The sequence below is a fragment of the Kitasatospora sp. NPDC101447 genome (assembly GCF_044767225.1).
In the GTDB taxonomy this organism is placed as follows: domain Bacteria; phylum Actinomycetota; class Actinomycetes; order Streptomycetales; family Streptomycetaceae; genus Kitasatospora.
Genome location: NZ_JBIWNL010000004.1, coordinates 321,265 through 378,935, shown reverse-complemented (window position 1 = coordinate 378,935; position 57,671 = coordinate 321,265). Strand labels below are relative to the sequence as shown.

The 57,671-nt window shown below is 72.7% G+C and carries 41 protein-coding genes (1 of these 41 running past the window's edge); 24 read left to right on the top strand and 17 right to left on the bottom strand.

What is annotated here, in order from left to right:
• The 3 genes from ACIRST_RS08695 to ACIRST_RS08685 all read left to right on the top strand — a co-directional run.
• Positions 1-73: the end of a hypothetical protein gene (locus tag ACIRST_RS08695; protein ID WP_402800883.1), read on the top strand. It extends 1,724 nt beyond the left edge of the window; only the last 73 of its 1,797 coding nucleotides appear in the window; the start codon falls outside the window, past its left edge; the stop codon is at positions 71-73.
• Positions 74-115: 42 nt separating this feature from the next.
• The gene (locus tag ACIRST_RS08690; protein ID WP_402800881.1) at positions 116-655 is read left to right on the top strand and encodes a hypothetical protein; all 540 of its coding nucleotides are present in this window, start codon (positions 116-118) and stop codon (positions 653-655) included.
• 244 nt (positions 656-899) lie between these two features.
• Entirely contained in the window at positions 900-1,592 is a 693-nt protein-coding gene (locus ACIRST_RS08685) for a hypothetical protein (RefSeq protein ID WP_402800879.1), read from the top strand.
• A gap of 65 nt (positions 1,593-1,657) precedes the next feature.
• On the opposite strand, the gene ACIRST_RS08680 is transcribed toward ACIRST_RS08685, so the two are convergent.
• From ACIRST_RS08680 to ACIRST_RS08660, 5 genes are all read right to left on the bottom strand, one after another.
• Positions 1,658-2,623: a DMT family transporter gene (locus ACIRST_RS08680; protein WP_402800876.1), complete on the bottom strand. Its 966-nt coding sequence runs from the start codon at positions 2,621-2,623 to the stop codon at positions 1,658-1,660.
• Between the two features lie 526 nt (positions 2,624-3,149).
• Positions 3,150-3,695: an ATP-binding protein gene (locus tag ACIRST_RS08675; RefSeq protein ID WP_350520217.1), complete on the bottom strand. Its 546-nt coding sequence runs from the start codon at positions 3,693-3,695 to the stop codon at positions 3,150-3,152.
• A gap of 139 nt (positions 3,696-3,834) precedes the next feature.
• A complete protein-coding gene (locus tag ACIRST_RS08670) occupies positions 3,835-5,067 on the bottom strand; it encodes an Ig-like domain-containing protein (protein WP_350520218.1) in 1,233 nt (410 codons plus the stop codon).
• Positions 5,068-5,302: 235 nt separating this feature from the next.
• Positions 5,303-6,559, bottom strand: a complete 1,257-nt coding sequence (locus tag ACIRST_RS08665) for an Ig-like domain-containing protein (RefSeq protein ID WP_350520219.1) — start codon at positions 6,557-6,559, stop codon at positions 5,303-5,305.
• A 200-nt stretch (positions 6,560-6,759) separates the two neighbouring features.
• On the bottom strand, positions 6,760-8,010 hold the full coding sequence (locus tag ACIRST_RS08660) for an Ig-like domain-containing protein (RefSeq protein ID WP_350520220.1): 1,251 nt from the start codon (positions 8,008-8,010) through the stop codon (positions 6,760-6,762).
• 203 nt (positions 8,011-8,213) lie between these two features.
• Between ACIRST_RS08660 and glgX the strand changes: the two genes are divergently transcribed.
• On the top strand, positions 8,214-10,436 hold the full coding sequence (gene glgX / locus ACIRST_RS08655; protein WP_402800872.1) for a glycogen debranching protein GlgX: 2,223 nt from the start codon (positions 8,214-8,216) through the stop codon (positions 10,434-10,436).
• A gap of 24 nt (positions 10,437-10,460) precedes the next feature.
• Here glgX and ACIRST_RS08650 read toward each other — a convergent pair whose 3' ends face one another.
• Positions 10,461-11,894 (bottom strand): family 2B encapsulin nanocompartment shell protein, encoded by a 1,434-nt coding sequence (locus tag ACIRST_RS08650; RefSeq protein WP_402800870.1) that lies wholly within the window; start codon positions 11,892-11,894, stop codon positions 10,461-10,463.
• A gap of 232 nt (positions 11,895-12,126) precedes the next feature.
• On the opposite strand from ACIRST_RS08650, the gene ACIRST_RS08645 reads away from it, so the two are divergent.
• On the top strand, positions 12,127-13,989 hold the full coding sequence (locus tag ACIRST_RS08645) for an ABC transporter ATP-binding protein (RefSeq protein ID WP_402800867.1): 1,863 nt from the start codon (positions 12,127-12,129) through the stop codon (positions 13,987-13,989).
• A complete protein-coding gene (locus ACIRST_RS08640) occupies positions 13,986-15,842 on the top strand; it encodes an ABC transporter ATP-binding protein (RefSeq protein WP_402800865.1) in 1,857 nt (618 codons plus the stop codon). The genes ACIRST_RS08645 and ACIRST_RS08640 overlap by 4 nt, the downstream gene beginning before the upstream one ends.
• A 135-nt stretch (positions 15,843-15,977) precedes the next feature.
• On the opposite strand, the gene glgP is transcribed toward ACIRST_RS08640, so the two are convergent.
• A complete protein-coding gene (gene glgP / locus ACIRST_RS08635) occupies positions 15,978-18,686 on the bottom strand; it encodes an alpha-glucan family phosphorylase (protein ID WP_350520225.1) in 2,709 nt (902 codons plus the stop codon).
• 1,105 nt (positions 18,687-19,791) lie between these two features.
• On the opposite strand from glgP, the gene ACIRST_RS08630 reads away from it, so the two are divergent.
• The 8 genes from ACIRST_RS08630 to pyk all read left to right on the top strand — a co-directional run bounded on the left by ACIRST_RS08630 (position 19,792) and on the right by pyk (position 33,475).
• Positions 19,792-21,747 (top strand): alpha-1,4-glucan--maltose-1-phosphate maltosyltransferase, encoded by a 1,956-nt coding sequence (locus tag ACIRST_RS08630; protein ID WP_350520346.1) that lies wholly within the window; start codon positions 19,792-19,794, stop codon positions 21,745-21,747.
• Positions 21,744-23,468 carry a maltose alpha-D-glucosyltransferase gene (gene treS, locus ACIRST_RS08625; RefSeq protein ID WP_350520226.1) on the top strand — a complete coding sequence of 575 codons (1,725 nt, stop codon included), beginning with the start codon at positions 21,744-21,746 and terminating at the stop codon, positions 23,466-23,468. The genes ACIRST_RS08630 and treS overlap by 4 nt, the downstream gene beginning before the upstream one ends.
• Positions 23,469-23,715: 247 nt before the next feature.
• Positions 23,716-25,206, top strand: a complete 1,491-nt coding sequence (locus tag ACIRST_RS08620) for a maltokinase N-terminal cap-like domain-containing protein (RefSeq protein WP_350520227.1) — start codon at positions 23,716-23,718, stop codon at positions 25,204-25,206.
• A 92-nt stretch (positions 25,207-25,298) separates the two neighbouring features.
• Positions 25,299-27,746 carry a 1,4-alpha-glucan branching protein GlgB gene (gene glgB, locus ACIRST_RS08615; protein ID WP_402800863.1) on the top strand — a complete coding sequence of 816 codons (2,448 nt, stop codon included), beginning with the start codon at positions 25,299-25,301 and terminating at the stop codon, positions 27,744-27,746.
• Positions 27,747-27,792: 46 nt separating this feature from the next.
• The gene (locus ACIRST_RS08610) at positions 27,793-28,473 is read left to right on the top strand and encodes a hypothetical protein (RefSeq protein WP_350520229.1); all 681 of its coding nucleotides are present in this window, start codon (positions 27,793-27,795) and stop codon (positions 28,471-28,473) included.
• 130 nt (positions 28,474-28,603) lie between these two features.
• Positions 28,604-30,733: a phosphate acetyltransferase gene (gene pta / locus ACIRST_RS08605; protein WP_350520230.1), complete on the top strand. Its 2,130-nt coding sequence runs from the start codon at positions 28,604-28,606 to the stop codon at positions 30,731-30,733.
• Positions 30,730-31,953 carry an acetate kinase gene (locus ACIRST_RS08600; protein WP_350520231.1) on the top strand — a complete coding sequence of 408 codons (1,224 nt, stop codon included), beginning with the start codon at positions 30,730-30,732 and terminating at the stop codon, positions 31,951-31,953. The genes pta and ACIRST_RS08600 overlap by 4 nt, the downstream gene beginning before the upstream one ends.
• 94 nt (positions 31,954-32,047) lie before the next feature.
• Positions 32,048-33,475, top strand: coding sequence for a pyruvate kinase (pyk, locus tag ACIRST_RS08595; protein WP_350520232.1), 1,428 nt, complete (start codon positions 32,048-32,050; stop codon positions 33,473-33,475).
• An 85-nt stretch (positions 33,476-33,560) separates the two neighbouring features.
• On the opposite strand, the gene ACIRST_RS08590 is transcribed toward pyk, so the two are convergent.
• The 4 genes from ACIRST_RS08590 to ACIRST_RS08575 all read right to left on the bottom strand — a co-directional run bounded on the left by ACIRST_RS08590 (position 33,561) and on the right by ACIRST_RS08575 (position 38,347).
• The gene (locus ACIRST_RS08590) at positions 33,561-35,069 is read right to left on the bottom strand and encodes a hypothetical protein (protein WP_402800860.1); all 1,509 of its coding nucleotides are present in this window, start codon (positions 35,067-35,069) and stop codon (positions 33,561-33,563) included.
• Positions 35,066-35,749, bottom strand: a complete 684-nt coding sequence (locus ACIRST_RS08585) for a DUF6114 domain-containing protein (protein WP_350520234.1) — start codon at positions 35,747-35,749, stop codon at positions 35,066-35,068. The genes ACIRST_RS08590 and ACIRST_RS08585 overlap by 4 nt, the downstream gene beginning before the upstream one ends.
• A 158-nt stretch (positions 35,750-35,907) precedes the next feature.
• Complete coding sequence (locus ACIRST_RS08580; protein WP_350520235.1) at positions 35,908-36,579, bottom strand: DUF6230 family protein; 672 nt, start codon at positions 36,577-36,579, stop codon at positions 35,908-35,910.
• A 778-nt stretch (positions 36,580-37,357) separates the two neighbouring features.
• The gene (locus ACIRST_RS08575) at positions 37,358-38,347 is read right to left on the bottom strand and encodes a tetratricopeptide repeat protein (RefSeq protein ID WP_402800858.1); all 990 of its coding nucleotides are present in this window, start codon (positions 38,345-38,347) and stop codon (positions 37,358-37,360) included.
• 522 nt (positions 38,348-38,869) lie between these two features.
• Between ACIRST_RS08575 and ACIRST_RS08570 the strand changes: the two genes are divergently transcribed.
• Positions 38,870-39,421 carry a TetR/AcrR family transcriptional regulator gene (locus tag ACIRST_RS08570; protein ID WP_350520347.1) on the top strand — a complete coding sequence of 184 codons (552 nt, stop codon included), beginning with the start codon at positions 38,870-38,872 and terminating at the stop codon, positions 39,419-39,421.
• Between the two features lie 75 nt (positions 39,422-39,496).
• Here the strand turns inward: ACIRST_RS08570 and ACIRST_RS08565 are convergent, their stop codons facing one another.
• From ACIRST_RS08565 to ACIRST_RS08555, 3 genes are all read right to left on the bottom strand, one after another.
• Positions 39,497-41,182, bottom strand: a complete 1,686-nt coding sequence (locus ACIRST_RS08565; RefSeq protein WP_350520237.1) for a methylmalonyl-CoA mutase family protein — start codon at positions 41,180-41,182, stop codon at positions 39,497-39,499.
• 262 nt (positions 41,183-41,444) lie between these two features.
• On the bottom strand, positions 41,445-41,786 hold the full coding sequence (locus ACIRST_RS08560; RefSeq protein WP_350520238.1) for a DUF3817 domain-containing protein: 342 nt from the start codon (positions 41,784-41,786) through the stop codon (positions 41,445-41,447).
• 76 nt (positions 41,787-41,862) lie between these two features.
• Entirely contained in the window at positions 41,863-42,399 is a 537-nt protein-coding gene (locus ACIRST_RS08555; protein WP_350520239.1) for a MarR family transcriptional regulator, read from the bottom strand.
• 496 nt (positions 42,400-42,895) lie between these two features.
• Here ACIRST_RS08555 and ACIRST_RS08550 point away from each other — a divergent pair, with 496 nt between their 5' ends.
• Entirely contained in the window at positions 42,896-44,524 is a 1,629-nt protein-coding gene (locus ACIRST_RS08550) for a M4 family metallopeptidase (protein WP_396544300.1), read from the top strand.
• 489 nt (positions 44,525-45,013) lie between these two features.
• Positions 45,014-46,639: a M4 family metallopeptidase gene (locus ACIRST_RS08545; protein ID WP_402800855.1), complete on the top strand. Its 1,626-nt coding sequence runs from the start codon at positions 45,014-45,016 to the stop codon at positions 46,637-46,639.
• Positions 46,640-46,825: 186 nt separating this feature from the next.
• Here the strand turns inward: ACIRST_RS08545 and ACIRST_RS08540 are convergent, their stop codons facing one another.
• Complete coding sequence (locus ACIRST_RS08540) at positions 46,826-47,137, bottom strand: DUF3817 domain-containing protein (RefSeq protein WP_350520242.1); 312 nt, start codon at positions 47,135-47,137, stop codon at positions 46,826-46,828.
• Positions 47,138-47,431: 294 nt separating this feature from the next.
• On the opposite strand from ACIRST_RS08540, the gene ACIRST_RS08535 reads away from it, so the two are divergent.
• The 5 genes from ACIRST_RS08535 to ACIRST_RS08515 all read left to right on the top strand — a co-directional run bounded on the left by ACIRST_RS08535 (position 47,432) and on the right by ACIRST_RS08515 (position 51,263).
• Positions 47,432-48,229: a DUF2127 domain-containing protein gene (locus ACIRST_RS08535; RefSeq protein ID WP_350520243.1), complete on the top strand. Its 798-nt coding sequence runs from the start codon at positions 47,432-47,434 to the stop codon at positions 48,227-48,229.
• An 80-nt stretch (positions 48,230-48,309) separates the two neighbouring features.
• On the top strand, positions 48,310-48,948 hold the full coding sequence (locus tag ACIRST_RS08530) for an AIM24 family protein (RefSeq protein ID WP_350520244.1): 639 nt from the start codon (positions 48,310-48,312) through the stop codon (positions 48,946-48,948).
• Positions 48,948-49,598: an AIM24 family protein gene (locus ACIRST_RS08525; protein ID WP_350520245.1), complete on the top strand. Its 651-nt coding sequence runs from the start codon at positions 48,948-48,950 to the stop codon at positions 49,596-49,598. The genes ACIRST_RS08530 and ACIRST_RS08525 overlap by 1 nt, the downstream gene beginning before the upstream one ends.
• 299 nt (positions 49,599-49,897) lie before the next feature.
• Positions 49,898-50,707 (top strand): AIM24 family protein, encoded by an 810-nt coding sequence (locus tag ACIRST_RS08520; RefSeq protein ID WP_350520348.1) that lies wholly within the window; start codon positions 49,898-49,900, stop codon positions 50,705-50,707.
• Positions 50,708-50,747: 40 nt separating this feature from the next.
• On the top strand, positions 50,748-51,263 hold the full coding sequence (locus ACIRST_RS08515; RefSeq protein ID WP_350520246.1) for a MarR family transcriptional regulator: 516 nt from the start codon (positions 50,748-50,750) through the stop codon (positions 51,261-51,263).
• Positions 51,264-51,565: 302 nt separating this feature from the next.
• Here ACIRST_RS08515 and meaB read toward each other — a convergent pair whose 3' ends face one another.
• Positions 51,566-52,522 (bottom strand): methylmalonyl Co-A mutase-associated GTPase MeaB, encoded by a 957-nt coding sequence (gene meaB / locus ACIRST_RS08510; protein ID WP_350522897.1) that lies wholly within the window; start codon positions 52,520-52,522, stop codon positions 51,566-51,568.
• An 89-nt stretch (positions 52,523-52,611) separates the two neighbouring features.
• Positions 52,612-53,805: an acetyl-CoA C-acetyltransferase gene (locus tag ACIRST_RS08505; RefSeq protein ID WP_350522898.1), complete on the bottom strand. Its 1,194-nt coding sequence runs from the start codon at positions 53,803-53,805 to the stop codon at positions 52,612-52,614.
• A gap of 245 nt (positions 53,806-54,050) precedes the next feature.
• Here ACIRST_RS08505 and mce point away from each other — a divergent pair, with 245 nt between their 5' ends.
• Both mce and ACIRST_RS08495 read left to right on the top strand, forming a co-directional pair.
• Positions 54,051-54,491 carry a methylmalonyl-CoA epimerase gene (mce, locus tag ACIRST_RS08500; RefSeq protein WP_350522899.1) on the top strand — a complete coding sequence of 147 codons (441 nt, stop codon included), beginning with the start codon at positions 54,051-54,053 and terminating at the stop codon, positions 54,489-54,491.
• A 510-nt stretch (positions 54,492-55,001) separates the two neighbouring features.
• On the top strand, positions 55,002-57,671 hold a 2,670-nt coding region (locus ACIRST_RS08495; protein ID WP_402800851.1), incomplete at its 3' end, for a hypothetical protein.

Below are 57,671 nucleotides of genomic sequence, written 5' to 3'. Positions count from 1 at the left end.
CGCCACCAACGGGGGCACGGCGCAGTCGGGCGGCACGGCGGCGGCACCGCCGTCCGGCGGGAAACCTTCGTAGCCACGCGGATCCGCGTGCATGGGTGGGGAGTTGAGCATTCGAATGAGCGAGGAGCGGAACGTGCGGGACGACGAGGAAACCACGCCCCCGCCGAGCGGCGGGGTCTCGATCGGCGCGATGACCGGCGGAGCCGTCGCCTCGGGCCCCGGAGCCCGGGCGGAGGACCGCTCGCAGCGGGCCGGGGCCCCCGACCCGCTGCCGGACGTGAGCGGCCTGACGGTGCCCGGGTCGGCGCCCGGCGGAGTGTCGATCGGCGCGATGACCGGCGGGGCCGTCGCCGCCGGGAAGGACTCGACGGCCGTCGACGCCTCAGTGCGCCTCACCGCCTCGGGCCGTGAACTCCTCACAGCGATGGGCGAGTTGCAGCGCCAGCTGCCGATGTTCGCCCGGGTCGAGGGCAACGGCGTGGCCGAGGTGGAACAGGAGCTGGCGGCCGTCGGCACGGCCCTCGAACAGACCGGCACCGCCCCGCGCACCCGGCTGGAACGACTCCGTGACCTCCTGCGGAGCTCGACCACGGTAGTGTCCGGACTCGCCTCGGCGCTGGCAGTCGTCCAGGCGATCGAGCAGTTCCTGCACTGAGCGGGGACCGGGGACAACGGGGGGAACGGCCGTGACGGGCACGTACTGGGACAAGAACAGCCAGCAGTGGGTGAGCCGGCCACCGGCGGGCGGCGCGGCCCCGCCGCCTCCGCCCCCTCCGCAGCAGCCTCCGTCCTACCCGCCCTTCCCGCCGCCACCGCCGGGCGAGCCGCCACTGATCACGACACCGCGCGCCCCTCGTCCACAACGCCCGCAGCGCCCGCCGATCACCGGGACACGGCGGGTGGTGCTGGTCGCCCTCGCCGGGGCGCTCCTCGGCGTGCTCGCGGGCGGCGGCGGCTACCTGCTGACGCGGCACGACGGCGGGGGGAAACCGAGCGGCGCGGCGACCCTGCCGGGCGCACCGACGGCCACGGCCCCCGGCTCCGCGTCCGGCACGCCGTCCACCCCGGCCCCCACCGCCACGGCGTCGCCCTCCCCCACGCCCACCACGCCGACGCCGACGCCCACCCCCACCGGGCTGCACCTCAACCGGGTCCAGGACCCGAACGGCTTCACCCTGCTCGTCCCGGACGGGTGGCAGCGGGTCGAGAAGAACAACTCCACCTTCTACCAGACCGCGGACGAACACAGCCTGATCCAGGTCTTCGCGATGGGTGACAGGTCCCCCTACGAGGAGGCCTCCGGGACCGATGCCACCCTGGCGGGCGACCCGAAGACGTACCCGGGCTACCGCCGCATCCGCCTGGAACGGACGGCGGACGGCGCGGCCGAGCTGGAGTACGCCTACGACAACGTCAGGACCGGCACCGCCCGGCGAGCGGTCGACCGCGTCGTCGTCGGCCCGAACGGCACCGCCTACGCCATCATCGTGGCCGGCCCCGAGGGCGACTGGCCCACCCTGATCCAGGGCCTCCGGGACGCGGAGCTCGCCGGCTTCTGCTTCGCCGCCCAGTGCCCGGCGGGCACCGGCTGACGCGCGACGCCCCGCCCCACCCGCGTGGGAAGTCGGCCGGGCCGACTTCCCACGCAGCGCGGCGGCTACCGGCGGGCCGGGAGCGCGAGGAACGCCAGCCCGCCGGCCAGCACCGCCAGCCCGCACCAGGAGACGGCCGGCAGCCGCTCCCCCAGTGCCGCCACGCCCAGGACGGCGGCGACGGCGGGCTCGGCCAGGGTCAGGGTCGTGGCGGTCTGCGCGCCGGCGTGCCGCAGGCCGTGGCCGAACAGCCGGTACGCGAGGAAGGTGGTGATCACGGCGAGGTGCAGCACGACGCCCGCGCCCCGCACCGTGAGCAGCCAGCCCATCGGCCCGAGCACCACCACCGGCAGCACCAGCAGCGCCGCCCCGCCGAACATCGCCCCCATCACCCCGGCCGACGGCCGGCCGGCCGCGATCAGCCGGCCGCCGATCAGGGAGTACACGGCGTACGAGAGCCCGGAGAGCGTCGCCAGCAGCACCCCGAGGACGTCCACCGCGGCGCCGTGCCCGGCGAGTTCGGGCCCGAGCACCAGCACCGCGCAGCCGAGCACGGCCAGTGCGGTGGCCGCGGCCCAGCGTCCGCTCGGGCGCCCCTGGCGGGCGAGCCATCCGAGCAGCCCGGTGAACACGGGCGCGCTGCCCAGCGCGATCACGGTGGCCACCGCCACCCCGGTCCGGGTCACCGCCGGGTAGAAGGTGAGCGGGTACCCCGTCACCGCGACCGCGCCGGCCGCGAGCAGCCACCGCTCGCGCGGCCCGCAGGCCCGGGGCAACTCCCGTGCGGAGCGGTCGGACAGGAACAGCAGCAGTCCGCCGAGCACCAGGGCGGCGGCCCCGACACCGGCCGCCGGGGCACCCGCCGGCACCAGTGAACTGGCGGTTCCGGTGGTGCCCCACAGCAGCGCGGCCGCGAGGATCGGCACCGGCCCGCCGAGCACGGCGGTACGGCGGGCGGCAGGGGCGGAGTGGGCCTGGCGGGTCAGGCGGGTGGAGCGGGTGAGGCGGGTCGAGCGCGCACGCTCGGACAAACGATTCGGCACAGTCGTGAACTTCCGTCGTCGAAGACCGTCAGGAGGACTGGTTTCGAGAACGGGCGCACGTCACCGCCCCGCGGCGGCCCCAGCGGGCCGAACCAGGGGTCCGGGAGTCAAGCCACCGACGCGCGCCCGGTCAGGCGCTGAGGGGTGGCAGCACGACGCGCCAGTAGAGGTCCACGGGCCGATGGTACCCAGGGGGCGCCGGCCGGCGTCACGGATTTCCGCGATCATGAATATTCACAGGCAACAGCGTGAACCTATGCAAAATCCAAAGGTGAACTAGGTTACAAACCTTGGATTCCCAGTCACCCAGTTTGCCCACATGCTGAGATCCGTGCGATAGTCAAGGCATACTTCGGCGGGCCCGACCTGGCGCTGCCGACGCCCATCGCGCGGCACGCACCCCCTTGGCCGGCGCGATGACTTGCAGGGGCCCCCACCCGCCGGACCACGGCGACTCCGGGGGCCCTGCGTGTTTTCCGGGCGGCACGACCCGCACGACTCGGCACCGCTCGCGTCAGTGCCGCTCGCGCACCTTGAGCTCGAACCAGACCCCCTTGCCCCGCGGCAGCAGGTCCGCACCCCAGCGGTCGGCGAGGTCGTCGACGATCTTCAGCCCCCGCCCGCGCTCGTTCACCGGCCGGGGCTCGGCCAGGATCATGCAGGGCAGCGCCCGGGAGGAGTCGCGGACCTCGACCCGCAGCCAGCCCGGCTTGCGGCTGACGTGCAGGCCGATGGTGCGCCCGGCGGCGTGCCGCACCGCGTTGGCCACCAGCTCGCTGGTGAGTAACTCGCCCGCCTCCAGGTGCTGGTGGAGGTCCCAGGACTCCAGGACGGACAGCACCAGCCTCCGGGCCACCGGGCCCGACTCGGGCCGGGACGGCAGTCGCACCTCGCTCGGCGAGGACTGATCGCACAGCCTGCCGGAATACATCTCCTCCAGCTCCTCGGAGCTGAGCCGCTCCAGCGCCGAGAGCGCTCCCTGGACGTCGATCCAGGACGCCTCGGCGACCGTGCCGGCCCCGGGAACTGATGACTGATCTGTTTCGCCCCAACCCGCCATGCGGACCATCATTGCGGAACGCAAGCAGCCGCGTACGGACAATGAGCAAACGATCTCCCCCGAGTCGGCATATGCCGGATGCAAATAGGGGGCCACCCGGGCCGACGTCCGTCAAGCCCGGGTTGACCCCCGCGCCCTCCTACCAGGAGCCCCACGGCAGGTTCCAGCCGCTCAGCCCGTTCGACGGGTCGAGCTTCTCCTTCTTGATCGAGTTCTTGACGACCACCACGTCGCCGACGAGCGAGCCCGCGTAGAACTTGCCCATCGAGCTGGAGTCGCTGCCGCCCTCGGCGTCCTTGAGCCCGACACAGCCGTGGCTGACGTTGTCCCCGCCGAAGATGCTGTTCTTGGCCCACCAGTTGCCGTGCACGTAGGTGCCGCTGGTGGTCAGCCGCATCGAGTGCGGCACCTGGAGGTCGTAGGGGGCTCCGGTCATGCCGGGCAGGGTGCTGGACTGCATCCGCACCGTGCCCTCCTTGGACATGACGACCATGGTGCCGTTCCAGGTCGGGTGGTCGTCCGAGCCCGAGGTGATGTCGATGTCGGAGCTCTGGCCGGCGCTGACGACCGTCATCTTGTGCGCGGCGGCGTCAACCGTCGAAACCTGGGATCGCCCGATCGTGAAGGGCTCGTCCCGGTCTCCGCCGTACACCCCCGGGGCGATCTCGACGCTCTTGAGGCGGTAGTGCACGACCACCTTGGTGCCGGGGGCCCAGTACAGCTCCGGACGGAAGTCCAGCCGGCGGTCGCCGAACCAGTGGCCCTTGACCACGGTGCCGTTGCTGGTCTCGAAGGTGATGCCCTTCGCGACCTCGTCCTTGTTCTTGACGTCCTTGCTGAAGTCCACCGAGACGATCATGCCGACGCCGTAGGTGGCGTCGTTGTCCACGTTGTCCGAGGCCTTGGCGAGGGCGGTCGGGGTCAGCGTGGTGAAGTCGCTGTCCGCCGTGGCGACCGCGCCCTCGGCGTCCGCGGCCATCGCGCTGACCTGGTAGGCGGTGCCCACCGCCAGCGCGGCGGACGGGGTCCAGGAGGCACCGTCCGCGGAGATGGTGCCGGGGACCTCCTTGCCGGTCTTGTCGCTCACCTTGACGGTGGTGAGCTTGCCGCCCGTCGCACCGACCTTGAGCGCGTTCGGCGCCACGTCCACCGAACCGGCCTTGGGCTCGATGCTCACCGCGGCCTTCGAGACCTTCGGCGCCGCGCTGGTGGGCGCCGCCGCCGCGGGCTGGGAGGCGGCCGCGCCGGCCCCCAGGTCGGCCTTGGCCGCGCTGCCGCCCCCACCGCCCCCGCTGCCCCCGCCGCAGGCGGCCGTCAGCGTCATCGCTCCGCCGACCAGGCCGACGGCCACCACTCTGCGTATCGACCTCACGTCGATTCCCTCCCTCTGGACTTCCCGGACTCCCCGTGGGCCGGCGACGGACCGTGCGACGGCCCTGCGCCGGCCCGACCGGGTATACGCACCCGGTCACCGGAAAGGTTGCGCCATGCGCGGGGCTCGCCGCCCCGGAAACCCGAGCGGCCCGACCCCAACGGGTGAGGATCGGACCGCTCGGAGAGAACTCACCGGAGTGCCCGGACTGGCCGGGCCGACCTCCGGGTAGGGCCTACCAGTTGGCCCAGTCCACGTTCCAGCCGCCGAGCCCGTTGTCCGGGGCGACGGTCTTCTCCTTGCTGTTCACGATCTTGATGGGGTCGCCGACGATCGAGTCGTTGAAGAACTTGCCGGCCACCGAGGTGTCGCTGCCGCCCTTCACGTCCTGCATCGAGATGCAGCCGTGGCTGGCGTTGGACTTGCCGAAGGGGTTCGCCCAGTAGTTGCCGTGCACGAAGGTGCCGGAGGTGGTCAGCCGCATCGCGTGCGGCACGTCCTGGATGTCGTACTCGCCGCCGAGACCGACGGTCTGCGAGTTCATCCGGGTGACCTTCTCCTTGTCCATCACCACCATGGTCCCGCCCCAGGACGGCGTGGCGTCGGCGCCCAGGGTGACCGGCACGGTGGTGCTCTGACCGCCACGCTCGATGGTCATCTGGTGCGTCTTGGCGTCCGCGGTGGCGACCTGGGAGCGGCCGATGGTGAACGGCTCGTCCTTGTCCACGTCGCCGTAGACGCCCGGGGCGACCTCGACGTTCTTCAGCCGGTACTTGATGGTCACCTTGGTGTCCGGCGCCCAGTACTGCTCGGGCCGGAAGTCCACCCGCTTGTCGCCGAACCAGTGGCCCTTGACCGCGGTGCCGTTGCTGGTCTCGAAGGTGATGCCCTGGACGACGGCGTCCTTGTTCTTGACCGCCTTGTTGAACTCCACCGAGACGATCATGCCGACGCCGTAGGTGGCGCCGTCGCTGATGTTGTCGTTGGTGGAGATCTTCTTGTCCGGCGTCAGCGTGGTGAACGAGGTGGTGGACGCGGCCACCAGCCCCTCGGCGTCCTTGGCCTGGGCGTTCACCTTGTACGCCATGCCGACGGTGAGCGCCGCCGCGGGCTTCCAGCCGGTGCCGTCCGCGGTGATCGCGCCCGTGACCGGCTTGCCGTCCTTGTCGGTCACGTCGACCGTGGTGAGCTTGCCGTTGGAGACCGACACCTGCAGCCCGTTCGGCTGGACGTCCTGGGCGCCGTCCTTCGGCTCGACGGCGATCACCGCTGCCGAGGCCTTCGTCGTGCCCGAACCGCCCGCGCCCCCGGCGTCCGCCGAGGACGACGCGGCCGCGTTGCCCCCTCCCGAGCCGCCGGAGCCGCTGCCCTTGTCGTCGTTGCAGGCCGCGGTGAACAGCAGTACCCCACCCATGACCAACGCCATCGCACTCATCCGCCCGTAGCGGTTGCTGGTGCGTATCGCGGCGCCGGCCGTCTTACCCGTCTTCACGGTTTCTCCCCTCCCGGTATCCACTCTCTTGACGCGTTGAGTGCCCCCATGAGTTGCACCGGGCGCCGATCTTTCGCGCCGGGCTGCGGACGCGTCGGAGCAGGATAACCGGGCCGTTCGAACGGATCTCCGGGGGTCCCGGGTGGAGCGGGGGTGAACCGGCCGTGAATCGGCGGGCGGGCGGGCGGGAGCGGGGCCGGCTAGCGCAGCGCGCTCCCGGCCACCCACTGGTCCCAGGGCACGTTCCAGCCGTTCAGCCCGTTCTGCGGCGGCACGACGTCCCCGGTCGAGGCCTTCACCTCCAGCACGTCCCCCGGGACGGTGTGCTCGAACAGCCAGCCCGCCGGGGAGTCCTTGCTGGTGCCGCCCTTCTCGTCGGCCAGGCCGATGCAGCCGTGGCTGGTGTTGGCGGTGCCGAACACACCCGGGGCCGCCCAGTAGTTGCCGTGGATGAAGGTGCCGGAGGTGGTCAGCCGCATCGCGTGCGGGACGTCCTTGATGTCGTACTCGTCGCCCATGCCGACGGTCTGCGAGTTCATCCGGGTCACCTTGTACTTCTCCGACACCACCAGCACCCCCCGGTAGGTCGAGTGGTCGGGGCTGCCGCCGGAGACCTTGAGCACCTTGACCACCTTGCCGCCCTGGCCGGCCCGGACGGTCAGGGTGTGCGCGTCCAGGTCCACGGTGGAGACCTGCGCCCGGCCGACGGTGAAGTGCAGGTCCCGGCTCTGGGTGCCGAACTCGCCCGGCGCGCCCTGCACGTCCTTCAGCCGCAGCACCACCGTGACCCGGGTGCCGGCCGCCCAGTACCGCTGCGGGCGGACGTCCAGCCGCTGGTTGCCGAACCAGTGCGCGGCCACCGGCACCGGCGGGTCGGCGGTGACCTGGACGGCCCGCTCCACCGCCGCCCGGTCGGCGATCGGCCGGCTGAAGCGCAGCGAGACCGGCATGCCGACGCCGACCGTCGAGCCGTCCTCCGGGGTGAAGAACGCGACGAAGGTGTGCGCCCGGGCGACGGTCGAGAACGCCGAGTGCTGGGCGGCCTTCTGCCCCTGGTCGTCCTCGGCGACGGCGTCCAGGGTGAACGCGGTGCCCAGCGGCAGCGGGCCGTCGGGCGCCCAGCCGGCGCCGTCCCGGGTGATCGTGCCGGGCACCTCGGTGCCCTTGGCGTCCGCCAGCCGCACCGACACCAGCCGGCCCTGCGCGGCACTCACCCGGACCGCGCCCTCCGGCTGCACGTCCTGCGCGCCGTCGGCCGGCAGCGCGGTCACCACCGCCCTGGACGGTGGCGGCGGAGCGGTGTACGGCACCGGCCCCACGTCGTCGGCGGCCGCCCCGACCGCCGCGTCCCCGCCCGGCGCGCCACCGCCACCGCCGCACCCCGTGAGAACGGCCAGGCAGCAGGCCACCGCCGCCGCACCCCGCGCCCACACCCGTCCTCGGCGCCGCATCCCGGGGCCTCCCACTGTTCGCGTCCGACGCCCGGAACAACGACGCCCGCGGACGGGGGGACACGCCGGACGACTCCCGGAATCCCCGCTCCCCCGGGGGGCCATCCGCCGGTAAGCCCCCGTTCAGCGGCTTCCGATCTGCGCAATCCGGGAAAGAGGAAGTGAACGGGGTCCGGGACACCCCGCCCAGGGAGGGTACGGCCATGGCGTCAGGGCAGGAGCTGGAAGCCGGGGCACGGCCGGACGGCGGCCCGCACACCGCCGAGCCACCGCGGCCCGGCAGCTGGCAGCCGCTCGGCGCCCGCGTCCGCACCGACCGGCTCGGCCGCCGGGGCACCAACTTCGCGCTCTGGGCGGCCGGCGCCGAGGCCGTCGACCTCTGCCTCTTCGACGAGGAGGGCCGGGAGAGCCGGCACCGCCTCACCGAGCAGGACTTCCAGGTCTGGCACGGCTTCCTGCCCGGCGTGCGCCCCGGCACCCGCTACGGCTTCCGGGTGCACGGCCGGTGGGACCCGTGGACCGGCGCCCGCTGGAACCCGGCCAAGCTGCTGCTGGACCCGTACGCCCGCGCCGTCGACGGCTGTTACACCTCGCACGACGCCGCCTGCGCCGCCGTACGCAACTGGCCGGAGGCGGACGTCGCCGACACCGTCCGGGACAACCGTGACTCCGCCCCCTACGTGCCCAGAGCCGTGGTCGTCCACGACGACGACGACTGGTACGACGACCACCGCCCGAAGACCCCGTGGGCCGAGACGGTGCTCTACGAACTGCACGTGCGCGGCTTCACCATGCGCCACCCCGACGTCCCTCCGCACCTGCGCGGCACCTACGCCGGCCTCGCCCACCCCGCCTCGATCGCCCACCTCACCCGCCTCGGCGTGACCGCCGTCGAGCTGCTGCCGGTCCACCAGTACGCCAGCGAGGACCACCTGCAGGCGCGCGGCCTGGTCAACTACTGGGGCTACAACACGATCGGCTACTTCGCCCCGCACGCCGGCTACTCCGCCTCCGGCTCGCGCGGCGGCCAGGTCGGCGAGTTCAAGCAGATGGTCCGCGCCCTGCACGCCGCCGGGATCGAGGTGATCCTGGACGTGGTGTTCAACCACACCGCCGAGGGCGGCGAGCTCGGCCCGATGCTCTCGCTGCGCGGCATCGACAACGCCGCCTACTACCGCCTCCCGCCCAACCGCCCGCGCGGCTACGCCGACTACACCGGCTGCGGCAACACCCTGGACACCCGCCGCCCGCAGGCGATCCGGCTGGTCACGGACTCGCTGCGCTACTGGGTCGCCGAGATGGGCGTGGACGGCTTCCGCTTCGACCTCGCCGCCGCCCTGGCCCGCGGCGGCCCGGGCGGCGGCGACGGCGTGGACATGGACCACCCCTTCCTCGCCGCCGTCGCCCAGGACCCGCTGCTCAGCCGGGTGAAGCTGATCGCCGAGCCCTGGGACGTCGGCCCGGGCGGCTACCAGGTGGGCGGCTTCCCCCCGCTGTGGGCCGAGTGGAACGACAAGTACCGCGACACCGTGCGGGACTTCTGGCGCGGCGCCCGCCCGGACGTCCGGGAGCTCGGCTACCGGCTCACCGGCTCCTCCGACCTCTACCAGCGCGGCGGGCGCCGCCCGTACGCCTCCGTCAACTACGTGACCGCGCACGACGGTTTCACCCTGCGCGACCTGGTCTCCTACGACCGCAAGCACAACGAGGCGAACGGCGAGGCCAACCGGGACGGCACCGACGACAACCGCTCGTGGAACCACGGCGCCGAGGGCGAGACCGCCGACGGGGACGTCAACGCGCTGCGGCTGCGCCAACTGCGCAACCTGACCGCCACCCTGCTGCTCTCCGCGGGTGTCCCGATGCTCACCGCCGGGGACGAGCTGGGCCGCACCCAGGGCGGCAACAACAACGCCTACTGCCAGGACAACGAGGTCAGTTGGCTGGACTGGTCGCTGCTGGCGGAGCCCGGCTGGCGGGAGCTGTCCGAGCTGACCGCCCGGCTGATCCGGCTGCGCCGCTCCCACCCGGTGCTGCGGCAGCGGGCGTTCTTCTCGGGCCGGGCCGCCACCCCCGGCGGCCAGCCCGACCTGGCCTGGTTCACCCCGCTGGGCAAGGAGATGACCGAGGCCGACTGGTTCGCGCCGACCGCCTGCCTGGGCATGCTGCTGTCCGGCACCGCGATGTCCGAACGGGACGACGCCGGGCGGCCGTTGCGCGACGACAGCTTCCTGCTGCTGCTCAACGCCGGCCACCGGACCACGGTGTTCACCCTGCCGGGAGAGCCCTGGGCGGCGCCGGAGGCCGCGTACGAGACGGTGGTCGACACGGCCGCGGCGGGGACGGGCGAGCCGCACCCGCGGGGCACCGTCGTCCTGGGCGGGCGCTCGCTGCAGCTGCTGCGCGCGCCCGCCCCGGAGGCCTAGCAGGATCGGAGCACGGCGGCCGGCTCAGCCGCGGGCGTGCCCGAGCTCGACGTTCTCCAGCACGCCGATCGCGTCCGGCACCAGCACCGCCGCCGAGTAGTAGGTGCTGACCAGGTACGAGGCGACGGCCTTCTCGTCGATGCCCATGAACCGGACGTTCAGCCCCGGCTCGACCTCGTCCGGGATGCCGATCTGGGTGAGCCCGACCACGCCCTGGTTGTCCTCGCCGACCCGCATCGCGATGAACGCGCTGGTCTGCTGGTCGGAGACCGGGATCTTGGTGCACGGGAAGATCGGCACCCCGCGCCAGGTCGGCCGCTGCTTGCCGAGCACGTCGACGGTGGCCGGGTAGACGCCGGCCTTGTTGCACTCCCGCTCGAAGGCGGCGATCGCCCGCGGGTGGGCGAACAGGTAGTCGGTGTCCCGGCGCATGCTCAGCAGCTCGTCCAGGTCGTCCGGGGTGGGCGCCCCGGAGCGGGTCTGGATCCGCTGGTCGAAGTCGGCGTTGTTGAGCAGGCCGAACTCCGGGTTGTTGATGATCTCGTGCTCCTGCCGCTCCCGCAGCGCCTCGACGGTCAGCCGCAGCTGCTCCTCGGTCTGGTTCATCGGCTTGTTGTAGAGGTCCGCGACCCGGGTGTGCACCTTCAGGACCGTCTGGGCGACGCTCAGCTCGTACTCGCGCGGCCTCAGCTCGTAGTCGACGAAGGCACCGGGCAGCTCGTACTCGCCCTCGTGGCCGGCCGACAGGTCGATCTCCGCCTCGCCGTGCGCGTTCTGGGCCTGCGCGGCGTCGGCGGCGAAGCCCAGCAGCTGCTCGCGCAGCGAGTCCGAGCGGTCGACCAGCTCCTGGAAGACCGACCAGGACAGCGCCATCGCGGTGCCGGAGGTCGCCGCCTTCACGGTGTACGGCCAGGTGCCGCTCGGCTCGGTGAGCGCCTCGTCACCGAGGTGGTCGCCGTCGGCGAGCGAGCCGAGCACCGCCTGCTCGCCGTACTTGCCGGTGCCGATCCGGTCCACCTTGCCGTGCGCGACCAGGAACACCTCCTCGATCGGCGCGCCCTCCTGCACCAGCACGTCGCCGACCGCGAAGTCCCGTTGCACGAACCGGCGGGCCAGCTCCTCCAGCACGGCGTCGTCCTCGTAGCCGCGCAGCGCCGGGACCTCGCGCAGCGAGGGGGCGATCACGCTCACCGCGGAGCCGGCCACGGAGAAGCCCACCCGGCCGCGGCCGGCGGCGAAGCTGAGTCGGCGGTTGACCCGGTAGGTGCCGGCACTGACCTGCACCCAGGGCAGCATCTTCAGCAGCCAGCGGGAGGTGATCTCCTGCATCTGCGGCTTCGACTTGGTCGTCGTCGCCAGGTTGCGCGCCGCGGTCGTGCTGAGGCTGAGCTGGGCCCGCACCCGCACTGTCGCGGATCCCGGGCCGGGGGTCGGGGTGGACTCGGTCTCGACCGTCATGTCCGCACTCCTGTCACTCGGGCATCGATGAGCATCCGTCAGAAGATCCATCGGCCGATCGGCCGGGGCTCGTAAGAGGCGCACGGCGCATTCCTCCCTGCACGAACCGCCGCGCGCGCCCCACCGGCCGCCCGCACACGTCCCGTCCGGGTGGCCGGTTCTCGCCGCACACCGCCGACAGGGGCGAAAAACCGGATGAGAAGTGACGGGCTCTCTGCCTACCCTCACCGCGATGGCCGAGAACCGACAAGACACCGACAACCCGCCCGCCGACGGGGCCGCCGAACCCGCCGCGGCGGCCACCACCACCGCAGCCGCACCGCCGGCCGCGCCCCGCCACTCCACGGTCCGCTCGCTGCTGCGCCTGTGGCCGTACGCGCGCGCCGTCCGCGACCGGCTGGTCGTCTCGGTGACGGCCGCCACGCTCGGCATGCTGAGCACCCTCGCCGTCCCGGTGCTCCTCGGCCGGATCGTGGACGGCCCGCTCGCCACGCACGACCTCGCCGCCCTCTGGCCGCTGATCGGCCTGGTGCTGCTGGTCGGGCTCTTCGAGGCCGGACTGTTCTTCACCCGCCGGGTGGTGCTGGCCCGCCCGCTGGCCGGGCTGGAGACGGCGATGCGCGGCGACCTCTTCGCCAAGCTCCAGCGGCTGCCGGTCTCCTTCCACGACCGCTGGGGCTCCGGCCAGCTCCTGTCCCGGGCCACCGCCGACATGTACACCATGCGGCTGTTCCTGGCCTTCCCGCTGGTGTTCCTGATCGTCAACTCGGTCATGTTCCTGGCGGGCACGGTGGTGATGTTCACCCAGGACTGGCGGCTCGCCCTGATCGCCCTGGTGCCCGTCGTCCCGCTGTTCGTCCTCACCCGGCGCTTCGAGTCCGGCTACTCCGGCGCCTCCCGCCTCGCCCAGGACCAGAACGGCGACCTCGCCACCGTGGTCGAGGAGTCCGTCCTCGGCATCCGGATCCTCAAGGCCTTCGGCCGCCACCGCTCGATGGCCGAGCGCTTCCGGGCCCAGGCCCGGGAGCTGCGCCGCACCGAGCTGCACAAGGCCCACCTGCTGGCCAACCTCTGGGCGGTGATCGTCGGCCTGCCGGAGATCGTCCTCGGCTGCGCCCTCGCCGTCGGCGCGTACCTGGTCGCCCACGACGAGCTGAGCGCCGGCGCCCTGGTCGCCTTCCTCTCCACCGCGCTCGCGCTGCGCTGGCCGGTGGAGTCGCTCGGCTGGCTGCTCGCGTACGCCAACGAGGCCGCCACCGCGACCGACCGCTTCTTCGAGGTGCTGGATGAGCCGGACACCCCCGACCCGGGCACCGCCACCGGCCTCACCGCCCGGGACGGCATCCGCTTCACCGGCGTCCGCTTCCGCTACCCCGACGCCCCGGCCGGCAGCCCCGACCTGCTGACCGGCATCGACCTGCACGTCCGCAGCGGCGAGACGATGGCCCTGGTCGGCGCCACCGGCAGCGGCAAGACCACGCTGACCGCCCTGCTCCCCCGGCTGTACGACGCCACCGCCGGCACCATCACGCTGGACGGCCGGGACATCCGCGACCTGCCCCGGGAGCGGCTGCGCGAACTCGTCGCGGTCGCCTTCGAGGAGCCCACCCTGTTCTCCGCCACCGTCCGGGAGAACGTCCTGATGGGCGCCCCGGGCGCGACCGGGGAGCAGCTGCGCTCCGCCCTCGCCACCGCCCAGGCCGGCTTCGTGGAGAAGCTCCCGGAGGGTGCCGACACCGAGGTCGGCGAGCAGGGCCTGAGCCTGTCCGGCGGCCAGCGCCAGCGCCTCGCCCTGGCCCGCGCGGTGGTCGGCGACCCGGCCTTCCTGGTGCTGGACGATCCGCTCTCCGCCCTGGACGTGCACACCGAGGCCCTGGTCGAGCGCGCGCTGCGCGAGGTCCTCGGCACCACCACCGCCCTGGTGGTGGCCCACCGTCCCAGCACGGTGCTGCTCGCCGACCGGGTCGCGGTCCTGGCGGACGGCCGGATCGAGGCCGTCGGCACCCATCAGGAGCTGCTCCGCGACTGCGCGCTCTACCGCGAACTGATGTCGGGCGAGGCCGCCCTCGTGCCCGAAGGAAGTGCAGCCCCGTGACCACGACCGCCGAACCCACGAAGGCCGGTCCCGCCGCGTCCGCCGCGTCCGCCGAGGAGGAACTTCCCCCGCCCCCGGCCGACGAGGAGGACATCCCCGTCCCGCCCGGCGCGCCCCGGGCGCTGCTGCGCTCGCTGCTCGGCCCGCACCGGGCCCGGATCGCCGTCGCGATGGTGGTGATCCTGGTCCAGCAGGCCGCCCTGCAGTCCGGCCCGCTGCTGGTCGCGGTGGCGATGGACCGCGCCATCCCGGCGCTGCGCGCGCACGACTCCGGCCCGCTGGTCGCGGTCATCGCCGCGTACCTGTTCTGCGCGCTGCTCAGCCCGGTGCTGCAGTGGGTGTTCATCAAGATCAGCGCCCGGATCAACCAGGACATCCTGCTGGAGCTGCGCGGCCGGATCTTCCGGCACGCCCAGCGGCTGAGCCTGGACTTCCACGAGCGCTACACCTCGGGCCGGATCATCTCCCGGGCCACCAGTGACATCGACGCGCTGCGCGAGCTGCTCTCGGAGGGCCTGCAGGAGCTGCTGACGGTCTTCCTGTCGGTCTGCTACATCTCGGTGCTGCTGCTGGTGCTGGACTGGCGGCTCGGGCTGGTCTCGCTGGTGTCCGCGGTGCCGCTGGCGCTCATCGCCCGGTCCTTCCGCAGCCGCTCACGCCGGGTGTACCGCCGCTCCCGCACCTCGGCGGCCTCGCTGATCGTCCGCTTCACCGAGACCATGAACGGCATCCGCCCGGTGCAGGCCTTCCGCCGCGAGAAGGCCAACGACGCGGCCTTCGCGGTGGTCAACCGGCAGTCCGCCACCGCGACCGCGGACGGCCTGCTGGAGATCGCCCGCTACGTCGGCCTCTCCCGGGCCACCGCCAACCTGTGGCTCACCGGCGTGCTGCTGTTCGGCGCGTACCTGGCCGTCGACGACTCGCTGGCGCTGGGAACGCTCACCGCCTTCGTGCTCTACCTGCGCCGGCTCTACGACCCGATCGACCAGCTGGCGATGTTCCTGAACAGCTACCAGTCGGCCGCCGCCGCGCTGGAGAAGATCGCCGGCCTGCTCGCCCACGAGCCGACCGTCGCCGAACCGGCCGAGCCGAAGGAGCTGCCGCAGGCGGCCCGGAAGGGCCGGGAGGTGTCCTTCGAGGCGACCCGCTTCTCCTACCCCACCGGCAAGGAGGTGCTGCCGCCCTTCGACCTGCTGATCCCGGCCGGGCAGACGGTCGCGGTGGTCGGCGCGACCGGCGCGGGCAAGTCGACGGTCGCCAAGCTGCTGGCCCGCTTCTACGACCCGACCGAGGGCCGGATCCGGCTGGACGGCGTGGACCTGCGCGAGCTGGCCACCGCCGAGCTGCGGCGCGGGGTGGTGATGGTGACCCAGGAGTCCTTCCTGTTCTCCGGCACGGTCGCCGAGAACATCGCGATCGGCCGCCCCGGCGCCACCCGCGCGGAGGTCGAGCGGGCCGCCCGCGACATCGGCGCGTACGAGTTCATCGCCGCGCTGCCGGACGGCTTCGACACCGACGTGCGCAAGCGCGGCGGCCGGATCTCGGCCGGCCAGCGCCAGCTGGTGGCCTTCGCCCGCGCCCTGCTGGCCGACCCGGCGGTGCTGATCCTGGACGAGGCGACCAGTTCGCTGGACGTCCCGGGCGAGCAGGCCGTACAACGGGCGATGCGCACGGTGCTGGCCGGCCGGACGGCGGTGATCATCGCGCACCGGCTCTCCACCGTGGAGATCGCCGACCGCGTCCTGGTGATGGACCAGGGCCGGATCGTGGAGGACGGCTCGCCGCAGGAGCTGGTCGACGGCTCCGGCCGCTTCGCCACCCTCCACCGGGCCTGGCGGGACAGCCTGGTCTAGCCGCGGGGTGTCCGACACCCCCGGCCCCTCGATGTGCCCGTCCGGGTGCGCCGTCACGCACCCGGCCGGGCCGTCCCTCGGACGACTGCCGTCCGTCCGTCGCGGACGCACGGACGGCAGTCGTCCGGCGCGACGTCAGCGCAGCAGCCCCGCGTCCATCCCGGCCGACTCGACGGGCAGGGCGACCAGGCCCGGCTCGGCCGGGGAGGCCAGCAGCGGGTGCGCGGGCAGTACCCGGACGGTGTAGCCGAACGGGCCGGTCCGGCACAGCTCCAGCGTGCCCTCGTAGCGGGTGCGGCCGTCCAGGTCGGGCCCGCCGACCGGCTTCAGGGCGAGCAGGCAGGCGTCCGAGATGCCGTCCGACTCGTCCACCCGGCCGGAGACCACCTGGACCTCGACGTCGCCCGGCTGCAGGGTGCCGAGCGCGACCTGCACCCGCAGCGCCAGCGAGCTGCCCAGCTCCTGGGCCTCGGTCGGGCACTCCGCCTCGACGTGCTCGACCCGGACGGCCGGCCAGGCCTCCCGGACCTTCGCCTTCCAGCCCGCCAGCTCCCGGGCGCCCGTGAACCGCCCGGTGGACCGCCCGCCCGCCTCCGCGCGCCCGGCTTCCGGCGCCGCCAGCTCCCGCTGGGCCAGCGCCGCCGGGGCGTACAGCCGTTCGACGTACTCGCGGACCATCCGCCCGGCGAGCACCTTGGGCCCGAGGGTGACCAGGGTGTGCCGGACCATGGCGATCCAGTGGTGCGGCAGGCCGTCCGCGTCGCGGTCGTAGAACCGGGCGGCGACCTGGTGCTCGATCAGGTCGTAGAGCGCGGCCGCCTCGATGTCGTCGCGCCGCTCGGCCTCGCCGCTGTCCGGGTCGAGCACCCCGCCGCTCTCGTCGGCGGTGGGGATCGCCCAGCCGTTGCGGCCGTCGTACCACTCGTCCCACCAGCCGTCCAGGACGGACAGGTTGAGGCAGCCGTTGAGCGCGGCCTTCATCCCCGAGGTGCCGCAGGCCTCCAGCGGGCGCAGCGGGTTGTTGAGCCAGACGTCGCAGCCGGGGTAGAGGTGCCGGGCCATCGCCATGTCGTAGTCCGGCAGGAAGACGATCCGGTGCCGGACCGCCGGGTCGTCGGCGAAGGCGACCATCTGCTGGATCAGCCGCTTGCCGCCGTCGTCGGCCGGGTGGGCCTTGCCGGCCACCACGATCTGCACCGGCCGGGTGGGGTGCAGCAGCAGGCCGCGCAGCCGCTCCGGGTCGCGCAGCATCAGGGTGAGCCGCTTGTAGGAGGGCACCCGGCGGGCGAAGCCGATGGTGAGCACGTCGGGGTCGAGCACCGAGGAGACCCAGCCGAGCTCGGCCTCCCCGGCCCCGCGCTGGCGCCAGGAGGCGCGCAGCCGGCGGCGGGCCTCCTCCACCAGCTGGGCGCGCAGGGTGCGGCGGAGCTCCCAGATCTCGGTGGTGCCGATCGTCTCCAGGCCGGTCCAGCGGGTGGCCTCGCCGGTGGTCATCGCCTCCTCGGCGCGCTCGGCGCCGATCTCGGCGGCGCCGAGCCGCACGACCGCCGGGTCGATCCAGGTGGCGGCGTGCACGCCGTTGGTGACCGAGGTGATCGGCACCTCGGAGGGGTCGAAGCCGGGCCAGAGGCCGTTGAACATCGAGCGGCTGACCTCGCCGTGCAGGGTGGAGACCCCGTTGGCGCGCTGGGCCAGCCGCAGGCCCATGGCGGCCATGTTGAACAGCTTCGGGTCCCCGCCGGGCCAGGTCTCGGCGCCGAGCGCGAGCACCCGGTCGACCGGGACGCCGGGCAGCGCGGCGTCGCCGCCGAAGTGGCGGGCGACGAGGTCGCGGTCGAAGCGGTCGATGCCGGCCGGGACCGGCGTGTGGGTGGTGAAGAGGGTGCCGGCCCGGACGGACTCCAGGGCGGCGGCGAAGTCCGGACCGTCCGGCTCCTCGGCGACGAGTTCGCGGATCCGTTCGACGCCGAGGAAGCCGGCGTGGCCCTCGTTGGTGTGGAAGACCTCGGGGGCGGGGTGTCCGGTGAGCCGGCAGTAGACGCGCACGGCCCGGACGCCGCCGATGCCGAGCAGCATCTCCTGCAGCAGGCGGTGCTCGCTGCCGCCGCCGTAGAGCCGGTCGGTGACGTCGCGTTCGGCCGGCGAGTTGGCCTCGATGTCGGAGTCGAGCAGCAGCAGCGGGACCCGCCCGACCTGGGCCTTCCAGATCCGGGCGGCCAGGGTGCGGCCGCCCGGCAGGGCGAGGTCGACCCGGCTGGGGGTGCCGTCGGCCTCCCGGAGCGGGCTGACCGCCAGCTCGTCCGGGTCGAGCAGCGGGTAGCGCTCCTGCTGCCAGCCGTCCCGGCCGAGGGACTGCCGGAAGTAGCCGTGCCGGTAGAACAGCCCGACGCCGATGACCGGGACGCCGAGGTCGCTGGCGGCCTTGAGGTGGTCGCCGGCCAGGATGCCGAGCCCGCCGGAGTACTGGGGCAGCGCGGCGGCGATGCCGTACTCGGGCGAGAAGTAGGCGATCGCGGCGGGCAGCGGGGCGGCCTCGGCCTCCTGCTGCCGGGTCTGGTACCAGCGCGGACCGGTCAGGTAGTCGCGCAGGTCGTCGGCGAGGTCGCCGAGTCTGCGCAGGAACCGCCGGTCGGCGGCGAGCGCGGCGAGCCGGCCGGCCGGGACCTCCCCGAGCAGCCGCACCGGGTCCTCGCCGGTCGCGGCCCAGACCTCCGGGTCCACGGACCGGAACAGGTCCCTGGTCTCGGGGTGCCAGGACCAGCGCAGGTTGAGGGCCAGCTCGTGCAACGGCTGGAGTTGTTCGGGCAGGACGGTGCGGACGGTGAATCTGCGGATTGCCTTCACGGCGTGAAGCGTAGCCGTGGCGGCCGGTCCGACAGTGCGTCAAGTGGGCTATTGGGCATCCGTTCGGGCTATTGATGAGATCGCATTCGGCGCATTGGACTGCACGGGGGGCGCGCGAGGCGCACATTTCGAGGAGCCGCGCTACCAATACGTGAACTCTTCGGTACGGATTCATTTCCGATGGCGCATCCGCTCGGGAGAAGACCCGAAACTACTGTCGTACTGCTGCAAAAACCTTGTCGCCGGTGCGAGGATGACCGAAGGTCGTTGATGCTGTGGGGAGTGCGGCGACGGGTGGCGTCCCCCTTGAAGCAGCACGTCCGAATCCTTTTCGCGTTGGCCGTTCCCGTTCTTCTTAGCCCATTCGACGCTCACCGCGCACCGACGCGTGTCCTCGCGCCCGGCCCGCTCGTTCACGGGTGGACCGGACCGCCCAGGGGCGCGCCCCCGGAGGCGTGCGCCGGGACGCGCACGGGCTCGGGGGCGTCCTGCCACCGGCTCGGCGGGCGCCGGGCAGGTTGCCGGGGACGGCGGCGCGGGCAGGCTCCGGTCGCACGTCCTCCCCACCCAGCAGTCCTCCCGGTACTCCCCTGGCCCGATCCCCCGGCCCGCGGGAGCTGCCGCCGATCTCGGGCAGGAGCTTGGCATGCACGGCGACACGCGGGACCAGTCCACACCGGTGGCCGAAGCCCTCGACTCAGCGGTCGCGGAATCCGCCGGACGGATGGATTCTGACACTCGGACAGATCCGGCGATGCCTGCGCCCAGGGCGTCCGGCGCGGTCAGTACCGGATCCTCCGAATCCCAACCCCCCGCGGACCGGCCCTCGACGGCGCGGTCCTCCGAAACGGCCCGACGACCCGGGACCGAGGAGGACCGGACCGCGGCACCCCGCAGGCGCACCACCACGCGCCGCACCACCGCCACCGCGTCGGCCGCCACCCCGAAGGCCGGAGCCGGGGCCGAGCCCGCGCCCCGCAAGACCGCCACGAGGAAGGCGGCCGCCCCGAAGGCGCCCGCCGCGAAGACCGCCGCCGAACCGGCGGCCGGGCCCGCCCGCAAGACCGCCGCCAAGCCCTCCGCCCGCAAGACAGAGAGCGACACCGTGATCGGCCGCATCCCCGTCCTGGACGTCAGTCCCCTCGTCGACGCCGGCCGCCGCCCGGCCAAGGCCGTCGTCGGCGAGACCTTCCTGGTCACCGCGACCGTCTTCCGGGAGGGCCACGACGCCGTCAACGCCAACGTGGTGCTGCGCGACCCGCGCGGCCGCAGCGGCCCGTGGACGCCGATGCGCGAGCTCGCCGAGGGCACCGACCGCTGGGGCGCGTACGTCACCCCGACCGCGCCCGGCCGCTGGTCGTACCTGGTGGAGGCGTGGAGCGACCCGGTCGCCACCTGGCGCAGGACCGCCTCGGTGAAGCTGCCCGCCGGGATCGACACCGCGCTGGTCCTGGAGGAGGGGGCCCGGCTGTTCGAGCAGGCCGCGGCCGGCGTGCCGAAGAAGGAGGGCCGCGCCGACGTCCTGGCCGCCGCCGAGGCGCTGCGCGACCCGACCATGCCGCCGCTGTCCCGGCTGGCCGCCGCCCTCGCCCCCGAGGTGCTGGAGCTGCTGGCCCGGTACCCGCTGCGCGAGCTGCTCAGCGCCTCCCGCCCGCTGCCGCTGCAGGTGGACCGCGAGCGGGCGCTGTTCGGCTCCTGGTACGAGTTCTTCCCCCGTTCGGAGGGGGCCGTGGTGGACCCGAGCGGCGTCGAGCCGCCGCGCTCGGGCACCCTGCGCACCGCCGCCGAACGGCTGCCGGCGGTCGCCGCGATGGGCTTCGACGTGGTCTACCTGCCGCCGGTCCACCCGATCGGCCGAGCCTTCCGCAAGGGCCCGGACAACACCCTGACGGCCGGTCTGCACGACGTCGGCTCGCCCTGGGCGATCGGCTCCCCGGAGGGCGGCCACGACGCCGTCCACCCGGACCTCGGCACCGTCGAGGACTTCGACCACTTCGTCTCCGAGGCCCGGGAGCTGAACCTGGAGGTGGCGCTCGACTTCGCCCTCCAGTGCTCGCCCGACCACCCGTGGGTGAACAAGCACCCGGAATGGTTCAGCCACCGCGCGGACGGCACCATCGCCTACGCCGAGAACCCGCCGAAGAAGTACCAGGACATCTACCCGGTCAACTTCGACCAGGACATGGACGGAATCGTCAAGGAAACCGTCCGAATCCTTCGGTTCTGGATGTCACACGGCGTGCGGATCTTCCGGGTCGACAACCCGCACACCAAACCGGTGGTGTTCTGGGAGAAGGTGCTCTCCGACATCGCCCGCACCGACCCCGATGTCGTGTTCCTGGCGGAGGCCTTCACCCGCCCCGCGATGATGCACACCCTGGCGAAGATCGGTTTCCACCAGTCGTACACGTACTTCACCTGGCGCACCACCAAACCGGAACTCACCGAGTACCTCACCGAACTCACCGGTGACGCAGCGGCCTACATGCGCCCCAACTTCTTCGCCAACACCCCGGACATCCTGCACGCCTACCTGCAGCACGGCGGCCGCGCCGCCTTCGCGGTCCGCGCGGTGCTCGCCGCCACCCTCTCCCCCAGCTACGGCGTCTACGCCGGCTACGAGCTCCACGAGAACGAGCCGGCCCACCCGGGCTCCGAGGAGTACCTGCACTCGGAGAAGTACGAGCTGCGCCCGCGCGACTGGAACCGCACCGACACCCTCGCCCCGCTGCTGACCGTGCTCAACCGGCTGCGCCGGCGCCACCCCGCCCTGCAGCAGCTGCGCGACCTGCGCTTCCACCCCACCGACAACGACCAGGTGCTCGCCTACTCCAAGACCGCGACCACCCCCGAGGGCCTCACCGACCAGGTCATCACCGTGGTGAACCTCGACCCGCACCACGTCCAGGAGGCCACCGTCAGCCTCGACGGCGACGGCCCGTACGCGGTGCACGACGAGCTCACCGGCGCCGTCTACACCTGGGGCCGGCACAACTACGTCCGGCTCGATCCCTCAGCCGAGCCGGCTCACCTCCTCACGGTTCGGAGGAACCCAGCGTGACAGTGAACGAGCCCGTCCCCGACACCTTCCCCGAGACCTCGAAGAAGAACCTGGACCCCGAGTGGTTCAAGCGTGCGGTCTTCTACGAGGTGCTGGTGCGGTCCTTCCAGGACAGCAACGGCGACGGGGTCGGGGACCTCAAGGGGCTCACGGCCAAGCTCGACTACCTCCAGTGGCTCGGGATCGACTGCCTCTGGCTCCCCCCGTTCTTCGCCTCGCCGCTGCGCGACGGCGGCTACGACGTGTCCGACTACACCTCGGTGCTGCCGGAGTTCGGCGACCTCGCCGACTTCATGGAGTTCACCGACGCCGCGCACGCCCGCGGCATGCGCGTGATCATCGACTTCGTCATGAACCACACCAGCGACCAGCACCCGTGGTTCCAGGCCTCCCGGGAGGACCCGGACGGGCCCTACGGCGACTTCTACATGTGGGCGGACGACGACAAGCAGTACCCGGACGCCCGGATCATCTTCGTCGACACCGAGACCTCCAACTGGACCTACGACCCGGTCCGCAAGCAGTACTACTGGCACCGCTTCTTCTCGCACCAGCCGGACCTCAACTACGACAACCCCCGGGTCCAGGACGAGATGATCGCCGGGCTGCGGTTCTGGCTCGACCTCGGCATCGACGGCTTCCGGCTGGACGCGGTGCCGTACCTCTTCGCCCGCGAGGGCACCAACTGCGAGAACCTGCCGGAGACCCACGAGTTCCTCAAGCGGGTCCGCAAGGAGATCGACGCCGACTACCCCGACACCGTGCTGCTCGCCGAGGCCAACCAGTGGCCGGAGGACGTCGTCGACTACTTCGGCGACTTCACCTCGGGCGGCGACGAGTGCCACATGGCGTTCCACTTCCCGGTGATGCCGCGGATCTTCATGGCGGTGCGCCGCGAGTCCCGCTACCCGGTGTCCGAGATCCTCGCCAAGACCCCGCGTATCCCCAACGGCTGCCAGTGGGGCATCTTCCTGCGCAACCACGACGAGCTGACCCTGGAGATGGTCACCGACGAGGAGCGCGACTACATGTACGCGGAGTACGCCAAGGACCCCCGGATGCGCGCCAACGTGGGCATCCGCCGCCGGCTCGCCCCGCTGCTGGAGAACGACCGCAACCAGATCGAGCTGTTCACCGCCCTGCTGCTCTCCCTGCCCGGCTCGCCGGTGCTCTACTACGGGGACGAGATCGGCATGGGCGACAACATCTGGCTCGGCGACCGGGACGGCGTGCGCACGCCGATGCAGTGGACCCCGGACCGCAACGCGGGTTTCTCCTCCGCCGACCCGGGCAGGCTCAGTCTGCCGCCCATCATGGACCCGGTGTACGGCTTCCAGGTGACCAACGTCGAGGCGCAGCAGAGCAGTTCGAGTTCGCTGCTGCACTGGACGCGTCGCATGATCGAGATCCGCAAGCTCAATCCGGCGTTCGGCCTCGGCAGCTACGCCGAACTGCCGTCCAGCAACCCCGCCGTGCTGGCCTTCGTGCGCGAGCACGAGGGGGACCTGGTCATGTGCGTGAACAACTTCTCGCGGTTCGCTCAGCCGACCGAGCTGGACCTGCGGCAGTACGGCGGGCGGTACCCGGTCGAGCTGATCGGCGGGGTGCGCTTCCCGTCGATCGGTGAGTGGCCCTACCTGCTCACCCTGGCCGGGCACGGCTTCTACTGGTTCCAGCTCCGGCAGCCCCCGCGTCTGAGCGGGACCAGGCGGTCGAAGTAACGATCCGCCACGGCCGCACCGCCATACCGGCACCACCAGACCCTCCGGGGGCGCCAGTTGAACCCCAGCGCCCCCGGAGTTCTCTGCACCACCGCGTACGGAGAACAGCCCAACGGCCACCCACACGAAGGCGTGACACCCGAGCCACGCTCGCGTGCCGCGACCGCCGCGCCGCCGCAATCCGGAAGACTGACGGACCCGGCCACGACCCGTCGGGCAGTCCGCGTGCTTCCGGGGAAAGGGAGTCATGTCCGAAACCTCCCGTTCTCAAGCCCATGTGCAGCACGACGCCCCGGCCGGCTCCACCACGCCGACCGGCGCGCGGGGCTCCGGGGTCCGGAGAACCGCCCTGGGGGTCAGCGAGCTCGTCCAGGCGGCGCTGCCGCTGATCGCGGCGTGGCTGCCCACCCAGCGCTGGTACGCCGGGAAGGGACGGCCCATCACCGGTCTCACCCCGGTGGTCGGCACCCCGCTGCAGGTCGGCGACCCGGCCCTGCTGCACCTGCTGCTGCGGGTCGAGCACGCCACCACGGCCGGCGCGCCGCACGGCGACATCTACCAGCTGCTGCTCGGCATCCGCTCGCAGGGACTCGGGGACATCGGGCCCGGCGCGGTGCTCGGCCGGCTCAGCCAGGGACCGTACGACGGTGCGACCCTCTACGACGCGGTGCACGACCCCGAACTCACCGGGCGCCTGCTGGAACACCTCGCCACCGGCGACCGCTTCGGCTCGCTGTCCTTCCGCCGCACCCCCGGCTCCGGACTGCCCGCCAACCTCCCCGGCCGCGCCTCCACCGCCGAGCAGTCCAACAGCTCGGTCATCTACGGCACCTCGTACATCCTCAAGCTGTTCCGCCGCATCCACCCCGGCACCAACCCCGACCTCGAACTCTCGCTCGCCCTCTCCCGGGCCGGCTCCACCCGCATCCCGCGGGTCGCCGCCTGGTTCGAGAGCCGGATGGAACGCGCCGAACCGGCCACCCTCGGCCTGCTCCAGCGCTACCTGCCGGACGCCGAGGACGGCTGGGAGCTCGCCCTCGACCAGGTCGGCCGGCTCAAGGGCGACCGCTCCCCGGGCAACTTCGCCATCGAGGCGCACCGGCTCGGCCGGGCCACCGCCGAGGTGCACCGGGTGCTGGCCCGGTCGATGCCGGTCGCCCGGCTCGACCGCACCCAGACCGGACGGCTCGCCACCGCGATGGCCGACCGGCTGGACAGCGCCGTCGCCGCCGTCCCCGGGCTGCTGCGCTTCCGGGCCGCGCTGCGCACCGCCTTCCAGCAGCTCGCCGACGCCCACCCGGACGGTCTGCCGGTCCAGCGCATCCACGGCGACCTGCACCTCGGGCAGGCCATGCGGACCCCGCACGGCTGGGTCCTGTTGGACTTCGAGGGCGAGCCCGCCAAGTCGGTCAACGAGCGGCGCGAACCGCAGCCCGCCCTGCGCGACGTCGCCGCCATGCTCCGCTCCTTCGACTACGCCGCCGCCCACCTGCTGGCCGGCGGCCCGGTCGACCCGGAACTGGCGCACCTGGCCGCCGCCTGGGCCCAGCGCAACCGCACCGCCTTCAGCGCCGGCTACACGGCCGGGGGCGGCGCCGACCCGGCGGCCTCGCCGGAGCTGATGCGGGCGCTGGAGATCGACAAGGCGGTGTACGAGGTGGTGTACGAGGCCCGGCACCGGCCGAGCTGGCTGCCGATCCCGCTGGCCGCGATCAACCGGCTCGCCCTGTCCGTCTGACTCCCCCGATCCCCGCTCACCCGCCACCCGCACCACCGCCCGCCGCACCGCCCGCAGGAGTTCGCCCACCCCCGCCGCAGGAGGACCACGCCGTGACGCCGCTCGACCCGACCGGCCGCCCCGACCGCACCGTTCCGGCCACCTTCCTGGCCGGCGCCGCCGACCCGCCCCGAGCCGAAGGGCTCGCCGACGCCGACGGCGGAGCGGGCCGAGCGACCGACGAAGGAGGGGGTGCCGAAGCGGCGGGCGCCGACGCCGGGCCCGAGCGCCCGGCGCCGCGCGGGCGGACCACGCCGCGCGCGGCCCCCGTTCCCGCGGGCGTTCCGGCGGACGCCCCCGTCGGGGCCCTGCGCCTGCCCGAGGCGCCGCTGCCGCCGTCCGAGGTGGACCGGCTGGTGAGCGGGCAGCACCACGACCCGCACGCTCTGCTCGGCGCGCACCCGGTGCACGGCGGGACCGCGGTCCGGGTGCTGCGCCCGTTCGCCGAGCGGGTGGTCGTCGAGACCCCGCAGGGCCCCGCCGAACTCACCCACCAGCAGAGCGGGCTGTTCACCGGGCTGGTGGCCGGCGGCGAACTGCGGGACTACTCCCTGCTGGTGACCTACCCGGACGGCGAGCCGATGCGCCAGCAGGACGGCTACCGCACCGCGCCCACCCTCGGCGAGCTGGACCTGCACCTGATCTCCGAGGGCCGGCACGAGCAGCTGTGGCGGGCGCTCGGCTCGCACGTGCGCACCGTCGACGGCGTGGCCGGCACGGCGTTCGCGGTCTGGGCGCCGAACGCGGTCGGAGTGCGGCTGATCGGCGACTTCAACCACTGGAACGGCACCGGGCACCCGATGCGCTCGCTCGGCTCCTCCGGCATCTGGGAGCTGTTCGTCCCGGGCCTGGCCGAGGGCACCACGTACAAGTACGAGGTGCACACCCGGCAGGGCTGGGTGCTCGACAAGGCCGACCCGCTGGCCCGGGCCGCCCAGTGCCCGCCCGGCACCGCCTCGGTGGTCACCTCCTCCGCCTACACGTGGCAGGACGGCGAGTGGATGGCCCGCCGGGCCCGCGCCCCGCACCACCGGGCGCCGATGTCGGTGTACGAGCTGCACCTGCCCTCGTGGCGCCCGGACCTCACCGACTACCGCGCCATCGCCGATGAACTCCCGCGCTACCTCAAGGAGTTGAACTTCACCCACGTGGAGTTCATGCCGGTGATGGAGCACCCCTTCGGCGGCTCCTGGGGCTACCAGGTGTCCGGCTACTACGCCCCCACCGCCCGGCTCGGCGGGCCGGACGACTTCCGGTACCTGGTGGACACCCTGCACCGGCACGGCATCGGCGTGATCGTCGACTGGGTGCCCGCGCACTTCCCCAAGGACGACTTCGCGCTCGCCCGCTTCGACGGCGAGCCGCTGTACGAGCCCGCCGACCCGCTGCGCGCCGAGCACCCCGACTGGGGGACGCTGGAGTTCGACTACGGCCGCAAGGAGGTGCGCAACTTCCTGGTCGCCAACGCGGTCTACTGGTGCGAGGAGTTCCACATCGACGGCCTGCGGGTCGACGCCGTCGCCTCGATGCTCTACCTCGACTACTCCCGCGAGGGCGGCGCCTGGACGCCCAACCAGTTCGGCGGCCGGGAGAACCTGGACGCGGCCTCCTTCCTGCAGGAGATGAACGCCACCGTCTACCGGCGCTGCCCCGGTGTGATCACCATCGCCGAGGAGTCCACCGCCTGGGACGGGGTCACCCGCCCCACCGACGCCGGCGGCCTCGGCTTCGGGCTCAAGTGGAACATGGGCTGGATGCACGACTCGCTGGTCTACATCTCCAAGGAGCCGGTGCACCGCAAGTACCACCACAACGAGATCACCTTCTCGATGGTGTACGCCTACTCGGAGAACTACATCCTGCCGATCTCGCACGACGAGGTCGTCCACGGCAAGCAGGCCCTGGTCTCCAAGATGCCCGGCGACTGGTGGCAGCAGCGCGCCAACCACCGCGCCTACCTGGGCTTCATGTGGTCCCACCCGGGCAAGCAACTGCTCTACATGGGGCAGGAGTTCGCCCAGGGCGCGGAATGGGACCACGAGCACGGCCCGCAGTGGTGGGTGCTCGACGAGCAGTGGCCGGCCCACGAGGACCACCGCGGGGTGCGCCGCCTGGTCCGCGACCTCAACCGGCACTACCGCGACACCCCGGCGCTGTGGGAGCTGGACACCACCCCGGACGGCTTCCGCTGGCTCGACGGCGGCGCCGCGGACGACAACCTGCTCTCCTACGTCCGGTACGCGGCCGACGGCACCCCGCTGGTCGCGGTCTGCAACTTCTCCCCGGTCGTCCGGCACGGCCGCCGGGTCGGCCTGCCCCGCCTGGCGGGCCGCGACCAGCTGTGGGAGGAGGTGCTGAACACCGACGCCGAGGAGTACGGCGGCAGCGGCATCGGCAACTCCCACCCGGTCAAGGCCGAAGCGGTGGAGTGGGACGGCCAGCCCCGCTCCGCGGAACTGGTCCTCCCGCCGCTCGCCACGCTCTGGCTCCGTCCGGCGTGATCGCCTAGGCTCCCCGCCTGAGACTGATCGTCAGCAGGCGGGGGGCTTGCGCGTGTTGCTGTGGACGTCGTTGAAATGTATCTACCTGCTGGCGCCCTTCGTCGGCTGGGCGGCGCTGGTGCGGACCCGGGCGGTCGGGGCCGCGGTCTTCGCCGTCCTGATGGGCCTGGCCACGGCCATCGTCGGCCCGGCGTACGGGTGGTTCTTCATCTGGCCCAGGGCCGACCTGGAAGCCGGGTACCCGTTCGTGGCGGCCCTGGTGATCCTGGCGGGCGTGCTGGGCGAGCGGTGGCTGCGCGGCCCGCGGCCGGAGAACAGGTTCGTCGACCCCGAGAGCGGGGCCGCCGTCGCGTTCTGCATCCACGCGCTCGCCGGAGGGGCCCTCGTGTTGATGTACCAGTTCTTCGCCTACGACGCCTTCCTCCCGAACCTCGCCGAGGTGCCGCTGCCGCCCGGGCTGACCATCGAGCACGTCTCCGGCACCGAGGGCGCCTGTGGCTCGAACTTCTGCTCCCGGACCCTCACCATCGGCAGCCCCGCCGGCGTGACGGCCGACCAGGTGGAGGCCCGGCTGCGGGCCGCGCTCGCCGCCGACGGCTGGACCCCGGGCCGCAACGGCACCCTCGTGCACCCGCACGGCTGGCTGGTGGACCCGCGCGTGTCGGAGGTCTTCGTCAGCGGGCGAACGGTGGAGCTGTCCGGCTCGGACGGCTCCACCGCCCGCTGACCACCGGCGCCCCCGGCAGGACCTTCGTCCCTTGCCGGTCCGGCCCGCCTCTGCTCGCGGACGTTCGTTCGGGGTGCGAAGGTATGGTCGATATGACCACCTTCCGAGACGACGGGACGGAGAAACCCACGTGGCGCGCAGCGTGTACGTGACCGGGATCGACCGGGGGGACGGCCGACAGGCGGTCGAACTCGGGGTCATGGAACTGCTCACCCGCCAGGTGGACCGGGTCGGGCTCTTCCGCCCGCTGGTGCACGCCTCCGCCCCCGGTGAGCCGGGCTCGGACCACGTCGTCGAGCTGCTGCACGGCCGCTACCGGATCGACCTGCCGAGCACCGAGCTGTACGGCCTCACCTACGAGGAGGCCGCCGCGCTGCAGGCCGCCCAGGGGCAGGACGAGCTGGTCTCCGTCCTGGTCGACCGGTTCCGCGCGATGGAACGGCGCTGCCAGGCGGTGCTGGTGCTCGGCACCGACTTCGCCGACACCAACATCCCGGACGAACTGGCCTTCAACGCCCGCCTCGCCAACGAGTTCGGTGCCGCCGTGCTGCCGGTGGTCGGCGGTCAGGGCAAGGACCCGGAGGCCGTGATCGCCGAGGTGCGCAACGCCCACCGGGCTTACACCGACCTCGGCTGCGAGACCCTGGCGATGATCGCCAACCGGACCGCCGCCAGCGCCAAGCAGCGGATCCAGCGCAAGCTCACCGAGAAGCTGCCGATCCCCGCCTACGTCATCCCGGAGGAGCCGGCCCTGGCCGCGCCGACCGTCGCCCAGCTGGTCGAGGCGACCGGCGCCGAGGTGCTGCTCGGCGACGCGGCCGGCCTGGCCCGCGACGTGCGCGGCTACGTCTTCGGCGGCGCCATGCTGCCGACCTTCCTGGACGCGCTGACCGAGGGCGCGCTCGTCGTCACCCCCGGAGACCGCGCCGACCTGGTGATCGGCTCGCTGGCCGCGCACGCCGCCGGCGCCCCGCCGATCGCCGGCGTGCTGCTGACACTCGGCCAGCACCCCGGCCCGAACGTGATGGCGCTCGCCGCCCGGCTCGCCCCGGGCACCCCGGTCGCCGTCGTCCCCGAGGGCAGCTGGCCGACCGCCGCCGCCCTGACCCACCTGGAGGGCAAGCTCACCGCGGCCAGCCCCCGGAAGGCCGAGATCGCCCTCGGCCTGTTCGAACTGCACGTCGACACCGTCGAGTTGACCAACCTGATCGAGGTCGACCGGTCCGAGCGGGTCACCCCGATGATGTTCGAGCACGAGCTGCTGGAGCGGGCCCGGGCCGGCCGCCGGCACGTCGTGCTGCCCGAGGGCACCGAGGAGCGGGTGCTGCGCGCGGCCGAGATCCTGCTGCGCCGCAACATCTGCGACCTCACCCTGCTCGGCGATCCGGACGCGGTGCGCCGCAAGGCCGCCGGCCTCGGCATCGAGCTGCCGCTGGAGGCGCCGGGCGCCGACCGCGCCCAGGTCCGGCTCGTCGACCCGACCACCAGCCCGCTGCGCCGCCAGTTCGCCGAGCTGTACGCGCGGCTGCGGGCCCACAAGGGGATGACCGTCGAACTGGCGCTGGACGTCGTCACGGACGTCTCCTACTTCGGCACCCTGATGGTCCAGGAGGGCATCGCGGACGGCATGGTGTCCGGCGCGGTGCACTCCACCGCGGCGACCATCCGGCCGGCCTTCGAGGTGATCAAGACCTCGCCGGGCGCCGCGATCGTCTCCTCCGTCTTCTTCATGTGCCTGGCCGACAAGGTGCTGGTGTACGGCGACTGCGCGGTCAACCCCGACCCGGACGCCCAGCAGCTGGCCGACATCGCGATCCAGGCCGCCGCCACCGCCGCCCAGTTCGGGGTGGAGCCGCGGGTCGCGATGCTCTCGTACTCGACCGGCACCTCGGGCTCCGGCGCCGACGTCGACAAGGTGCGCAAGGCCACCGAGCTCGTCCGCGAGCTGCGGCCGGACATCCTGGTCGAGGGCCCGATCCAGTACGACGCGGCGGTGGACGAGCACGTCGCGGCCACCAAGCTGCCGGGCTCCCCGGTGGCCGGGCGGGCGACCGTGCTGATCTTCCCGGACCTCAACACCGGCAACAACACCTACAAGGCGGTCCAGCGCTCGGCCGGCGCGGTCGCGGTCGGCCCGGTGCTGCAGGGGCTGCGCAAGCCCGTCAACGACCTCTCCCGCGGGGCGCTGGTGCAGGACATCGTCAACACCGTGGCGATCACCGCCATCCAGTCCCAGGACGACAAGGAGCACCGGGCATGAGCGAAGGAACCCGCGTTCTCGTGCTGAACGCCGGCTCCTCGTCGGTGAAGTACCAGCTGATCGAGATGCTGGACGGCACCCGGCTGGCCTCCGGGCTGGTCGAGCGGATCGGCGAGTCGGGCGGGCGCCTGGTGCACACCCCCCGCGCCGGCGAGCCGCGCGAGGCGCTGCAGCCGTTCCCCGACCACTCGGCCGCACTGAAGGCCGTCGCCGAGGAGCTGGCCGCCGACGGCCTCGGGCTGGACTCCCCCGAGCTGGCCGCGATCGGCCACCGGGTGGTCCACGGCGGCAAGCGGTTCACCGAGCCGACCGTGATCACCGAGGAGGTGCTCGGGGAGATCCGCCGGCTCATCCCCGTCGCGCCGCTGCACAACCCGGCCAACATCACCGGCATCGAGGTGGCCCGGGCGCTGCGCCCCGACCTCCCGCAGGTGGCCGTCTTCGACACCGCCTTCCACGCCTCGATGCCCGAGTACGCGGCGCGGTACGCGATCGACAAGGACGTCGCCGACGAGCACCGGGTGCGCCGCTACGGCTTCCACGGCACCTCGCACCAGTACGTCTCGCGGGCGACCGCCCGGCTGCTCGGCAAGGACCCGGCCGAGGTCAACGTGATCGTGCTGCACCTGGGCAACGGCGCCTCCGCCTCGGCGGTCAGCGGCGGGCGCTGCGTCGACACCTCGATGGGCCTGACCCCGCTGGAGGGCCTGGTCATGGGCACCCGCTCGGGCGACATCGACGCCGGTGTGGTGTTCCACCTGCACCGGGTCGGCGGACTGTCGATCGACGAGATCGACGACCTGCTCAACCGCCGCAGCGGCCTGCGCGGCCTGTGCGGCGAGAACGACATGCGCGAGATCATGCGCCGCGCCGACGAGGGGGACGCGGACGCCAGGCTCGCCTTCGACAGCTACGTCCACCGGCTGCGCAAGTACATCGGCGGCTACTACGGGGTGCTCGGCCGGGTGGACGCGATCGCCTTCACCGCGGGCGTCGGGGAGAACGCGGCGCCGGTGCGCGCGGCGGCCACCGCGGGGCTGGACGAGCTGGGCATCGCCGTGGACCCGGAGCTGAACTCGGTGCGCTCGGGCGCGGCCCGGATCATCTCGCCCGCGTACGCCCGGGTGGCGGTCGCGGTGGTGCCCACCGACGAGGAGCTGGAGATCGCCCGGCAGGCCTTCGCACTGGTGCACCGGGAACCTCACATGTCCGAGGACTGACACAAAATCGTCTCACTCCTCGGAATCATTCGTCGGCGATTCCTCCCGGTCCGTGCCGAATGCACCCATAACCCGAACGGATAGACTGATCGATATGCGCCGAGCGAAAATTGTCTGCACCCTGGGTCCGGCGACGGACTCCTACGAACAGCTGAAGGCCATCGTCGAGGCGGGCATGAACGTCGCCCGACTGAACATGAGCCACGGCAACCACGCGGACCACGAGGAGCGGTACCGCAAGGTCCGCCAGGTCTCGGAGGACACCGGCAAGGCCATCGGCGTCCTGGCCGACCTCCAGGGTCCGAAGATCCGTCTGGCGACCTTCGCCAACGGTCCGGTGACCGTCGACAACGGCGACGAGTTCACCATCACCACCGAGGACGTCCCCGGTGACCAGTACATCTGCGGCACCACCTACAAGGGCCTGCCCGGCGACGTGAAGCCCGGCGACCCGATCCTGATCAACGACGGCGTCATCGCCCTGGAGGTCGTCAGCGTCGACGGCCCGCGGGTGAAGACCGTGGTGGTCGAGGGCGGCGTGCTCTCGAACAACAAGGGCATCAACCTGCCCGGCGCGGCCGTGAACGTGCCCGCCCTGTCCGAGAAGGACAAGGACGACCTGCGCTTCGCCCTGCGCCTGGGCGTCGACATGATCGCCCTGTCCTTCGTCCGCAACGCGGACGACATCAAGGACGTCCACGAGGTCATGGACGAGGTCGGCATCCGGGTGCCGGTCATCGCCAAGATCGAGAAGCCGCAGGCCGTCGAGGCCATGGAGGAGATCGTCCTCGCCTTCGACGCCATCATGGTCGCCCGCGGCGACCTCGCCGTGGAGTACCCGCTGGAGCGGGTGCCGCTGGTCCAGAAGCAGCTGGTCACGCTGGCCCGCCGCAACGCCAAGCCGGTCATCGTCGCCACCCAGATGATGGAGTCGATGATCCACGCCTCGCGCCCGACCCGCGCCGAGGTCTCCGACGTCGCCAACGCCATCCTGGACGGCGCCGACGCGGTCATGCTCTCCGCCGAGTCCAGCGTCGGCAAGTACCCGGTCGAGACCGTCCGCACCATGAGCCGGATCTGCGAGAAGGCCGAGGAGGAGCTGGTCTCCCAGGGCCTGCAGCCGCTCAACCCGGGCCGCAAGCCGCGCACCCAGGGCGGCTCGGTCGCCCGCGCCGCGTGCGAGCTGGGCGACTTCCTCGACGGCAAGGCGCTGGTCGCCTTCACCAAGTCCGGCGACACCGCCCGCCGGCTGTCCCGCTACCGCTCGCCGATCCCGGTGATCGCGTTCACCCCGGACTCCGCGACCCGCAACCAGCTCTCGCTGAGCTGGGGCGTCGAGGCGTACGTGACCGAGCAGGTCGCCACCACCGACGCCATGGTCGCCCAGGTCGACCGTGAGCTGCTGCGGATGGGCCGGCTCGCCGAGGGCGACACCGTCATCGTCACCGCCGGTGTCCCGGTCGGCATCCCCGGCACCACCAACATGGTGCAGGTGCACCACCTGGGCACCCGGGGCGAGTGAGCCCCAGGACCTGAGAACGCCCGTGGGGCGGTCCTCCCGTACGGAGGGCCGCCCCACGGGCGTCAGTGCGTCCGGCGCGCGTCGCTCACTCGTTGCTGTAGGGCGCGTCGTCGTTGAACATGTGCATCCCCGGGATGTGCAGGGTGCCGCCGAACTGGCCGGCCTGCTTGGCGGTGACGCCGGTCAGCTCCAGGTCCAGCGGGATCGGGATGGCGCCGATCAGGTCGTACAGCCAGCGCGGCAGGGTGTCCGGGGTGAGGGTGATCTCGCCCAGGTCGATCGGGATCGGCAGGCCGAGCACCTTGGAGAGGTGGCCGGACAGCCGCTCCACGTACATGGTGACCGGGCCGTTGCGCATGGTCGAGGTGGAGCCCTTGGCGCCCTGGACGTGGAAGGTGACGCCGTTCCCCTCCAGTGTCGACATGTCGAGATTGTCGATGTCCACGCTGTCGACCACGAACTTCAGCACCCGCTTGCTGCCGGTCGGGGTCTTCACGTCGTAGACGCCGTGGAAGGCCGCGCCGTGCAGGGCCAGACGGCTGGTCAGCAGCGTCCAGTTCTGCTCCGGGACGACGTGGCCGGTCGTGGCCGCGCCCGCGGTCAGGCCCCGGGTGTCCACGTCGCAGTTGGGGTTGTCGGTGGGCGTGGCGGACGGGGTGCCGGTGGCGCCCGCGGTGGGCGAGGCGGTGCCGGAGGCGCCGGCCGAGGGCGTCGCCCTGGGGCTCGCCTTCCCGCTCGGCGTCGCGGCCGGCGAGGGCGCGCCGCCGGAGGACGGGGTCGTGGTCGGCGCGGCGTCCGGGGTCGCGCCGTGGGCCTGCGGCTGGGCGGGTGCGGGCTGGGCCGGCGTGCCGGCCCGCGGGGCCGGGGCGGTCGGGGTGGTGGCCGCCGGCGACGGGGTGGTGCCCGGCTTGGGGGCCTGGGTCGGGGCGGCGGTCGGGCTGGGCGAAGCCGTCGGGTTCAGCAGGTGGTTGATGCCCCCGACGATGTCGTCGATCAGCCCGGCCTGGGTCGCCGTGCCAGGACCGCTGCCGACGCCCGGCCGGTCCGTGCCCGGCGCGACCGCGCCGGTGGTGGCGGCGCCGGCCTGCGGCTGCGCGGCCGCCCGGGCGGCGGGCGGCAGCGTGCCGGGCTCCGCCGCGGCCGGCGGCTTGACCGGCGCGACGGTCGGCGCCTGGCCGGTCGGCTGGGTCGGCACCGAGCTCGGGCCGGTCGAGGGCCCGTTCGAGGGCCCAGGGGTGGGCGCGGTGGTGGGCGCGGTCGGCGGGGTGGTCGGGCCCGCGGTCGGGCCCGTCGTCGGGTCGGCGGTCGGGCCCGGCGGCGGCTCGGGCAGCTCGCTCTTGGGGACGGGCGTCTCGATCGGCGCGACGTCCGGCACCGTGGCCGGCGCGGCACCGCAGGGCTTGCCCGCCGCCGCCTCGGCGATCGCCGGGTTGGGCGTGTAGGCGGCGGCCATCAGCAGCGCGGTCGGCACCGCGGCCATCGCCAGTGCGCGGCCTCTGAGTCTGACCCGTACGGGCGTGCGCGGGGCCGCGTGCCGACCGGAGCGCCGCGCCGGCACGGCCGCGTCGTCGGCTTGCTCGGCCGGCCCGGTCACCGCGCGGCCTCCGGATCGGTGGCGCCGGCCTGCTTCGGGACGGACGCCTCGGCGGCGGGCTGGGCGGCCGGCTCCTGCGGCTCGCCCTGGGCGGGCAGTTGGGCGGTGGGCGCCTCGGCGGCAGCCGCGACGGTGGTCTCCGCGGCGGCCTCGGCGGCCGGCTCGGTGGCGACGCTCTGCGCCACGGCCTCACCGGCCCCGGTGTCCGCGGCCGCCGCGTCCTCGGCGCCCTTGCGGCGGCCACGGCGACGGCCCTCACCCGCGGTCTTCGGCTCCGGCAGCGGGGCCCAGGAGACCATCAGCCCGCCGCCGATCAGGCCCGGCAGCAGCGCCAGTCCGAAGCCCGCCAGGTTGGAGACCGGGATCGAGACCAGGGTCAGCAGGATGGTGGCGATGCCGCCGAAGACCCGCACCGCGGGCTGGAACCAGGCGGTCAGACCGAGGATGATCATCAGCACGCCGATGATCAGCGACCCCGCGCCGGCCGTGGTCGACATCGCGATGGTCAGGCCACCGAACGTCAGGTGCGCGTAGGGGAAGTAGAGGATCGGGACGCCGGCGATCATGGCCAGCAGGCCGCCCCAGAAGGGCCTGGTGCGGCGGAAATCACGGAAGTGCCGCCAGAGCCACCCGATCGGGTTCTGGTGGCCGGTCCGGGGTTCGACCGTTGCGCTGGACATGGTGCAGCTCCTCGATGTCGCTACGAGGGGAGAACAATGGGGGTGGGCCGGGGGCGGCGATGCTCCGCCGTCCCCGGCCCCGGGTGGACCCGTCGTCGGGGCGCGTCGCCCGGCAGGCCGTCAGGCGTGCCGGGCGGGCGTCCCGGTCAAAGCGAGGCTCAGAAGCACTCGTTGCCCGCGCCGTCGCCGCTCTTCAGCGCGAGGTTCAGGCCGTTCAGCTTGAACGTGCCGGCCGAGGTGGCCCGGGCGACCTGCTGAACGCCGCTCAGGTCCGCCGCCTTGGCGGCCTGGGCGAAACCGGTCGCACCGGAGGGCAGACCGGCGCCGCCGCCGGCCTTGGTGACGCCCGGGTGCGGGGTCCAGCCCTGGGTGGCCGAGCCGGAGAGGGTGGAGGCGTCCTGACCGATGTTGATGTTGGTGAAGGTCGCGTCCGCCTTCAGCTGCTCCAGGTCGATCAGCAGGTTGTCGGCCTGAACCGGCTTGCCCGCCTCGGTACCGGCGTGCAGCTGCAGGGTGATCTTGCCCAGACCGAAGCCGGTCAGGTCCGTCACCACCGACTGGCACAGGTTGGTGATGTCGGCGTGGTCGAAGGCCGAGACCGCGACCGGGTGCGGCTTGCCGTTCGCCTCGATGTCGACCGAGCCGAACTGGGCGAAGTTGGTGCCGTGCAGCTGGTCGGTGCTGACCTTGAACTGCTGGCCGGAAATGCTGAACGAAGCGGCGAGCGCGCTGTTGGCGATCGAGACGCCGACCATCGCGGTGGCCGCGACGCTCGGAACCATCACCAGGGCGAAGCGCTTCCAGCGGGTCTTGCCGTAGGTCTTGGACATGCGAGTCCTCCTTCTAGGACGTACATCTCCGGCTCCCCGGCGGCGTGGCGCGCGCCGGTGGGGGCCTGGGATGGGAGAGAGCTACGTCCTCGGTAGCGGAGAGCGCCTTGGGCGTCGTCGGACGCGGGAGCGGCCTGCGTAGAGCGGCCCTCCCGGCCGAGCACCGACCGACCTTGTGGGGCGGCGGGCAGGACCGACGACATCGGCGATCACCCCCGAGCGACAACCAGCGACCGCGCAGGGCCGCGCGGCCGGTCGAAGGACAGGAACCGCCGTGGGACCGCGGATACCCCCCTGCCCTCCCTACCGCCGACCGGGGCCGGCGGATCACCCGGTGGGGATCCCGCGCTCCGCTTGGCCGACGGCTGTCGGAGGGTGTGGAGTCTGGGACCGGGCGACGCCGATGCTGCTTGAATCCCGGGCGAAGCACAAGGGGTGCCTTACTGACGGGTAATCCAACATTCGGTGGCGTCGATCATGAACCGGACGCGACGAACACCGTACGTGACGTCTTGAAGGAACGGTGACGGCGAAATCTGCCGGAAACACCGCCGAAACACCCGTGGGCGGTCACGGATAGTGACCACCCACGGGTGAAATCAAGATTTGGTAAACCTCTGTCCGGTTGACCGGATTGTCGCCAAATCACCTGGCGACACCGCAGGTCATCCGCCGTGCCAGCCGACCGGCCGGAGCCGGGTCGGACCCGGCCTCGGAGCGGACCCGAAGCGCTCTCGGAACGGGCCCGAACCGGCGTCGGAACGGGCCCGGACCGAGGTCAGAACAGGACGCGCGCCAGCGCCGTACGGGCCGCGGTGACCCGCGGGTCGTCCGACCCGATCACCTCGAACAGCTCCAGCAGGCGCAGCCGGGCGGTGTCCCGGTCTTCGCCGGCCGTCCGCCCGACGGTGTCCACCAGGCGCCCGAAGGCGTCCTCGACGTGGCCGCCGACCAGGTCCAGGTCGGCCGCCTGGAGCTGGATCGCGACGTTCTTCGGCTCGGCGGCGGCCGCCGTCCGGACGTCCTGCAGGTCCAGGCCCTCGATCCGCTGCAGCAGCTCGGCCTGGGCCAGGCCCAGCTTGGCCTCGGTGTTGCCCGGCTGGTCGGTCAGCACGTTCTTGTACGCCTGGATGGCACCGCCCAGGTCACCGGCGTCCAGCGCGTCGTGCGCGGCGGCCAGCGCCGGGTCCTCGGGACGCTCCGGGGCAGCGGCCGGGGCCTCGCCCGGGGCGACCGCGCCGCCCACGCCGAAGCGCTGCTCGGCGACCAGGATCAGCTGGTCCAGGATCTTGCGGATGTTGGCGGCGCTCTCCGCGCCCTGGAACAGCGGCACCAGCTGGCCGGCCACCACGGCCATCACGGCCGGGATGCCCTGGATGCCGAACTGCTGGGCCAGCAGCTGGTTCGAGTCCACGTCGATCTTGGCGAGCACGAAGCGGCCGGCGTACTCCTCGGCCAGGCCCTCCAGGACCGGGCTGAGCTGCTTGCAGGGGCCGCACCACTCGGCCCAGAAGTCGATGACGACCGGCACCTCGGTGGAGCGCTGGACGACGTCGGACTCGAAGGTGTCCTCGGTGACGTCGATGACGAGCTGGAGGGCGGACTGGGCGGGGGCGACTCCGGCCGCTTCGGCGGCGGCCGCCTGACGGGCCCGCTCGGCCCGGGCCTGCTCGGCCTTCTGTGCGGCCTCGCCGGCCGCCTTCACTGCGGCGAGGTCGACCGCGCCGCGCAGGGCGGAGCTGTTGGGACGCGAATTCCGTGGCTGCATGGCACCATCCTCCCCCGTCCGCGCTGCTCGCGGGCACCATCCTCGGGAAAGTCGGCTCGCGCGGGGCGCGCTGCGCCGGTTCCCGGGCGTGGTACCCGCCCCCCGGTAGCCTGGACCGTTCGGCGCGGATCCCCACCCGCGCCCGCGCCGCTCCCGTCCCACGGTCGCGGCGCCTGGTTGTCACTGTTCTTTCGCTACGAGTCGTAGCGTAACTGGAGGCGGTGCCCCGGCCGCAAGCCCCACCGGCGGTTCGGCGACGTGACCTGCCCCACTTTCCCGGGCGGCCCGGCTGCCCGAATCGGCCAACAGTCGCTACCGTTACCTGCCCCACCCAAGTTACTTACCAGTAAAGCGCAAGGAGGCCCGGTGCCGGCCGCCCAGCCCCCCGCGAGCCCGGAGAGCACGGTCCCGACGTCCACGGACCCGGCGAGCTCGGCCCCGGAAGCCGCGCACCCGACCCCGGAGGCCGTCGGCACCGCCCGGGCCAAGGGCCGCCCGCGCAGCGCCGCCGCCGACCGCGCCATCCTCGCCGCCACCCGCGAAGCCCTCGCCGAACTCGGCTGGGGCGGACTGACCATGGGCCACGTGGCGAGCCGGGCCGGGGTCGCCAAGACCACGCTCTACCGCCGCTGGCCCTCCAAGAACGAACTGGTCGTCGACGCCGTCGCCACCCTCTTCGACGACCTGGTGATGCCCGACCTCGGCAGCCTGCGGGCCGACATCGAGGCCGTGGTGGCCCAGTTCGCCGACCTGCTGGCCCGCCCGGAGACCCAGGCCGCGCTGCTCGCGCTGTTCGCCGAGGGCATCCGCGACCGGCAGCTGCACCGCCGGATCCGCGAGGCCATCGTGGACCCGCAGAAGCGGCTGGTCCGCCAGGGCAGGACGGCCGCCCAGGCGCGCGGCGAACTCGAACCGGACACCGACGCCGGGTCCGCCTGCGAGGAGGTCGACATCATCTTCGACACCATCGCGGGCACCGTCGAACACCGCGTCCTGGTCAGCGGCGAGCCGATCACCCCCGAGTGGACCCGCCGCTTCACCGACCTGCTGCTGGGCCCGCTCACCACCTGCTGAGGGCACGACGGAGCCGCCCGTACGGAACCCCGTACGGGCGGCTTCCCGCGCTCCTGCGACCGTTCGCCGGCCCGGTCAGAACGCCGCGTTCTCCTGGTACGTGCCCCACTCCTGCCGCAGCGCGTTGCAGATCTCGCCCAGCGTCGCCTCGGCGCGCACCGCGTCCAGCATCGGCGGGATCATCGACTCGCCCGAGCGCGCCGCCGCCAGCATGGCGTCCAGCCCGGCCCGCACGGCCGCGTCGTCCCGGCCCGCCTTGCGCTCGCCCAGCACGCGCACCTGCTCGCGCTCGACCTCGTGGCTGACCCGCAGGATCTCCAGCTCGGGGGTGACGCTGCGCGGGTGGCAGTTGACGCCGACCACGCGCTTCTCGCCCTTCTCCACGCCCTGCTGGTACTGGAAGGCGGCCTCGGCGATCTCGCCGGTGAACCAGCCCTCCTCGATGCCGCGCAGGATGCCGGAGGTGATCGGGCCGATCTCGTGGTCCTCGCTGCCCTTGTCCAGGATCCGCTGGAAGATCGCCTCGGCCTGCTGCTCGATCCGGTCGGTCAGCGCCTCGACGTACCAGGAACCGCCCAGCGGGTCCGCCACGTTGGCGACACCGGTCTCCTCCATCAGCACCTGCTGGGTGCGCAGGGCGATCTCGGCGGCCTGCTCGGAAGGCAGCGCCAGGGTCTCGTCCAGCGCGTTGGTGTGCAGCGAGTTGGTGCCGCCGAGCACCGCGGACAGCGCCTCGACGGCGGTGCGGACCACGTTGTTGTACGGCTGCTGCGCGGTGAGCGAGACGCCGGCGGTCTGGGTGTGGAAGCGCAGCCACTGCGCCTTGTCGGTCTTGGCGCCGAAGCGGTCGCGCATCCAGCGGGCCCAGATCCGGCGCGCGGCACGGAACTTGGCGATCTCCTCGAAGAAGTCCAGGTGCGCGTCGAAGAAGAAGGACAGGCCGGGTGCGAAGACGTCCACGTCCAGGCCCCGGGACAGGCCCAGCTCGACGTAGCCGAAGCCGTCCGCGAGGGTGTACGCCAGCTCCTGCGCGGCCGTCGCCCCGGCCTCGCGGATGTGGTAGCCGGAGACGGACAGCGGCTTGTACGCGGGGATGCCCTCGGCGCAGTAGGCCATCAGGTCGCCGATCAGGCGCAGGTGCGGCTCGGGGGCGAAGAGCCACTCCTTCTGCGCGATGTACTCCTTGAAGATGTCCGTCTGCAGGGTGCCGTTGAGCACCGCCGGGTCGACGCCCTGGCGCTCGGCGGCGACCAGGTACATGCAGAAGATCGGGACGGCCGGGCCGCTGATCGTCATCGAGGTGGTGACCCCGCCGAGCGGGATGTCCTTGAACAGCACCTCCATGTCGGCGGCCGAGTCGATGGCCACGCCGCAGTGGCCGACCTCGCCCAGTGACTTGGGGTCGTCGGAGTCGTAGCCCATCAGGGTGGGCATGTCGAAGGCGACCGAGAGGCCGCCGCCGCCCGCGTCCAGGATCATCCGGTAGCGCTCGTTGGTCTGCTGCGCGTTGCCGAAGCCGGCGAACTGGCGGATGGTCCAGGTGCGGCCCCGGTAGCCGGTCGGGTGCAGGCCGCGGGTGTACGGGTACTCGCCCGGCCAGCCGATCCGCTCGAAGCCCTCGTAGGCCTGCCCGGCGGGCGGGCCGTAGACCGGCTCGACCTCGTCCCCGGAGAGGGTGGTGAAGTCCGCGTCCCGCTTGCGGGCCTTGTCGTACCGCTGCTGCCAGCGCTGCCGTCCGCGCTCGATCTCCTCGGCGTCCATGACCCCGAACTCCGCTCCGTACGGCCGCCACGGCGACGGGCGGCACAGCTATTAGGACGTCCCACTAATTTACTCGGACGTCCTAGTACTTGTCGACGGACGACACCCCCGAAAGGGCCGGCGAGTGGAGCCGACCGGGCCGGCGGGGCGGGCCGGACGGGTCCGGGAACGCCGAGAGCCCCTCCCCCGCGGTGGGGAAGGGGCCCTCGTACGGGCTCCCGGGCGGCGGACCGCCGCACGGACTCCCGGGCGGCCGGTCGGCTCAGACGCCGGCCGGCTGGCGGGCACCGGTGCCCGCCGGCAGCTTCTCGGCGGCCTCGCGGGCCACCTTGCGCTCGAAGACGAAGGAGAGGAACGGGATGCAGCCCGCCGCCAGGGTCAGCACCAGCCGGCCGAGCGGCCACTTCAGCTTCTGCCCGAGCAGGAAGGTCACCACGAAGTACCCGATGTACAGGTAGCCGTGCAGCATCGCGACGTACGTGGTCACGTCCTCGGCCGTGCTGAAGCCGTACTTCGCGACCATGAAACCGCAGAACACCAGCAGTGCCACACCGGTCGCAATGGCCAGGGCCCGGTACCAGCCCAGCAGGGGGGTCGCCTTCATACTCTTCCTCGCCTCGCTCGGCAGTTTCCGCCGGTACGCCCGGATCCGCGCACCGCTCCCACGAGGGTAGCCGTCCTCACGCCTCCGCCTGCGCAGCCCCCTCGTCGGGCTCGGAGAAGTCACCGGCCGCGATCCGCAGCGGCTTCAGCAGGTCGAACACCTGGCGGCACTGCTCGGGGCCGTACTCCTCCAGTCCGAACTCCATCGCCATGAGCTCCCGGGTGGCCTCCTCGACCGCCTCCCGGCCGCGCCCGGTGATCGCGGCCAGCACGCCGCGGCCGTCCAGCGGGTTCGGGCGGCGGGCGACCAGGCCGGCCCGCTCCAGGCGGTCGACGGTGTTGGTCACGCTGGTCGGGTGGACCATGAGCCGCTCGCCGATCTTGGAGAGCGAGAGCTCGCCGGTCCGGCTGAAGGTCAGCAGCACCAGCGCCTCGTAGCGGGCGAAGGTCAGCCCGTACGGCTTGAGCACCGCGTCCACCCGGGAGAGCAGGATCTGGTGGGCGCGCATGATCGAGGTGATCGCCGCCATCGAGGGGACTCCGCCCCAGCGGCGGGTCCACAGCTCGTCGGCGCGGGCGATCGGGTCGAAGTCGAGTGCGAGGGGCTTGGCCACCTCCTTACCGTACCGGCGGACCGTACGGGTGCTACCAGCTGTCCTGATGGTGGACAAGCGCAACGTGTGGCGGGATCCCGCCAATCGGACGGCCAGGTCCATACCAGGACATTGCACCGATGTGAACGGACTGCAACGGACGTACGGCGCACCGGGGTTGACCACTGATCGCGCCAACACCGCTCTAACAGGCCTCCGTTCGGACGGTAACCCGTCGAACGGAGGGGTGATCCGTTCCTTTTGTCCGCTCGTTCACAATCCTTCCCCCTGGCGGGACTTGGCCAATTCATGAGCAAGACCTGTCATTTGTTTTGCTCGATTGTCATGCTTTCCGCCAACCCCGTACGGCCCTCCACCACCCCCACCCCCGGTGGCCGGCCGCTCGACCGCTCGGGGCCCTGAACGTCAGTGCCCGTCCCGCCCCTCAGGTGCCGACCCCGGCCCCCGGGACGCGGCGCGACCGCGCCCACACGCGGTTTCCCGGAAGGACTCGTCCGTGAAGCGAAAGCTCGCCGCAGTCGCCGTACTCTCCGCCACCGCTCTGCTCACCGGCGTCGTCCAGGTCAGCACCGTGGCCGTGGCGGACCCCGCCCCGCACTCCCGGGCCGGACAGCGCGCCGACCTGATCGCCCTGGCGAACGGCCAGGCGGGCAAGGTGGCGCACGCCCTGGCCCTGGGCGGCCAGGAGCAGCTGGTGGCCAAGGACGCCGTGGTGGACGCCGACGGCACCCGTCACTTCCGTTACGAGCGCACCTTCGCCGGCCTCCCGGTCCTGGGCGGCGACCTGGTGGTGCACCAGAAGGCGGACGGCTCGACCACCTCCGTGGACAAGGCCACCGGTGCGACCATCGCCCTGCCGAGCCTCACCCCGCAGATCCCCGCCGACAAGGCCGCCGCCCAGGCGACCGGCGCCGTGCAGTCCACCGTCGGCATCACCGCCGACGCGGACGAGGCGCCGCTGACGGCGGTGCACCAGACCGGCAAGGCCGAGCTGGTGGTCTGGGCCACCGACGGCAACCCGCGCCTGGCGTACCGCACCACCGTCGAGGGCGAGCGCGCCGACGGCACCCCGAGCCGTCAGCTGCTGGTCACCGACGCGGCCAGTGGCCAGGTGCTCTCCACCCACGAGGAGGTGCAGACCGCCGCCGGCACCGGCAAGGGCGTCTTCGTGGGCACCGTCCCGCTGACCACCACCCAGAGCGGCTCCTCCTACCAGCTCAAGGACGCGACCCGCGGCGGGCAGGCCACCTACACCCTGAAGAGCAAGACGTCCGGCTCCGGCACCCTGGTCGCCAACACGACCGACAGCTTCGGCAACGGCCTGGCCTCCAACGCGGAGTCCGCCGCGGTGGACGCCCAGTTCGGCGCGGCCGCCACCTGGGACTTCTACAAGAACACCTTCGGCCGCAACGGCATCAAGAACGACGGTGTCGGCGCCGCGAGCCGGGTCCACTACGGCCGCAACTACGTCAACGCGTTCTGGGACGACAGCTGCTTCTGCATGACCTACGGCGACGGCACGAGCAACACCCACCCGCTGACCGAACTCGACGTGGCCGGCCACGAGATGAGCCACGGCGTCACCTCCGCCACTGCCAACCTGAACTACTCGGGCGAGTCCGGCGGCCTCAACGAGGCCACCTCGGACATCTTCGGCACCATGGTCGAGTTCTACGCCAACCTGGCCGCCGACAAGCCGGACTACCTCATCGGCGAGCTGATCAACATCAACGGCGACGGCAAGCCGCTGCGCTACATGGACCAGCCCTCCAAGGACGGCGCCTCGGCCGACTACTGGTCCTCCAGCGTCGGCAGCAAGGACGTCCACTACTCCTCCGGCGTCGCCAACCACTTCTTCTACCTGCTCGCCGAGGGCAGCGGCGCCAAGACCGTCAACGGCGTCAGCTACAACAGCCCGACCTACAACAACTCCACCCTCGCGGGCATCGGCCGGGACAAGGCCGCGCAGATCTGGTACCGCGCGCTGACCACCTACTTCACCTCCACCACCAACTACGCGGGGGCCCGCACCGGCACCCTGAAGGCCGCTGCGGACCTGTACGGCGCGAGCAGCGCCGAGTACAGCGCCGTCGCCGCGACCTGGACCGCCGTCAACGTCAACTGACCCACGGCGCACGCGATCCGGACGCCCGGGGCCCCTCGGAGGGGGGCAGGCCCCGGGCGTCCGGCCGTTCGGGGCCTGCCGTTCGGGGCTGCCGGTTCGGGGGCGTTCGTACGGGGGCGTTCGGTCGGGGCCGTTCATCCGGAACGGCTGCTTCGGGGCCGTCCGGCTGTCAAGGCCGCCCGGCTGGCGGAGTCCCGCCAGGGGGGCGAACGCGGCATACCGGGCAACGGGCAGCAACCGAACCATCCGTACCGGGACTGGCGATTCCTGGCCAATCCCCGGACGCGGCCTGTCCATTCCGGCCCGAAATTGTCATGCTTCTGACCACGTCCCGTCCGACCTCCGCCACCCCCACCCATCGGCGGAGCGTCAGGAACCGCACGGGAACGGCACGTCCGCGCCCTACCGCCCCAACGGTGCCAACCCCGGCGCCCCGGTACGCGGCGCACCCGCACGCACCCGCGGGTCTCGTGGAAGGAACCCCCGTCCATGAAGCGAAAGCTGACCGTCGGAGCCGTACTCTCCGCCACCGCCCTGCTGGCCGGCGTCGTCCAGATCGCCGCCGTCCCCGCCCAGGCCGCCGCCCCCGCGCCGGAACAGCAGCAGTCCGCGCTGCTCGCGTTCGCCGCCGGGCAGAGCGCCCCGGTCGCGCAGGCCCTCGCCCTCGGCGGCCAGGAGAAGCTGGTCCCCAAGGACGTCGTGGTGGACCGGGACGGCACCCGCCACCTCCGGTACGAGCGGACCTACGCCGGCCTGCCGGTGCTCGGCGGCGACCTGGTCGTCCACCAGAAGGCCGACGGCTCGGTGGGCTCGGTCGACCGCGCCTTCGCCGGCCGGCTGTCCGTGCCCACCCTGACCCCGGCCGTCGCCGCGGGCCAGGCGGCCGAGCGGGCCACCGCGGCGGTGCGCGCCACGGTCGGCATCGCCGCCGACGCGGACGAGGCGGCGCTCACCAAGGTCGACGGCGCCGGCGCGACCGAGTTGGTCGTCTGGGCGGCCGACGGCGCCCCGCGCCTGGCCCACCGCACGGTGGTCACGGGCGAGCGGGCGGACGGCACCCCGAGCCGCCAGGACGTCGTCACCGACGCCGCCACCGGCCAGGTGCTCTCCAGCCAGGAGCACGTGCAGACCGCGACCGGCACCGGCAAGGGCGTCAACGTCGGCACCGTCACGCTGACCACCACCCAGAGCGGCTCGAACTACCAGCTCAAGGACGCCTCCCGGGGCAACCAGTCGACGACCGACCTCAAGGGCGGCACCTCGGGCAGCGGCACGCTGTTCAGCAAGACCACCAACTCCTGGGGCAACGGCACGCCGTCCAACCGTGAATCCGCCGCGGTGGACGCCCAGTTCGGCGCCGCGGCCACCTGGGACTACTACAAGAACACCTTCGGCCGCAGCGGCATCAAGAACAACGGCGTCGGCGCGGCGAGCCGGGTCCACTACAGCACCAACTACGTCAACGCGTTCTGGGACGACTCCTGCTTCTGCATGACCTACGGCGACGGCTCCGGCAACACCCACCCGCTGACCGCCATCGACGTCTCCGGCCACGAGATGAGCCACGGCGTCACCTCGGCCACCGCCGGCCTGAACTACTCGGGCGAGTCCGGCGGCCTCAACGAGGCCACCTCGGACATCTTCGGCACCATGGTCGAGTGGTCCGCCAACCTGCCCGCCGACCCGCCGGACTACCTGATCGGCGAGAAGCTCAACATCAACGGCAACGGCACCCCGCTGCGCTACATGGACAAGCCCTCCAAGGACGGCGCGTCGGCCGACTACTGGTCGTCCACCGTCGGCAACAAGGACGTCCACTACTCCTCCGGCGTCGCCAACCACTTCTTCTTCCTGCTCGCCGAGGGCAGCGGCGCCAAGGTGATCAACGGGGTCAGCTACAACAGCCCGACCTCCAACGGCTCGACGGTGACCGGCATCGGCCGGACCAAGGCGGCGGCCATCTGGTACCGCGCGCTGACCGTCTACATGACCTCCACCACCAACTACAAGGCCGCCCGCACGGCGACCCTGAAGGCCGCCACCGACCTGTACGGCGCGACCAGCACCGAGTACAAGACGGTCGCGGCGGCCTGGAGCGCGGTGAACGTCAACTAGCCGTCCGCTCCGGCACGAGCCACCCCCGGTAAGAAACGGCGACAGGCTGCCGCGGCCCTTTGGGAGAGGAGGCCGTGGCAGCCTGTCGACCGTCCGCGCCGCGGATCGGTCCGGTGTCGAGCGGTGGCGGGACCCGAACGGGGGCGGGCCCCCCGGACGGTGGCGGGACCCGGGCGCCGGCGGGGATCAGGCGGTGGCGGGCTTCAGCTCGCCGCGCTCCTCCCGGCCGAGCATCCGCTCGGCGAGGAAGCCGCCGGTGGGCAGCACCGCGAGGACGAACAGCAGGACGCCGCGCTTGGCGTCCCACTTCTGCGTCTGCCAGGCCTGGATCCAGAAGACCACGTACAGGATGAACAGGACCCCGTGGACCATGCCCATCACCGGGACGGCGTCGAACGAGGTGGTCCGCTTCAGCACCGAGCAGATCAGCAGCAGGATGAACGAGACCCCTTCGGGGCCGGAGACCAGGCGCAGGCGGTGGACGGCGCTGCTGTTCACGTTGGGTACCTCAATACGGGGGTCGGAGGCGCGGGCGCGCTTGTGAAGCGACTCACAAGCCTTCCGGTCATTATCACCGAGCACACGTCCGACGCCCCTGCCGGGGGTGGGCTCCGTGCCCGATCTCACAGCACCCGCGCGCGGCGCCGCCGCCCCCGCGGTCCCGTCCCTGTCACAGCTGTGTGCCGGAACACGACCGAGCGCGACGGCCCGTCACCGGGAACCCCTATCCTGCTGCCCGCGCGCCCACCGATCCGGGCGCCAGAAGCATCACGCCACGGGGGTAGTCACCACATGTTCAAGCGCGACTGGGACCGCAGGACCTGCGCCAAGCGCGGCCACATCACCTACGCGCCCACCGAGCCCGAGCTGGCGTCCCGGCTGCACGCCGCCACCGCCCTCGGCGACGCCTGGCGCTGCCTGCGCTGCGGCGACTTCGCACTGGGCGCCCCGCACGGCTCCGGCCCCGCCGGGGACGCGCCGCTGGTGCCGCGCGGCAAGGCGCTGCGGGACCTCTTCATCCTGCGCTTCCTCGCCGTCGAGCGGGTGCTGCGCGGACTGCTGATCATCGTGGTCGCCTGGGCCGTGTGGAAGTTCTCCAACAGCCAGGACGCGGTGCACCGGATCTTCGACGAGAACCTGACGGTCTTCCGGCCCGTCACCGACCACTTCCACTGGGACCTCGAACACGCCCCGATCGTCGAGACGATCCGCAAGACCTTCGACTTCAAGAAGAGCACCCTGCTGATCGTCGCGGGCGCGCTGGTGGCCTACGCCCTGATCGAGATCGTCGAGGCGGTCGGCCTCTGGCTGAACAAGCGCTGGGCCGAGTACCTGACGGTGGTCGCCACCGCGGCCTTCCTGCCGTTGGAGGGCTACGAGCTGAGCCACCACGTGAGCGCGGTGAAGATCTGCACCCTGGTGCTCAACATCGCGGCGGTCCTCTGGATCATGCTCTCCAAGCGCCTGTTCGGACTGCGCGGCGGCGTGGTGGCCTTCGAGGCCGAGCGCCACTCGGCCTCGCTGCTGGAGGTCGAGCAGGCGGCCGGCGCGATCCCGCACCCCGGACACGGGGCGCACGCACGGAGCTGACCGGCGCATTTGTCGCAGCCCCGTACCAGTTGCGCCCCGCACTCTCCCCGCGCCACGGCCGCACCGGCTAGATTGCGGCCGTGGCACAGTTCAGACTCCAGGGATCGCGAGTGCTCGCCGTCGACATGGGCGGGGACGCCGTCAAGGCCCGACACGGCTCCATGGTCGCCTACACCGGGCAGATGACCTTCAAGAAGCTGACCGGCGGCGGGGACGGCCTACGCGGCATGGTCGCCCGCCGGCTGACCGGCGAGAAGATGACGGTCATGGAGGTGAAGGGCCAGGGCACCTGCTACTTCGCCGACAAGGCCGCCGAGATCAACCTGGTCCGGCTGAACGGCGAGACGCTCTACGTCGAGGCGGACAACCTGCTCTGCACGGAGTCCTCCCTGCACACCGGCACCAGCTTCACCGGCCTGAACGGCATGTCCTCCGGCAACGGCCTCTTCACCACCAAGGTGGAGGGGCACGGCTGGGCCGCCGTCACCTCCAACGGGCCCGCCCTCATCCTGCGGGTCGACAAGGGCATGCCGCTGCGCGTGGACCCGGGCGCGTACGTGGCGCACACCGGCAACCTGCACCGCAGCCTGAAGTCGGGTGCGGGCTGGACCACGGTCATCGGCGAGGGCGGCGGCGAGGCCGTCCAGGTCGAGTTCACCGGCGACGGCCTGGTGTACGTGCAGCCCTCCGAGAAGATCACCATCGGGGGTGACGTCTGATGGGCTTCACGAAGATCAACGGAAAGATGGTCGAGGCCCAGGTGGTGCCCGGCCAGCGGCTGTTCAGCCAGCGCGGCGCGATGCTCGCGTACAGCGGCGACGTCCGCTTCACGCCGAACATCACCGGCGGGCAGGGCGGCGTGATGTCGATGATCGGCCGCCGGGTGGCCAACGAGGACACCCCGCTGATGACCGTCGAGGGCCAGGGCCGGGTCATGTTCGGCCACGGCGGCCACCACGTCCACGTGATCGACCTGTTCGGCGACACCCTGTACGTCGAGGCGGACCGGCTGCTCGCCTTCGAGGGCACGCTGCGGCAGTCCACCATGTTCATGGGCTCGCAGGGCGGGGTGATGGGCATGGTCCGCGGCCAGGTCACCGGCCAGGGCCTGTTCACCACCAAGCTGGAGGGCAACGGCTCCGTCGCGGTGATGGCGCACGGCGGCGTCTTCGAGCTGCCGATCGTCCCCGGCCAGTCGGTGCACGTCGACCCGCAGGCGTACGTGGCGCACCGCGGCGACGTGCGCAACAAGCTGTCCACCGCGATCGGCTGGCGCGACATGATCGGCCGCGGCTCGGGCGAGGCGTTCCAGCTGGAGCTGTCCGGCCAGGGCACGGTGTACGTCCAGGCGAGCGAGGAGAAGCTCTGATGTCCTACCCGCCGCAGCCCCCGTACGGGTCGCCGCACGACCAGCCGACCCAGCCCGGCTTCGTCGTGCCGCCGCCCCCGCCGAACCACGGCCCGCAGCAGGGCTACCCGCAACAGGGCGGGTACCCGTCGCAGGGCGGCCACCCGCAACAGGGCGGGTACCCCCAGCAGGGCGGCTACCCGTCGCAGGGCGGGTACCAGACGCCTCCGCCCGGGCAGCCGCAGCAGTACGCCCAGCCGCCCGCGCCGCAGCCCCAACAGGCGTACGCCCAGGAGCAGTTCGGCGGCCCGATCGCCCCGCTGCCGACCGCCCAGGGCGGCACCGGCCCGGTGGTGCACGACGTGCACAGCCTGCCGGTCAACGACAACGTCAACCCGTACGCCTTCTCGGTTGAGCTGAACGGGTCCTACTTCCTGCAGAAGGGCAAGATGGTCGCCTACTACGGCGACATCACCTTCAAGGGCGTCGGCGCCGGGATGATCGACCGGATGCTCGGGCAGCACTTCAACTCACCGATGCACGCGGCGGACTGGGTGGTCGCCGAGGGCCGCGGCAAGCTGCTGCTGGCCGACCGGGCGTTCGACCTCAACTCGTACGACCTGGAGGACGGCAACCTGACCGTCCGCTCCGGCAACCTGCTCGCCTTCGATCCGACGCTGCGGCTCAAGCAGTCGATCATCCCGGGCTTCCTGACCCTGATCGGCACCGGCCGCTTCGTCGCCGCCTCCAACGGGCCGGTGCACTTCGTCGAACCGCCGCTCCGGGTGGACCCGCAGGCCCTGGTCGGCTGGGCGGACTGCCCGGCGCCGTGCCACCACTACGACCACGACTACATGCACGGGCTGATCGGCGGCATCCGGCGGCTGACCGGCATCGGGGGCGCCTCCGGCGAGGAGCACCAGTTCGAGTTCATCGGTGCCGGGCAGGTGCTGCTGCAGTCCAGCGAGAAGCTGATGGCCGAGCGGTCGGTCGGCCAGGTCGGCGCCGAGGCGGGCGTCCCGATGGGCGGGGTGCCGTCGCAGCCGGGTTCGGCCGGTCACGGCGGCGGCAATCCCAACCTGCCGGGGCTGGGTAACCTGGGCGAACTCGGCCGACGTTTCGGCCTGTAAACTCGTACAAGATTGAACTAAATCAGGTATGCTGGGTGCCATGGATACGCACACGATCGACACTGCGGACAACCCTCCGTCGCAGCCCGAGGAGGAGACTCCCTGGCTGACCGTCAGGGAGCAGCGGATGTGGCGCGCCCATCTGGAGGTCTCCAAGCTGCTGGAGTACCAGCTCAGCCGCGAGCTCCAGCCCCACAACCTGGCGATCAACGACTACGAGATCCTGGTCGTGCTCTCCGAGGCCCCGGACCGCCGGATGCGGATGACCGACCTCGCGACGGCCACCCTGCAGTCGAAGAGCCGGCTCTCCCACCAGATCACCCGGATGGAGAACGCCGGCCTGGTGCTCCGCCAGGAGTGCCCCGGTGACCGCCGCGGCCTCTACGCCCACCTCACCGAGCAGGGCTGGGAGACCATGCAGCGCGTCGCGCCGGACCACGTGCGCAGCGTCCGGGCGCACTTCATCGACCGCTTCACCCCGGAGCAGCTGGACGCCATGTTCGACGCCCTCGCGCCGATCGCCGACCACCTCCGCGGCCTCCGCGGCCGCGGCTAGGGCCCGTCTTCAAGTCCCCGTCGTCCGCCCGGAGGGCGGGCGGGGCGGCGTTGGGGTGCGTGCATCGCAAGGCGGAGGAGGGAGTCCATGCGGAGCATCGGCGACCGACGACAACGCGGCGAGGTGCGTGCCCCGGCGTCGCCCCGCAGGCGGGGGCTTGAAGACGGGCCCCGGGCGCGCTCGCACTCCCCCGCCCCGCCGCGACCACCCTCGCGGCGGGGCGGCCCGCGTTCCGGGGACCCCTCGGGACCTCCTGCGCAGGAAGTCGGCCACACCGACTTCCTGCGTAGGAGGACCGGCGGTCAGCTCGTGGTCAGGCCGGCGACGAGTTCGTCGGCGGCGCCGTACGGGTCCAGCTCGCCGGCGGCGACCCGCTCGGCCAGCGCCGCCAGGTGACGGTCCCCGCGGAGGTCGCCGATCCGGGCGCGCAGCTCGGCGAGCGCGATCGCCTCGATCTCCTCGGCGGCCCGGCGGCGGCGCCGCACCGCGAGCTCGCCGTGCTCCTCCAGCCAGGCGCGGTGCTTCTCCAGCGCCTCGACGACCTCGTCCACGCCCTCACCGCGGGCCGCGACGGTCTTCACGATCGGCGGGCGCCAGTCCCCCGCCTCGCGGGCCTCGCCGAGGCCCAGCATGTGGTTGAGCTCCCGGGCGGTGGCGTCGGCGCCGTCCCGGTCGGCCTTGTTGACCACGAAGACGTCACCGATCTCCAGGATCCCGGCCTTGGCGGCCTGGATGCCGTCGCCCATCCCGGGGGCCAGCAGCACCACGGTGGTGTCGGCCTGGGCGGCGATCTCGACCTCGGACTGGCCGACGCCGACGGTCTCGACCAGGATCACCTCGCAGCCGGCCGCGTCCAGTACTCGCAGCGCCTGGGGCGCCGTCCAGGAGAGCCCGCCGAGGTGGCCGCGGGTGGCCATCGAGCGGATGAACACCTCGGGGTCGGTGGCGTGGTCCTGCATCCGGACGCGGTCGCCCAGCAGTGCGCCGCCGGAGAACGGCGAGGACGGGTCGACGGCCAGGACCCCGACCCGCTTGCCGAGCCGCCGGTAGGCGGAGACCAGGGCCGAGGTGGAGGTGGACTTGCCGACCCCCGGCGAGCCGGTCAGGCCGACGGTGTAGGCCTGGCCGGTGTACGGCGCGAGCGCGGCCATCGCCTCCCGCAGCTGCGGCGCGGCGTTCTCGACCAGCGTGATCAGTCGGGCGACGGCCCGCGGCCGGCCCTCCCGGGCCTGCTCGACCAGCGTGGCGACATCGATCATCAGGGTCTCCTTGCGCGGATGTCGTCGTATGCCGAAGGGGCTGCGGACCGCTTGTGGCGGTCCGCAGCCCCGAAGATCAGATCAGCTGATCAGGCCTTCGGGACGCGCACGATGAGCGCGTCGCCCTGGCCACCACCGCCGCACAGCGCGGCCGCGCCCACCCCGCCGCCGCGGCGCTGCAGCTCCAGCGCCAGGGTCAGCACCACGCGGGCGCCGGACATGCCGATCGGGTGGCCGAGCGCGATCGCGCCGCCGTTGACGTTGACGATGTCCGAGGAGACGCCCAGGTCCTTCATCGACTGGTGGGCGACGGCCGCGAACGCCTCGTTGATCTCGATCAGGTCGAGGTCGGCGACCTCCAGGCCCTCCTTGGCCAGCGCGTGCTTGATCGCGTTGGACGGCTGCGACTGCAGCGAGTTGTCCGGGCCGGCCACGTTGCCGTGCGCGCCGATCTCGGCGATCCAGGTCAGGCCCAGCTCCTCGGCCTTGGCCTTGCTCATCACGACCACCGCGGCGGCGCCGTCGGAGATCTGCGAGGCGGTGCCGGCGGTGATCGTGCCGTCCTTGGTGAAGGCCGGGCGCAGCTTCGCCAGGCCCTCGACGGTGGTGTCCGCGCGGATGCCCTCGTCCTGGCTGAACAGCACCGGCTCGCCCTTGCGCTGCGGGATGGCGACCGGGACGATCTCGGCGTCGAAGACGCCGTCGGCCTGCGCCTTGGCGGCCCGCTGGTGCGAGGCGGCGGCGATCTCGTCCTGCACCTCGCGCGGGATGCCCAGGCGGGTGTTGTGCTTCTCGGTGGACTCGCCCATCGGGATGTTCTCGTAGGCGTCGGTGAGGCCGTCGTACGCCATGGCGTCCAGCATCTCGATCGCGCCGTACTTGAAGCCCTCGCGGGACTTCGGCAGCAGGTGCGGGGCGTTGGTCATCGACTCCTGGCCGCCGGCCACGACGATGTCGAACTCGCCGGCGCGGATCAGCTGGTCGGCCAGCGCGATGGCGTCCAGGCCGGAGAGGCAGACCTTGTTGATGGTCAGCGCCGGGACGTTCATCGGGATGCCGGCCTTGACGGCGGCCTGGCGGGCCGGGATCTGGCCGGCGCCGGCCTGCAGCACCTGGCCCATGATCACGTACTGGACCTGGTCACCCGTGATGCCGGACCGCTCCAGCGCGGCCTTGATGGCGACGCCGCCGAGGTCGGCACCGGAGAAACCCTTGAGGGAGCCGAGCAGGCGACCCATCGGGGTCCGAGCACCGGCAACGATCACAGAGGTGGTGTTGGTCATGGGACGGGCCCCTTCGCACGTCGTGGCCAGGTGAGGATGCGCTCAATGTACTGACCTGTTACCCGCCCGTCACCGGAGCGACGGTGTGATCGAGCGCACTGGCACCCTCCAGTCAACACCGTGCCGACGCGGTCCGGGTGAACCCCGCCGCGTGTGAGCAGGCTCGCACGTCCGGCACTGGCGTCGGTCGCGGGCCATGCGCTGCACTTGGTGCCACCCTTGTCCCCAACCACCCGGAGGTCGCCGTGCTGACCCGAATCGACCACATCGGCATCGCCTGCCGAGACCTCGACAAGACGGTCGAGTTCTACCGCGCCACCTACGGCTTCGAGGTCTTCCACTCCGAGGTCAACGAGGAGCAGGGCGTCCGCGAGGCCATGCTGCGGATCAACGGGACCGACGACGGCGGTGCCTCCTACCTCCAGCTGCTGGAGCCCACCCGGCCCGACTCCACCGTCGCCAAGTGGCTGGAGAAGAACGGCGAGGGCGTGCACCACATCGCGTTCGGCACCGCCGACGTGGACGGCGACGCCGAGGCCATCCGCGGCAAGGGCGTGCGGGTCCTCTACGACGAGCCGCGGATCGGCTCGATGGGCTCCCGGATCACCTTCCTGCACCCGAAGGACTGCGGCGGCGTGCTGACGGAGCTGGTGACGTCCGCCCGGAACGCCCACGACGAGCACTGATCGTCCGCCGGACCGGCCCCAGGGTGCCGCACGCTCCGGCGGCACCCGACGGTCCGTCGGCCATGACCCGTCAGTAACCTGGGCGGAACAGCCGGAAAACCCCCCTGCGGCCATTCCCCCGCCGTCCGCTCCCACTACAATGCCCAGGTGCGCGAAGACTCCGGGGGACGGAGGGGACGGGCACGGCCGAAGACAGGCCCGTCCGCCCGCCGGCGGCAGGCCGGTCGCAAGGGGAGTCCATTACGCGGGCACGGCTGCACAGTCGCAAGACGGATCTGTCACCATTCTCCACAAGGCAAGAGTTCGCCCAGGAGTCCACCCGGACGGGGGAACGCGGTACCCCCGCGCTTCCACGCCCCGGACTCCGACGACCGCGGCGGGCGGCCCCGGATTGGCGTGGGGTCGTCCACGTGCTGCGGATGCAAGGACCAGTCGGACCGGACCCCGGGAATCGGGAGCCCGGAACCGGCCGGGTCGAGGACGCGACCAGGAGATGGATGGGACCGCGGAGTGCGGGGCAACGACCGCTACGAGGCTGACGATCACCTCTCCCAGTTCGAGGCCGAGATGGGTCGGACTCGGAAGGAGCGGGACAAGGCAGTCGAGCATGCCGAGGACCTCGCCTACCAGGTGGAGGTGCTCCGGGCGAAACTGCACGAGTCCCGTCGCATGCTCGCCCAGCCGCGCGCCTTCGACGCCGTCTCCGGCCAGGCCGAGCAGATGCTCCGCACGGCCGAGATGCAGGCCCAGCAGATGCGTGCCGACGCCGAGCGCCAGCTGCGCGACTCCCAGGCCGCCACCCAGCGGATCATGGCCGAGGCCGCCGAGCGCACCGCCCGTCTGGAGGCCGAGCTCACCGCCCGCCGCCGCCAGCTGGAGGACGAGCTCGCCGAGCTGCGCCGGTCCGCCGAGCAGCACGTCAACGGCTGGGCCGAGCAGAGCAGGGCCGGCTCCGAGCAGGAGGCCCAGCGCCTCCTCCAGGAGGCCCGCGTCGAGGCCGAGCGGATGGTCACGGCCGCCCGCGCGGAGGCCGTCGCGCTCGCCGACCAGGCCCGCGCCCAGACCGCCGCCGACGTCGACGCCGCCCGCGGCGAGGCCCACGCCGCCGCCGAGGCCGCCCTCCAGCGGGCCCAGAGCGACGCCGAGCGTCTGCTGCGCGCCGCCTCCGAGCAGGCCCAGCAGGCCGGCGCCCAGGCCGCCGCCGACGTCGACGCCGCCCGCGGCGAGGCCCAGCAGCAGCTGGCCGCCGCCCACGCCGCCGCCGAGCACCAGCTCGCCGCCGCCAAGGCCGAGATCGACCAGCTCAAGGCGCAGGCCGCCGTCGAGCAGAGCCGGGCCGAACAGCAGCTGTCCGCCGCCAAGGCCGAGATAGACCGGCTGCGCGCCGAGGCCATCGCCGAGGCGGAGCGCACCCGACACGAGGCCGCCGCCCTGCGGGCCCAGGCCGAGCAGGCCGCCGAGCAGCTCCAGGCCGACGCCGAGGCCGCCGCCGTGCGCAAGGTCGCCGACGGCGAGGCCGCCAACGAACAGCGGTCGCAGACCGCCCGGGCCGAGGTCGCCCGGATGGTGGCCCAGGCCACCAAGGAAGCCGACGCGATCCGCGCCGAGGCCGAGCAGGTGCGGTCCGCGGCGTCCACCAAGCAGGCCCAGGCCGACGCCGCCAAGGCCGCCGCCGCCGAGGAGAGCGAGCGACTGCGGGCCACCGCCGAGTCGGTCGCCTCCGAGCTGCGCGCCGAGGCCGAGGCCGCGATCGCGGAGCTGCGGGCCCAGGCCGAGCGGGACGTCGCCGAGCTGCGGGCCCAGGCCCACGCCGAGGCGCAGCGACTGCGCAGCGAGGCCGAGGAGGAGGGCCGGGCGGCCGGCGCCAAGGACGCCACCGTCCACCTCGCCAAGGCCGCCAAGACCGCCGAGGAGGTGCTCGGCCGCGCCAACCAGGACGCCGAGACCGCCCGGAACGCGGCCTCCGCCGAGGCCGAACGGATCCGCACCGAGGCCGCCGCCGAGGCGCAGCGCCTGCGCGAGCAGGCCCAGGCCGCCGTGGAGCAGGCCCAGAACGCCGCACTGGACGACGCCGCCGCGATCCGCGAGCGGATCGAGCAGATGCAGGACGAGGCCGCCCGGCTGCGCGCCGAGGCCGAGGAGCTGCGCTCGCAGGCCGCCGCGGAGGCCGAGCGGGTCCGCGGCGAGGCCCGCCGTCAGGCGGTGCTGCAGATCGAGGAGTCGGCGAAGAACGCCGAGGAACTGCTCACCAAGGCCAAGGCCGACGCGGACGAGCTGCGCGCGGGCGCGGCCGGCGAGATCGAGCGGCTGCGCGAGCAGGCCCAGGAGCAGGCCGCCGAGACCCAGGGCCGGGCCGAGCAGACCCTGACCCGGGCCCGTACCGAGGCCGCCAAGATCACCGCCGCCGCCGAGCAGCAGGGCCAGGACGCGCTCTCCGCGGCCAAGGCCGCGGCCGCCGAGAACCGCGCCGCCGCCGAGCGCGAGACCGCCGAACTCCGGCGCGAGGCAACCGAGTTCGACCAGCGGGTCCGGGCCGAGGCGAACGCCGCCGCAGAGGCCGTGACCGCCGAGGCGCAGGCCGGGGCGAACGCCGTACGGGACGCCGCGGTCGCCGACGCCGAACGGGTGCGCACCGAGGCCGACACGGAGGCCGCCCGGGCCCGGGCCGAGGCCGAGGCCGCCGCCGACGCACTGCGCGAGGAGAGCCGCCGCGAGCGCGAGGACGCGGCCACCGGGCTGCGCCGCGAGCGCGAGGAGACCGCCGACCAGCTGGCCGCCGCCAAGGCCGCCCGCACCCAGGCCGAACAGGCCGCCGCCGAGCTCCGCGAGACCGCCGACGCCCACGCCGCCGAGGTGCGGGCCGAGGCCGAGCAGGCCGCCGGCGAACTGCGGGCCCTCGCCCAGCGCGAGACCACCCAGCAGCGCGAGACCGCCGAGGCCTACGCCGACCGCGTCCGCACCGAGGCCGAACAGCACGCCACCGACCTCACCGAACGCACCGCCACCGAGACCGCCCAGGTCCGCGCCGCCGCCGACACCTACGCCACCGAACAGCGCGAGACCGCGGACACCTACGCCACCGGCGTGCGGGCCGAGGCCGAGCAGGCCGCCGGCGAACTGCGGGCCCTCGCCCAGCGCGAGACCACCCAGCAGCGCGAGACCGCCGAGGCCTACGCCGAC

Coding starts and splice junctions, on each gene's coding strand:
- ACIRST_RS08650 (WP_402800870.1), bottom strand. CDS start 11,894: ATGACGGTCGAGACCGAGTCCACCCCGACCCCCGGCCCGGGATCCGCG.
- ACIRST_RS08515 (WP_350520246.1), top strand. CDS start 50,748: ATGGATACGCACACGATCGACACTGCGGACAACCCTCCGTCGCAGCCC.
- ACIRST_RS08535 (WP_350520243.1), top strand. CDS start 47,432: ATGTTCAAGCGCGACTGGGACCGCAGGACCTGCGCCAAGCGCGGCCAC.
- ACIRST_RS08620 (WP_350520227.1), top strand. CDS start 23,716: ATGTCCGAAACCTCCCGTTCTCAAGCCCATGTGCAGCACGACGCCCCG.
- glgX (WP_402800872.1), top strand. CDS start 8,214: ATGGCGTCAGGGCAGGAGCTGGAAGCCGGGGCACGGCCGGACGGCGGC.
- ACIRST_RS08560 (WP_350520238.1), bottom strand. CDS start 41,786: ATGAAGGCGACCCCCCTGCTGGGCTGGTACCGGGCCCTGGCCATTGCG.
- ACIRST_RS08545 (WP_402800855.1), top strand. CDS start 45,014: ATGAAGCGAAAGCTGACCGTCGGAGCCGTACTCTCCGCCACCGCCCTG.
- ACIRST_RS08645 (WP_402800867.1), top strand. CDS start 12,127: ATGGCCGAGAACCGACAAGACACCGACAACCCGCCCGCCGACGGGGCC.
- ACIRST_RS08600 (WP_350520231.1), top strand. CDS start 30,730: ATGAGCGAAGGAACCCGCGTTCTCGTGCTGAACGCCGGCTCCTCGTCG.
- meaB (WP_350522897.1), bottom strand. CDS start 52,522: ATGATCGATGTCGCCACGCTGGTCGAGCAGGCCCGGGAGGGCCGGCCG.
- ACIRST_RS08565 (WP_350520237.1), bottom strand. CDS start 41,182: ATGGACGCCGAGGAGATCGAGCGCGGACGGCAGCGCTGGCAGCAGCGG.
- ACIRST_RS08660 (WP_350520220.1), bottom strand. CDS start 8,010: ATGCGGCGCCGAGGACGGGTGTGGGCGCGGGGTGCGGCGGCGGTGGCC.
- ACIRST_RS08580 (WP_350520235.1), bottom strand. CDS start 36,579: ATGTCCAAGACCTACGGCAAGACCCGCTGGAAGCGCTTCGCCCTGGTG.
- ACIRST_RS08505 (WP_350522898.1), bottom strand. CDS start 53,805: ATGACCAACACCACCTCTGTGATCGTTGCCGGTGCTCGGACCCCGATG.
- ACIRST_RS08690 (WP_402800881.1), top strand. CDS start 116: ATGAGCGAGGAGCGGAACGTGCGGGACGACGAGGAAACCACGCCCCCG.
- ACIRST_RS08585 (WP_350520234.1), bottom strand. CDS start 35,749: ATGTCCAGCGCAACGGTCGAACCCCGGACCGGCCACCAGAACCCGATC.
- ACIRST_RS08675 (WP_350520217.1), bottom strand. CDS start 3,695: ATGGCGGGTTGGGGCGAAACAGATCAGTCATCAGTTCCCGGGGCCGGC.
- pyk (WP_350520232.1), top strand. CDS start 32,048: ATGCGCCGAGCGAAAATTGTCTGCACCCTGGGTCCGGCGACGGACTCC.
- ACIRST_RS08525 (WP_350520245.1), top strand. CDS start 48,948: ATGGGCTTCACGAAGATCAACGGAAAGATGGTCGAGGCCCAGGTGGTG.
- ACIRST_RS08575 (WP_402800858.1), bottom strand. CDS start 38,347: ATGCAGCCACGGAATTCGCGTCCCAACAGCTCCGCCCTGCGCGGCGCG.